Origin of the sequence: Rhodococcus sp. IEGM 1379 (assembly GCF_030056815.1) — a bacterium.
In the GTDB taxonomy this organism is placed as follows: domain Bacteria; phylum Actinomycetota; class Actinomycetes; order Mycobacteriales; family Mycobacteriaceae; genus Rhodococcus_F.
Genome location: NZ_JASHKR010000009.1, coordinates 1 through 57671, shown reverse-complemented (window position 1 = coordinate 57671; position 57671 = coordinate 1). Strand labels below are relative to the sequence as shown.

Genomic DNA, 57671 nt, shown 5'->3' with positions numbered 1-57671 from the left:
ACGAGTACGTGCGGCAAACCGAGAGTTCCGAGGAACGTCGCGAGCATCAGTGAGTACACCTGATACATCGGATGGGGGCCACCGAATCCCCATCCGGGCGAAATCCAATCCGAATTCTGGGCGGGAGCACCTGCTACGACCGGAACGGCAGCGCCGGCGTCGAGAACCATCGACATACCCTCGCCGAGCGTGTGCTCACCGGACTGGAGGACGACGGTCCCCGAAATCGGACTGCCGTCGACGTCTCCGCCGCGCACGGTCACCGGTTCCGAAACCTGCACCACGACATCGGTAGTGATGTCGACGGTGGTCTGTTCGCTGACCGTCGGCGGCGACGGCGCACCCACGTCATGCTCGTCGGCAAAGAAATAAAAGGTCAGGGCGACGGCGGGAATCGCCACCGCCGTCAGCTTGAGCCAATACTGAAATGCCTGGACAAACGTGATGGAGCGCATCCCACCGCCGACGACATTGGCGATGACGATCAGTCCGACGACAACTCCGCCGATCCAGCTGGGAACGCCCAGAAGGATATTGAGCGTGAGTCCGGCACCTTGAAACTGCGGGATCAGATACAGGATGCAGATCATCGCGACCACCAGCATCGCCAGTTTGCGCAAATGCGGTGAGCCCAAACGGAATTCTGCAAAGTCAGGAACCGTGTAGGCACCGGATCTGCGCAGCGGCGCGGCAACAAAAAGAAGCAAGGCCACGTACCCGGCAGTGAATCCGATCGGATACCACAGGCCGTCCGCCCCGTACTTTGCCACCAACCCGGCAACACCGAGAAACGAAGCTGCCGAGAGGTACTCACCCGAAATTGCCGTGGCGTTCCACCGCGGACCGACGCTGCGCGAGGCGACCAGAAAATCCGAGGTGGTGCGGGAGAGCCGCACCCCGTAAATACCGATCGCCACCGTCGCCACTGCCGCAGCGACGATGCCCAACACGGTTAACACCGGAATCGAATGCCCACCCACAGCGACGCGCTCAGTCGTCCACGAGATCGGTGAAATCATGCTCGTTGCGCTCGGCCCGACGCACGAACACCCAGCCTGTGATCAACAGCAACGGATAGACGGCGCCGCCCATCACCAACCACGGAAGCCTGATCCCCCACACCGAGTAGGCCGACAACGCGGGAAAAAGCGTGGTCAACAGCGGTATGGCACACAACAACCCGGCTGCAACCACTGCCAACCGAATCGCCAGACCCAACTGCGCACGCACCAGACCGCGAATCATGGCGTCACCGACCTCGGTCTGTTCCTGCACCTCCACCCGGGTACGGACTATGCGAGCGCCGTGACGATGCGCCAAAACCACTCGTTGACGCGCAGACGGATCCGACTGCGCGGTCACCGCGACAACCAACTCTGTTTGGGCGCGCGGACCAAACGATCCTTCAGTTCGCGGGTATGCCGACGGCTCACCGGCAACTCCACGGAGGGCTTCCCGGCGTGCGGACGGAGCGTCACCACCAAACCACTACCGACGGTACGAATTCCGGTGACCAGCGCCAGCGACACCAGATAGGAACGGTGCACACGCAGGAAACCCGCTTCGGCCCAGCGGGATTCGAGGGTCGAGATGGGTATCCGCACGAGATGCGACTTGCCGGCGGTATGCAACCGCGCATAGTCACCGTCGGCTTCCACCCACTCCACCGACGAGCGCTGTACCAGCGTGGTGACCCCGCCGAGTTCTACCGGAATCACCTCGTCTCCGGGCGCCGGATCAGGCTTGACCGCACCCTGACTACGCCCCGCCAAACCGACGATGCGAAGCACTGCCTGCGCCAGCCTCTCTTCGCGGAGCGGTTTGAGGAGGTAGTCGACCGCGCCCAGATCAAATGCCGCCACCGCGCGGTCATCGTGCGCGGTAACAAACACGACGGGCGGTGGAGTCGCAAAATTGGAGAGGATCCCGGCCAGTTCCAGACCGTCGAGGCCTGGCATGTTGATGTCGAGAAAGACCGCGTCGATGCCGCCGTCGCGAAGGATCCGCAGTGCCGTCGTCGCATCGGATGCCGTATGGACGTGCGCTACCGGCACTTGTGCGCGCAGCAGAAAAGCCAGCTCGTCGAGCGCTGGCTTTTCGTCGTCGACGGCCAGGACGGTCAATTGGGCACCCATGTCAGTCTCATTCACAGCAAACCTATGCTCCCACGAAGCTTCACCTCTGGCCGATAAAGGCCCTATTCACACACGAAGGCCCTGCTCACACATGTATGCCCTGCTTAAACTTGGGTACGCGCATGCTGACCTTCGTTCCGGCGCCCGGTGCGGTTTCCACCACCAGGCCGTAATCGTTGCCGAATGCCGCACGCAAACGGTCGTCCACATTGGCCAAGCCGACATGCGCGGCTTCCCGTGCACTGGGCCGACCGGGACCGGATTCGATGGCATCGAGGGACCCGAACCGCAACAGATCCGGGTCCATTCCGACGCCGTCGTCCTCGACGCTGATGACGCAATCGGGGCCTTCGTCCGCCGCCACGATGCTGATGGTGCCGCCGTCCGCCTTGCCGGAAATACCGTGGCGGACGGCGTTCTCGACCAGAGGTTGAAGAGCCAGAAACGGGAGGACCACATTGAGCACTTCCGGCGCCACCTGCAGTTTCACTCCGAGCGCATCACCGAACCTGGCGCGCTCGAGCGTCAGGTATCGGTCGATGTTGCGCAATTCGTCTGCCAGCAGCGTGAACTCACCCGCCGAGCGGAACGAGTAGCGAGTGAAATCGGCGAACTCGAGAATGAGCTCACGCGCGCGGTTCGGATCGGTGCGCACAAACGACGCGACAGTATTGAGTGCGTTGTAGATGAAGTGTGGACTGATCTGCGCCCGCAGTGCGCGAACCTCCGCGCGGTCGAGTCGTGCACGCGAAGCGTCCAGGTCTGCCAATTCGATTTGGCTACAAGCATATCGAGCTACATCGGTGATGGCGCCCAGCATTCCCGGCCACGGATCCTCGGTGGTGACAACTCCCAGTACCCCGACGACGCCGATGTCCTCGATGATCATCGGCTGCACGATCAATGCGCGAACTCCGTGATCCCCGTTGCCCCGCACGAGGTCTGCGTAGGTCACCAGGACTCGGCGCTCCCCCTCGATAGCGCGTATCGCGGCATCGCGAAACTGATCGGCCAACGATCCGTGCGGGCCGTTCCACGCGAGCACTGCTCCGGTAGCATCGGCGATTCCCAAACCTCGAGCGCCGGTCAACGCACGCAGGTGTGGTGCGGCTTCGGCCGCCGATTCAGTGTCGAGACCGCGCCGAAGTGGACGCGCTGCAAGTGAAGCCGTGTGCAAGGCCGCATGAACGGCACGTTCCGTCGGCGAGGTGACTTCGCGTCTGGTACGCATCCAGACCGCCGTCAATCCCACCACCAGAACGACGACTATCCCGATGAACAGCGCGGCTACCGTCGGGCTCATCTACGCGTCGCAGTTGTTCGGGGCAGCAACTCCGGCAAAGCGATCTTGAATCCAGGCGACGGCGCCGGGAACCGCCTTGCCATCTGCATGCCCCTCCCCTGGCCGGGACACGAATTCGATCACGTCGCCGTCGGCGCAGGCACGGCCCACAGCGGCTTCGGTCCACTCGGGCCGAATGAGATTGTCGTTTCCACCGACCACCACGTACAGCGGACCGCTCGCCCGCTGCCGCGGCAGTGCAATGTCGCTCAGCCAGCCGTGAATTCGATCGGCGTCGGCATCTGTACTCGGCCGGGTGTCCGCCGCAGTGACCTTGCCGGCCAGCCCGAACTTCTCGCTCGCGCGGGCGGTGAGGCATGACGACAGTAGTTCGTAATTCTCCGCGAACGCACCGTGGACGTAATCGCCCCGATCGAGTTCGGGGTGCGTCTGAGACAACCCTTCAAGAACGTAGGGAAGCAACAGTTGCTGGGGCAGAGATAGATTCACGTCTGCTCCGCTGGTGATGATCGGAGATATATCGGCTGCGGGTGAAAGGTTTGCCGCACCGACGAATTCGAGTCCGTCGCCGTAGACACCGGCCTTCTCTGCTGCCGCCCACGATGCCTGCCCACCTTGTGAAAGCCCCAAGGTCGCCCACCGAGTCGAGGTATCCGAGACTACGTTGCGGGCAGCACGAACGGCGTCGATAACGTTGTAGGCGGCGGCATCCGGTTGCAGGTACGGGTGCGGACCCTCGGTACCGAGACCTTCGAAATCCGTCGCGGCAACAACGTATCCGGACTTCAAGAGCGGCGCCACCAAACCGATTGCGCCGAAGAGCGTCGGTGAGGCAGACGGAGCGCAGTCATCGGAAATGCCAGTGGTGCCGTGCCCCACGGAGACGATGGGCCAGCCCCCTTCGGGAGGAGTTCCCGGCGGGGTGAATACCGTTCCCGAGACTCGGGTTTCGCGGCCGTCGATGCCGGAGGTCGAACCGTAGAGAATCTTCCGGGCGGTTGCACCGGTGCCAATCACTTCTGCTGTTGTCGTGAACGGTTCGTTCTCGAACACGACGCCGCGCTGAGCACTCGACTGCTCCGGAGTTGCTGCCGAGGTAGACGGAGTGGCCGGCGCCTCCGCACCCGTCGATCCGCACGCCGCACTCACCACCAAGGCGGCTGCTGCGAGCGCGCCCCAGACCGACCGCCGAACCCTCGAACTACCTACGCTCATGACGTACCTTCTCCTTTTGCCGCCACTCGCGCACGACGGCGTCGTACCCGCTCCTCGGCAGCAGCCTCCTCGAGATCAAGACCTTCCAACACGGTACGCAAGACGTCGTCGTCCAGATCGCCGCTGTCCCGCGCAGCAATCAATGCCACACGCTGCGAGCGCAACGACTGGTGCCGGAACTTGTCGAACAACGCTCCCGCATGCCATATCGCCGCCTCGCGGTCGTTGTCCTCGTCAGTCTCCTGAACTTGAAGACGGGCCTGCATCGACCTTCGCACCCGCTCGACGATCGCCTGCAATTCCTTGCTGTCGATTTCAGGCGGCGGATGAGCGGCTACATCCGCCAGCGCCTTCTCGCCGGCCCGGCGAGAGATGTTGCGCGCCAACTCCATCTGTTCCTGAGTGCGCAACGTCTCGTACGGATCGGCTACATCCAGTCGTCGAATCAGGAACGGCAGCGTTGACCCCTGCAACAGCAGAGTCCCGACGGCGACAATGAAGGCGATGGCCTGGATGACACCGCGACCGGGAAACGGCTCGCCGGTCGAAAGCGCAAAGGGAATACCGCCGGCCGCTGCGAGTGTGACCACTCCGCGCATTCCGGCCCAGGACACTACAAGATTCTGTTTCCACGACAGCTGTTTCTGTCGAAGCCCTCGGCGGAATGTCACACCGAAACGCACCCGTGAGTAACTCGAGAACAACCACACCGGCCGGATCACGATCACCACGGCCAACACCGCAAGCCCGTAGAAGAACACGTGGACCACCGGAAGCCCGTCCGCCACAACATCGTCGATCACGAAACTCAACTGCAGACCCATGTACGCGAACACGAACATCTCGAGCAGTGTCTCCAGGCTCGACCAGACTGATCGCTCCTGCAACCTCGTCATGATCGACGCATCCGTCGAATAGTGCCCGATTACCAAGCCAGCGACCACAACTGCCAGAACGCCCGACGCGTGAAGCTCTTCGGCAGCCAGATACGCGGCAAACGGAAGAACCAATCCCAGGCCCGTTTCGAGCGGTGAATCGTACATCCGCGCGCGCACGAACTTCACGATGAACGCGAGTACCAACCCGATCACGATGCCGCCCACAACTTCGTAGGCGAAGAACAACAGCGGTGAGTCCGTCGCGATCCGAGTGCCCGTCACCGCAGCTACGGCGACGGTGAACAGTGTCAACGCGGTGGCGTCGTTAACCAGGCCTTCACCCGTGAGAATTGCTATGACACGCTTCGGAAGTCCCAGTTTCTGGCCTACCGCTACGGCACTGACCGCGTCGGTGGGCGCGACTACCGCACCGAGAACCAACGCTGCACCGATCGTGAGTTCCGGTACCAGCCATTCGGCGAAAAAGGCGACTACGCCGGCCGTGACCAGAACCATGCCTACGCCCAGACGCAGGATCGGCGCAAGGTTGCGTTTGAATGTCGCCACTGAGAATTTGAGAGCGGCCGAATACAGTAGTGGCGGTAGCACCACACCGAGAATGACGTGTGGATCCAGTTCTGGCCGAGGCATTCCCGGAATGAACGACGCAGCCGAACCGACCGCAACCAGGACGAGGGGGGCCTGTAGGTTTCGGCGATTCGCCAGCCCTGTGACTGCGATGGCGGCGATGACGACCAGCAGAATCCAGGTGAAGTTCACCCCCCTATTGTGCCTGCCCACCCTGGGAGTTCACCTAGAGGACGCGCAGGAGCCCGCAACCTCGACGGGTTGCGGGCTCCTGAGCTTTCAGGTGACTACTCCTTTTCGGGAACAGCCTTCTTGGCAGCCTCAGCTGCCTTGTCGATCTGGTCGCCGTACTTTCCGCCGGTCTTGTCGTCGGCGATGTCAGCTACTTTGTCGATCGCGTCGTGAACCTTGTCGGAATTCTCCGATGCAAGTTCCTGCCCCTTTTCGACGAGACCCTTGACGTTGTCCAGGAAACCCATGTCCGTGTCCTCTCCCAGTGCTGACGCACATCTATCGCGGAATGCGAACCTCCGCGCAACCTTGATTCTCACAGGTACAGACGAAGTATGCCAAGAATGACTGCCACCTGATTGTCACTGCTTCCAATCCAAGGTACCGTTAACCGACTATTAACTGAATGGCAGACCGAAGTTCATCGCAAGTGATTTCGACAGGTGACCAGATTGAATGCAGATTCGCGAGGGCCGGGAATCATTCCGCGGCCCGGCCGTGGCCTGCTGTCGCGAACCTGGCTCGCCACCACCGATTACACCTGGCTACCCCGTTTTCTCGATACCCGCGGACTAACCAGACCCGGGCGCGTGATCATCGCCTCCTGGTGTTTTGTCTTCGCCTTGATGGCCGCGACCATGCAACTGAGCAATCTGGGAGCCGACAGCGGATTAGCCAGATCGGTACTGACAGTGTCAGCCCTCAGCGGCCTCTACGGCGGGGTGAGTTGGAGTCGCCACGCCACCTGGCCCAACTGGGCACAGTCCATGACTTTTGTCGTCTGGAGTGATGTGTGGCTGGCACTCGCCCTACTGATCGGCGTCCGGTCCGCATTCGTCGGAACCATCGGCTGCATTCTCTTCATCATGATCGGCTTCTACGTCGCCGTAGTTCACAGCCCACGCGTCGCTGTCGCTCACATCGGCGGGGCTCTCGTCATCTGCTCTCTGCTCGCGCGCAGTGCCCTCACCGACCCGTCGAACGACGACTGGATCGTATTCGACATGTATGTGATCATCTGCGGAGTCATCATCACCACCGCCTGGGCATTGCAAGTCGTCTGGCTGCGACTGACCGACGACGCCCGCCGCGCAGGTCGCGACTACCTCACCGCCACGCTCAATCGCCGCGGCCTGCAAGACGAGGCGCGGCAGCTACTTCGCGGAGACCCCTCGCATTCGAAAGCCCTGGTCGCCATGCTGATCGACGTCGACTCGTTCAAGCGGCTCAACGACACACACGGGCACGGAGCCGGCGACGACGCATTGACTGCCATCGCCGAACGGCTGGTCCGTGCGGCGGGCCCCGAAGGTGTGGTGGCACGCATCGGCGGCGACGAATTTGTTGTCCTCCGCAGCGTCGACGCTACCGACATCGAAACTGTTGCCGCACAGATTCACTCCGCGATCAGCTCCACGTCCGATCTTTTTCCGGTATCCGCCAGCACCGGCGTCAGCGTGTATCTCACGACGGCAGCAGACCTACCCGGTAGTGCGGTCAACATGCTGATCGAGCATGCCGACAATGCGATGTACCGCGCGAAGAAGCGGGGCGGCAACCGCATTGCCTGGGCCCACATGTCACAACACTGAACGTGCCGAACCAGCTACGACGTGTGTGCGTGATGATGCTCGCCCGGGAGATCTTCCGGTGTGGTGAACAACTTTCGCTTCTCACCGTGCAACCTGGCGCTGACCCACCATGACACCTCGACCAAGAAAACTCCGACCGCTCCGGCGGTGATCGCGAGCGTCGTGGCTGCAATATTGCTCGGATCCAGCTCGAAGAACGTACGAGTGAACGGCAAGGCGAACAAGATGAGGTAACCCGCCACCGAGCCGCCGATCAGGACGAGCTTCCACCACGTGTACGGTCGGGCAACGACCGCCAATACCCACAGAGCGATCATGATCAGCGTGATCAACGCAGTGGTGCTTTCCTGCTCGCGTGTCACATCGTAGCTAGTGTGAACGATTACGTACGTGACGAATGTGGTGACGCCGATGATGATTCCCGACGGCAAGGCCAACCGCATCACGCGGGCCACAAAACCGGAACGAGCCCGTTCGTTGTTGGGTGCCAGCGAAAGAACGAACGCCGGAATACCGATCGTGAACCAAGCGGCAATCGTGACGTGCCGAGGGAGGAACGGGTACGACAACGCTTCGAAGTGGAAAATCTGGGACAAGACGCCGGTAATTCCGATCAGGAACGCGAGCACCACCGAGTAGACGGTCTTGGTGAGGAATAGATTGGAGACGCGCTCGATGTTGCCGATGACGCGCCGGCCTTCTGCCACCACGTACGGCAGAGTCGCAAACTTGTTGTCCAACAGCACGATCTGAGCAACCGCACGCGTGGCCGGGCTTCCCGAGCCCATCGAGACTCCGATGTCGGCATCCTTGAGTGCCAGCACGTCGTTGACACCGTCGCCGGTCATCGCAACGGTGTGGCCGCGAGACTGCAAGGCAGCGACCATTTCCCGCTTCTGATCCGGGCGTACCCGACCGAAAGTGGTAGCACCCTCGAGAACATCGGCGAGTTTTTCCTGATCGCTGGGCAGTTCCCGCGCATCGATCGGGCGATCGCCGCCCTCGAGACCGAGAGAACCAGCAACGGCACCGACTGACACGGCATTGTCACCCGAGATGACCTTGACCGCGACCTTCTGACTTGCGAAGTACTCCAACGTTTCCTGCGCGTCGGGGCGAACCTTCTGCTCGAGAACGACCAGCGCTGCCGGTGTCACGATCCCGGGAGCATCGGCGTCGTCGACCGAAAGATTGCTACTGCCCAACATGAGTACGCGCAGTCCGTTGGACCCCACCGACTCTGCTTCCCGAGCCATGTCGGAGGCCGGGTCGAGGAGCATGTCCGGAGCGCCCAGCACCCAGTTGCCGTGGGCGCCGTAGGACTGCCCGCTCCACTTCTTCGCGGACGAGAACGGCGCCACCGCAGTAGCTTCGCCCCAACCGGCGTCCGCGGGCATCGACTCCCGGATGGCAAGAACACTCGCGTTCGGCCGCGGATCCGAGGCGGCCATGGCGCTCAGCGCGGCCTTGATCACCGACTCGTCGGCGGAGCCTTCGGCAAGCTTCAACTCCGACAGTCGCATACCGTTCTCGGTGAGCGTTCCCGTCTTGTCCGCGCACACGACGTCGACGCGGGCCAAGCCCTCGATCGCCGGCAATTCCTGAACGAGGCACTGCCGCTTGCCTAGTCGGATGACGCCGACGGCAAACGCGATGGACGTCATCAAAACCAGGCCCTCCGGGACCATAGGAACCAGAGCCGCGACCATGCCGTTGAGTGCCGGGCCAAGCGACTGCCCGCTCGAGAACAACTGGTTGTAGATGATCAGCGCGCCCGCCGGGATCATCAAGTACGTGATGAACTTGAGGATGCTGTCGATACCGCTGCGAAGTTCCGAATGCACCAAGGTGAACTTGCTGGCTTCTTCGGCCAACTTTGCTGCGTACGCGTCGCCGCCGACCTTCGTGGCCCGGTATGCGCCGCTGCCGGCCGCCACAAAACTTCCCGAAAGTACCGGCGCCCCAGCCATCTTGTGCACCGGGTCCGCTTCACCCGTGAGCAGCGACTCGTCGATCTCGAGTGCCGCAGAACTGACTACTTCACCGTCGACCACGATCTGGTCACCGGAACCCAATTCGATGATGTCGTCGAGAACAACATCTTTGGGTGCGAGCGCCACTGCGACACCATCGCGGCGGACCATCGGTTTGGCCTGAGAGACGATGGCCAACGCATCCAGAGTTCGCTTGGCGCGAATCTCCTGGATGATGCCGATACCGCTGTTCGCGACGATCAGGAATCCGAACATGCCGTCGATCACGGAACCCGTCGACAACACGATCACCAACAACACCGTCAGAATCGCGTTGATGCGGGTGAAAATATTGCCGCGAATGATGTCCTTGACCGACCGCGAAGCCCGATCCGGAACGTCGTTGGTCTGACCCGACGCTATGCGAGCCGCAACTTGCTCGGCCGTCAACCCACGTGAGACGTCGATGTCGTCGGGGGAATCCGCGGTCGCCACTGCTGTTTCTTTTGAACCCGTGTGCTCGTGAGCCATGGTCAAAGATTACGCACCCGACGCCGTATTTCCCGGTCCGACCCGAATCGGGCGGCTATCCCAGCGCGATCCACCACTTCGTCGGCGGCGCGCTGGACAGTGCGTCGATCCTGCCACCCGGCATCGGCACCGCCACGGTGGTGCCGACTCCCGCGGCAGTCTCGGTCAACCGCACGATCGGCTCGGACCACGAATGGAACGCAAGATTGAAGGTCGCCCAGTGAATCGGCACGAATACTCCGCGTTCCGCGTCCCCGAGGTTCAGATCGGCGTGCGTCTGAACTGCTTCTTCGGGGTTCATGTGGATATCGGGCCACCGCACGTCGTAAGCGCCGACCGGGAGAAGGGTCAAGTCGAAAGGTCCGTACTTCTTTCCGAGTTCGACAAACCGCGGCGTGTATCCGCTGTCGCCGCCGAAGAACACCCGATGGTTCGGACCGGCAAAGACCCACGACGCCCACTGCGTCGTATTGCGGACGAGGCCACGCCCCGAGAAATGGCGGGCCTCGGTGCACGTGAGAACCAAATCGTTGACAGTGTTGTCGCGATCCGTCCGCTGGATCGTCGTCGACTCGTCCCAGTCCAGCTCGATAATGCGATTCTCCGGCACCTTCCAGTGACGGAGGTGCGCACCGATACCCACCGGCACCACGAACGGCGCCTTCTGCGAATGCGTCAGAATTTTGACGGTCGCCATGTCGAGATGGTCGTAGTGATCGTGGGAGATGACTATCGCATCCACCGCGGGCAGATCTTCCAGAGATACGGGCACCGCATGCATACGTGCGGGACCGACTGCAGTAGAAGGCGATACGCGCTCACTCCACACGGGATCGGCGAGCACGCGGTATCCGTCGACCTCGACCAACACGCTCGAATGGCCGTACCAGGTAACTGCCGCAGCGCCTGCCTGCGCCGGCGCCAGCGGAGTGGCCAACGGGATGGGGGCGCGTGGCCGTCCCATCGACCCGCGGGTGAGCATCGACTTCGCCATCCCGGCATCGGTACCCGGAACCAGAGCGCTGCTGGGTTCCGAATTATGAAACTGGCGGTCTCGATATCGCGGTGATGCCGCCGCATAGGGTTGCACCGCACTACGCGATGCCCCGATCTGCGTCGGGATTCCCCAGGCGGCTCGCGCCACCCATCCTGTTGCCGCAGTTACCGCGGCAAGGCCGAGAAGCGTCGTCTTCTTCATTCAGACCAGCGTAGCTACTATTTCCCGCCGGAGCGGGACGCGACTATTTCCCCTTGAAGACGGGTGGGCGATTCTCGATGCGGGCAGCGCGGGCCTCTTGGACGTCCTCGCTGAGCCACGCCGCGTGAAGTGCGTCGAGTTGCTCGGGTGACTGCTCGTCCATCGTTCCGTCGTCGTTGAGAACCATCTTCATGTGACGCAGCGACAGCGGTGCGAGGTTGGCGATGCGGTGCGCCCATTCCTGCGCGTCTTCGAGTGTGCCGATCTTGTTGGCCAGGCCGCGGTTGAATGCTTCCTCTGCGCCAATCTGTTCGATGCCGAGCAGAATCGTGCGGGCCGGGCCGCCGCCGACGAGAGATGCCAGTCGATGCATCGTCCACTTGTCCACCGAAACACCGAGAGTCGCAGCCGGAATACCAAACCGGGCGGCAGGAGCTACGACGCGCAGATCGGAAGCGATGGCGAGTTGCGTACCGGCGCCGATGGCCGGACCGTTGACGGCTGCGATCACCGGGATGGGCGCGGTATCGATGGAGCGGAGCATTTCGAAGAGATGGTCGGTGAAGCCTTCCATGTACACGTCGCCGGAGAGGTCGGCGCCGGCGCAGAATGCCGATCCCTGTCCCGTGATCACGATGACGTGAGCGCGATCTGCGACGGCAGCGTTCACCGCGTCCTTGATTGCGATGCAGAGTTCCGCGCTGAGGGCGTTACGACGCTCATGACGCTGCAACTCGATGGTCACGACATTGCCGTCACGGGAAGTCCCGATCATGTCCGCTCGCTTTCATTTCTGGAAGGCTCGGCACACGGGATGTTCCGAATGCCGTTACCGCCGCTAATAGTTCTCTGCAGCAGAGTTCTGTGCATCAGGAGGTTAGATTACCGATGAGTACGAACGACCGTGCCGACGGACAAGCCCACGACGTCGATGTGGTGGTGATCGGAGCCGGCCAGGCCGGCCTCTCGGCCGCGTACTACCTCCGTAAGTTCGGCGTACCGCCGGAGTCCGGCTTCGTCGTACTCGATCACGCCGCCGGTCCCGGCGGAGCGTGGCAATTCCGTTGGCCGAGCCTGACTTTGAGTACCGTCAATGGCGTGCACGACCTGCCGGGCATGTCTTTCGCGGAAACGACCGGCACCGATGCCGAACACGTACCGGCATCAGTCGCAGTCCCCCACTATTTCGAGTTGTACGAGAAGAAGTTCGAGCTTCCCGTCCACCGACCGGTACACACTCGCGTCGTGTGCCCCCGTGAAGAGCGTCTGCGCATCGAGACCGACCACGGCGTATTCAACGCACGCGGGTTGATCAATGCGACGGGAACGTGGGAGCGCCCGTTCATTCCGCATTACCGCGGCGCCGAGGCTTTTCGCGGACGCCAGCTACACACCCGGGACTACCGCTCCGCCCTCGAGTTCGAAGGCAAGCACGTCGTGGTCGTCGGCGGGGGCATCTCCGCGGTCCAGTTACTCGACGAGATCTCCCAGGTCACGACCACGACCTGGGTGACCCGACGCGAACCGCAGTTCCGCGACGAGCCCTTCACCCCGGACATCGGGCGAGAAGCCGTCGCAATGGTCGAAGATCGAGTACGACGCGGACTCCCACCCGGGTCGGTAGTTTCGGTCACGGGCCTGCCGGTGACACCCGCGATCCGTGCGGCCCTCGAACGCGGTGTGCTGACAAGGCTGCCGATGTTCTCGGAGATCCTTCCGCATGGCGTCAGATGGGAAGACGGAACGTCGATCGATGCCGATGTCATCCTGTGGTGCACCGGTTTTCGGAGCTCCCTCGATCACCTTGCACCGCTTCATCTACGGGGTCCCGGTGGCGGAATTGAGATGACCGGACGCCTCGCCACCCAAGTTACGTCCGACCCGCGAGTACATCTGGTCGGCTACGGCCCGTCATCCTCGACGATCGGCGCGAACCGGGCCGGCCAGGCTGCGGTAGCGGAACTGTTGGGGCGCTAACGCCCCCTGTGCGCCTTTTTGGTAGTGCACGCTACCAAAAAGGCACACAGGCGCAGCCTCTAGCGACCATTTGGTTACGGTTGTCCGATTGGACCCCCACCAGTACAAACAGGAAATGCAGAGCTCTCGCCCCGAAACCGGGCACGCGTGTGGCCAGACAAAGGACCTTCTGTTACCGTTCAGCTAACTTCTTCCGATCACACACAATCGGAGGAACTCGGGCAATGACCCAATCGGGGGGGTTGACGTGAGGGGCAGTCATGAAGGGGCAGCGGTCCGCATGAAAAACGATGCACACACAAAAACCGCGTGGTGGTCGATCAGCGAATGGCGACTCGGATGGAAGGTTGTCGCAGTCCTCACCGTTCCGATGCTCATCGCCGTCATGCTCGGTGCATTTCGGATCCAGGCTGAACTCGCCGAGGCCGCAAAACTCAGCTCGTCTTCCGAACGCGCCCTCGCAGTCCCCGCGGCCCTTCATCTGGAAGACGCACTCTACGAACTCGCCGTCGCGTCGTCCTCCGGCACCGAAACCACGACTGCCACTGCGGCAGTAACGAATTCGATGCAAGAACTTGTCACCGCCGGTCGAACCTTCCAGACTGACGACGCACTCAACGGGCAGGTCACCCGTGCCCTGCAAAATAGTCGATCGATCGTCGAAGAGGTTGCCTCCGGCGCAGTCGCGCCGGCCCGACTCGTCGCCCGGGTCAACGAAGTCTCGACCGATATCTCGAGCGCATTCACCGACATCATCAAGGCCTCCCAGCGACCGATTCTGCGCGAGCACGGCGGGGAATTCGCAACGCTGTGGGCAGCGCGACGCGCGCTGGCCGACCAGCGAATCCTGTTCGGTTCCGGCCGCCTCGATCAACAAGCCCGGACCGCGTTGGCTACCACGGCCGGAGCAGAACTTGCTGCCCTGGGCGGCGTGCTTCCCACTAACGAAGCAGACAGCAATCCCACAGCCGTCAACGCCGTCAAGGCTCTGACAGCGTCAGCGCAGAATCGCGTCGACGAGATCGGTGCGACGGCCTCCACATCGCCGCTGAGCAGTCAGATCGACATCGGCCTTCAGACCAGCAGCGACCAGTACAACGCCCTGACCGACGCCGCCGTGGGCCAGTTCGGCAGCACGGTAACCACTGAGGCCAACATCGCTCGATCGGCAGCACTTCGAGACACCGCACTCGTCCTCGGCGCCGTCCTCGCTGCACTTGTCATCGCGCTGATCATCAGCCGATCGCTCGTCGATCCCATCCGACGCCTGCGCTTCGCCGCCCTCCAGGCTGCCCGCCGTGGACTACCCGAGGCCATCGAACGCATCCGGGCCGGCGAGAAGACAACCGATCTGGAATTCACCCGCGTACCCATACGCACCCACGAGGAAATCGGTCAGCTCGCACGTGCCGTCGACGACATGCACGCGCAGGCCATTATGCTCGCCGGCGAGCAGGCAACACTGCGGCGCCAGGTCAACGACATGTTCGAGACGCTGTCGCGCCGCAACAAGTCCCTCGTCGAGCAGCAACTCGGCCTGATCGAACAACTCGAGCAGGACGAAGGTGATCCGCGGCGACTCGAGAACCTCTTCCGCATCGACCACATCGCTGCCCGGATGCGACGCAACAGCGACAACCTCCTCATCCTCTCCGGCACCGAAGGTCGCCGCGGACGATCCGCACCGATGTCACTCGCGGACGCTCTACGCGCCTCCGTATCCGGCGTCGAGGACTACCTGCGCGTCGAACTCGGACAGATTCCGGCAGGCGTCCTCACCGGACAGTCCAGTGCCGACGTCGTGCATCTCATCGCCGAACTTCTCGACAATGCGCTGCGATACTCACCGCCGGAAACAACCGTGACCATCAACGCTGGCCCTACGTCCGAAGGTTCCATGCTGGTGGAGGTCGCTGACCTCGGCATCGGAATGTCCACGACAGATCTACTCGACGCCAACGGCCGTTTGGCTTCAGGCGGCGAGATGAGTCCCGACACCGCACGCCACATGGGCTTGTTCGTCATCAGCCGCATCAGCCGCCGATACAACATTTCGGTTCGCCTACGCCCCACCGGAGTTGCGCAGGACCGAAACGGAATCACTGCCTCGGTTCTCCTTCCGGCAGGGCTGCTCGAAGCGCCGGGGCAAGACTCAGCTCGGACGCCGTCTGCGCCGTTCATCGCCCCGGCTCGCACCGGTGCTCCGGCAGCAACCCCAGCCCGGGCTGTAGTCCCCGCTGTGACTGCGCAGGTCACGCCGGTTCAGGTTTCGGCGCCACTGAACAGCAATCCCCTGAAAACCGAAGCAACGCCACTGTCCGCGACCGGACTTCCGCAGCGACAACCGGGTAACACCATCCGGGTCACACTGCCGCCTCCAGTTGCCGGCGCACCCACGCTGGCAGTTGTTGCGCTCCCCGAAGAAGCTGCACTTCCGCGTCGCACCCCCGGGACAAGTGGAGCGCCGGGCATCGGTGACACTATCGCGGAGGTCCCGACGTCTGTGGCTCCCGCTACCGAAAGCGTTGCTCCTCAGACGAAGAGCAATGAAGTGAACAGCGGGGAACCGAAGAACGGGGAACCGGAACCCCGGCACCGGCTGAGCTCCCCGACCCCGACCAATACCGCGGCCTTCTTCTCCTCCCGAGCTAGTGACGGGTTCCCGCCCCGCGCGGCTGTTCGCACCACCGAACTTCCGGACCCAGCCCCAGGCACTACACCGATAGCATCGCCGATCTTTGCCAGGATGGTCTCCGAATGGCTGGTCGATCCGACGGAACAAACCTCCACTGCCACAAGCGGAACCGCCTGGACAACTGATGCCGATCAGGGGTGGGTCGCTGCCCGCGCATCGTTCGAACTACCGGTCGCCAAGGTCTCAGATTCCGGTCTCCCGATCCGCGACCGCGGTGCCCGGTTGGTTCCCGGCACCGCCGGAACCACCATCACCCCGCTGCGGTCCGGCGCTCACCGCCAGACCACCGATCCGGAAAACGTCCGACGGGGATGGAGCGACTATCAGTCCGGCGTCAGCCGCGGACGACGCCATGTCGGCGAGAACCCTGCCGATTTGTCCACCGTGCGCCATGGCGCCACCCACCCGCACTCGGCCACGACCGGGCAGAACGATGAAGGAGAACAGTGAATTCTGTCGGAGCCCAAGAGACTCCTCGCTCACTCGATTGGTTGGTGTCTGGCTTCGCACGTGACGTTCCGGGCGTGAGCCACGCGATCATCGTCTCGGCCGACGGACTGTTGACGGCTGCGAGCACCCACCTTCCGCTCGACCGTGCAGACCAATTGGCTGCCGTGACATCCGGACTCGCCAGCTTGTCGGCGGGTGCATCACGTTTGTTCGACGGCGGTGCCGTCATGCAATCGGTAGTCGAAATGGAGAACGGTTACCTACTGCTCATGGGTGTCGGCAGCGGCGCGTACCTAGCGGCGCTCGCCGTCGCGGGTTGCGATATCGGCCAGATAGGTTACGAGATGGCAACTCTCGTGGACCGGGTCGGAACCACCATGGACATCGCTCCCCGATCAGGTCGGGATTTCTGATCTCGATGCCTCATCATCGATCCGGGCACGTTGACATCGAACCGAATCTGGTTCGCCCCTACGCGCTCACCGAAGGTCGGACAATACCGTCCATCGATCTTCCGCTCGAAGCAATAGTTGCGACGGTCGAAGACGCCCTCACGAAACGCCTTGCACCTGAGGACATCCGTGCGTCGATTGTCACCCTGTGTGAACAGCGAATCTCCATCGCGGAAATCGCTGCGCACCTTGCTGTTCCGATCGGCGTGGCACGGGTTCTGGTGGCGGATCTCGTCGTCACCGGGGCATTGGAAGTACAAGCCACTCTGCGAAGCGATGCGACCAGCGTCGAGCGCCGCGAATTGATCGAAAGGACCCTCAGTGGACTTCGGGCACTCTGACGCACCGTCTCGCGTCAAATCGACAAAAATCGTGATCGCCGGAGGATTCGGCGTCGGAAAGACGACTCTGGTGGGAACGGTCTCCGAGATCGTCCCCCTGCGGACCGAAGCAATGGTCACCGATGCCAGTGACGGTATCGATCACCTCGGCGCTACTCCGAACAAGAACACCACAACGGTGGCAATGGATTTCGGCCGTATCACCCTGGCCGACGACCTGGTTCTCTACCTGTTCGGCACTCCTGGTCAGCGGCGCTTCTGGTTCATGTGGGACGACCTCATCACCGGCGCCATCGGGGCTGTCATCCTCGTCGACACGCGTCGACTCGAAGACAGTTTTGCTGCCGTCGACTTCTTCGAGGCCCGCGGCCTACCGTTCATCGTGGCAGTCAACCGCTTTGACGGTGCGCCCATCCACTCGGCCAGCGATCTCCGTCAGGCGCTGGCACTACCCAATCGAATTCCGATGATCGAGATCGATGCGCGAAACCGCGAGTCCGCCAAACAGGCACTGATCGCGGTTACCGAATACTCACTCGAATTTCTTGCGGCCGCAGCTCTCGCTTGACCCAGCTTGACCAATCAATACCATTGACACTGAAAGGAACTGGCATGTCAGATGAAATGCATCATTTCTCGATGGGACTCTGGCTGCTCGGACTCGCCTTCGTCGTTTCCGTCACCGGATCGGTTGTCGGCTTGGCGTGTACGCGTCATTCGGCAGCTGCAACCCACACCGCGGCGCGGATGCGCTGGTTGTTCATGGGGGCTCTGTCTATCGGCGGTGTAGCAATCTGGCTGATGCACTTCATTGCGATGCTCGGATTTGCGGTGCCCGGGAGCCCGATTCGCTACGGCCTGACATGGACGATCGTTTCTGCCGTAATTTCCGTGACCGCCGTATTTGTCGGTCTCTTGATCCTCGGAACCACGTTCCGCTTGAGCAGGCTTCTCACCGGCGGTCTCGTTGTGGGTGTCGCGGTCAACATCATGCACTATCTGGGCATGCGCGCCTTGCATTTTCAAGGCGAGATTCACTACAACATGTACTTTGTCGCACTGTCGGTCTTGATCGCAGTGGTTGCCGGCACGGCCGCGTTGTGGTTCACGATGGTTCTGGAATCCACGGTGCTGCGTTTCTTTGCCGGTGTCATCATGGGAATCGCCGTCGTCGGAATGCATTACACGGGAATGGCGGCCGTCGAAATTACTCACGATCCGTCAGCGCCGGCGCCCCAAGGCCTCGAAGTGTTCGCGTTCCTGTTTCCCGTCTTCGTGCTCGGACTCCTGGCATTGGCCGTGCCGATCGTCGGGGTTCTTACTGCTCCCGACCGGGCAACCGCCCAAATGGAATCTGCCGCCGATGATCTCGCCTTCGAAGCACAAGAGTTCGCCGACCGGTAATCAGGAGGAGATCGGGCCGTGTAGCTTTTCGTAGGCAGCTTTCTCGGCGTCCTGGCGTGAAATCTTCTTCGGGTTCTCGAGATCTGCCGGCAATCCGTGACGTTCGAGACGACGAGACCGGTTCTGCGCCATGTACGCGACCGAGTAGAACAGAGCCAGAAGCACACCGAGAAGAACCATCGACGCGCGCAGCGCCCAGGGACCGGGGAACATCATGAAGACCACAAAAACCGGCAGGAAGGGAACCATACTGCGGAGAAGGTGCCTCGGCACAGCCCAATCGCCGATCAAGTCCTTGCGTACCCACTCCTGCATGGAGTCGGGCAACTTGCGACCAAACGAATAGCCTATCCACTGAATAGGATTCGGGCTCAATCGTTGTTTCCTGGTAGTCACTGAACTCACCTGTTCGGTATGCATCGACGTTGAAATTGTCATTACATTTTTCTCATTCACCCAAAGCTCCTGCACGCAACGCAGCTTCGTTGACTCGCGTCAGCACATTGTGAAGTTCCTCGAGTTCCCCAAGGCTCACACCGAGTTTCGCGACAACCGCCGGTGGAATTTTCTCCGCCTCGCTGCGCAACGCCACACCCGCTTCTGTGAGATCGACGTCGAGTTGACGTTCGTCTGCCCGACTCCGGGTTCGCGTGATCAACCCGGACGCTTCGAGTCGCTTGAGAAGCGGAGACAGCGTCGGCGAATCAAGCTGCAGAGCCTGCCCGATTTCCTTGACCGCCATCGGAGCCTTGCCCCACAGTGCCAGCATCACCAGATACTGGGGATGTGTCAGACCCATCGGCTCGAGCAGAGGGCGATACACGGACAACACTGCCCGGTTCGCGATGGCAAGCGCAAAACACACCTGCCGGTCGAGAGCCAGCGGATCATCCAACTGCACCTGCGGAGCTTTCGTGGTCATGAATCCCACGATATCAGATTAATTAGTGCAGTAACTATTACCGCACTAATTAATCTCGCGACGATCGTCACCTTTCGGAGGTCCGGCTCTCAGGCTGTGAGGTGAATGAATGCGACGAGGGTCGAAGCCGCCGCGAGGACGGTGGATGTCCGCACTACAGTGTGAGTGACGGTCGGCCTGGTAGTTGTGTTCGCGGCCGCGAGGATTCCACCGACAATGAGGGTGAGTGCGGTGAGGACACCGCAGAGCGCGATTGTGGTGGCACTCATGGCGCGATCGACGCGTTCGGTTCGGTCGACGTCGGCTGTCCGGTGAGACCGACGTGCGCTTCTGCGCGCATCCGCTCAACCATGTGCGGGTAGTGCAGTTCGAATGCCGGACGCTCGCTGCGGATGCGCGGCAACTCGGTGAAGTTGTGGCGCGGCGGCGGGCAACTGGTTGCCCATTCGAGCGAGTTTCCGTAACCCCACGGATCGTCGACCGTGACAACTTCGCCGTATCGGTAGCTCTTGAAGACGTTCCAGAGGAACGGCAGCGTGGAGGCGCCGAGAACGAAGGCGAAGATTGTCGATACCGAGTTCAGCACGGTGAAACCGTCGCTGGGCAGGTAGTCGGCGTAACGACGCGGCATACCTTCGGCACCCAACCAGTGCTGCACGAGGAACGTGCCGTGGAAACCGACGAACGTGGTCCAGAAGTGCCACTTGCCGAGGCGCTCGTCCATCATGCGGCCGGTCATCTTCGGAAACCAGAAGTAGATACCGGCGTAGGTGGCGAACACGACGGTGCCGAACACCACGTAGTGGAAGTGGGCGACAACAAAATACGTGTCCGTGACGTGGAAGTCGAGCGGCGGGCTTGCGAGGATGACGCCCGACAGTCCACCGAAGAGGAAGGTGATCAGGAAGCCGATCGAGAAGAGCATCGGCGACTCGAAGGTCAACTGCCCCTTCCACATAGTTCCGATCCAGTTGAATATCTTCACGCCTGTCGGCACCGCGATCAAGAACGTCATGAACGAGAAGTACGGCAGCAGAACAGCACCGGTTGCGTACATGTGGTGAGCCCACACTGCGATCGACAGGGCTGCGATGGCCAGCGTTGCGTACACCAGGCCGCTGTAGCCGAAGATCGGCTTACGGCTGAAGACCGGGAAGATCTCCGAGACGATGCCGAAGAACGGCAGCGCGATGATGTACACCTCGGGGTGACCGAAGAACCAGAACAGGTGCTGCCACAACAGAACTCCGCCCGTTGCCGGGTCGAAGATATGACCACCGAGATGCCGATCGACGAACAGACCCATGAACGCGGCGGTCAGCAACGGAAAAGCGATCAGGATCAGGATGCTGGTGATGAAGATGTTCCAGGTGAAGATGGACATGCGGAACATGGTCATACCGGGGGCACGCAGGCAGATCACTGTAGTGATCATGTTGACCGCGCCGAGGATAGTCCCGAGACCACCGACTGTCAGACCGAAGACCCAAAGGTCAGCGCCAACGCCCGGACTATGTACCGCCCCAGAGAGCGGGGTGTACGCGGTCCAGCCGAAGTCGGCGGCACCGCCGGGCGTGATGAACCCGCCGAGAACGATCAAACCGCCAAAAGTGAAGAGCCAGAACCCGAATGCATTCAGACGCGGGAACGCCACATCAGGGGCACCGATATGCAACGGCAAGATGTAGTTGGCGAAACCGAAAACCACAGGCGTCGCATACAGCAGCAGCATGACAGTGCCATGCATGGTGAACAGCTGATTGAACTGCTCGTTCGAGAGAAACTGCATACCTGGCACTGCCAGTTCCGCGCGCATGAACAGCGCCATCAAACCGCCGATCAGAAAGAACCCGAATGCGGTGATCAGGTACATGATCCCGATCTTCTTGTGATCGGTGGTCGTGAACATCTCGAGCATCCACGACCCCTTGGGATCACGTCGCTTCGGGTAGGGCCGCTCCGGAATCGGTTCCAGCTCGCCAGCCCGATCATTCGGCACCGTGGTTGTCATGCTCGTCGTCCTCTTTCGTGCTCGATACCGCTCTCAAGAACTTTTTGCACGACCATATCGCATGTTAATAGTTAATGCACAAACTAAAATGTACCGACAATCCGAACGGTCGAAAATTCCTGCAAGACAGCTGGTTGCACCCGCTCACCGGCTCACCGACGCAGGTGGCGGGGCCGCGGAATAGGCAGCGCATTGTTCGCGTTGAAGAGCTCCGTGACTCTTTCCCACGCTTCGACCACATCCTCAGCCCTGCGCGGCCTCTTCGAGCCGTTCGAGGTGAAATCGCTCTCGTTGCGTAACCGCTTCGCCATGGCCCCGATGACCCGCGCATTCTCGCCGGACGGAATCCCCGGCGCCGACGTTGCCGAGTACTACCGGCGTCGCGCAGCCGGTGGCGTCGGCCTGATCATCACCGAAGGTACGTATATCCCGGACCCGGCCGCCGGACCCCACACTCGAGTACCGCGCATCTACGGCGACGAGAGCCTCGACGGCTGGAAGTCAGTTGTCGACGCCGTCCACGCCGAGGGCGGATCGATCATTCCGCAGCTCTGGCACCTGGGTGTCGAACGTGGCGACAAGCCTCAGCTCAATCCGGACGTCCAGACCGTCAGTCCTTCTGGCCTGGCATTGGACGGCACTCCGTTGGGACGGGAGTTCACCTCCGCGGATCTCGAAAACTTGAAGCAGGCCTGGGTCGACGCTGCACTCAACGCGAAGAACACCGGCTTCGACGGACTGGAACTGCACGGAGCGCACGGCTACCTGCTCGACGAGTTCCTTTGGGCCGGAAGCAATGTCCGCACCGATTCCTACGGCGGATCACTCGAAGCGCGTACCCGCTTCCCCGCTGAAGTTGTTGCCGCCATTCGCGAGGCCGTCGGAAACGAGTTTGCGATCGTCTACCGATTCTCACAGTGGAAGTCGGGCCAGTACGACGCTCGAATCGCCCAGAGCCCCAATGAACTCGGCCGCATCCTCGCTCCGCTCGTCGACGCGGGAGTCGATGTGTTGCATCCGTCGACGCGGCGTCACTGGGAACCGGCGTTTGCGGAACTCGACGGCGAAGACGGCAAACTCGGACTGGCCGGCTGGACGAAGAAGCTGACGGGCCTGCCAACCATCACCGTCGGATCGGTCGGACTCGATTCGGTGTTCACCACAGCTTTCACCGCCGACGCGGCATCATCGGTCACCGGACTGGAACGTCTCGAATCTCAGTACGAGGACGGCGAATTCGACATGGTTGCCGTCGGTCGTGCACTCCTCGCCGATCCCGAGTGGGTGGAGAAGCTCCGTACCGGACGCACTGATGAGCACATCGCCTTCACGGCAGCGCATCGCTCGCAACTGAACTAGTTCGTAGCTGAAACCGACGGCGCTCCCACACTGATGTGGGAGCGCCGTCGGTGTTGGAATACGTAGTTCTCAGCCTCCGAACACCGCCGGATCCGGACCGATGCGACCGGACGGGTCATTGAGCGCGCCGATGGCGTTGATCTCGTCCGGTGTCAATGCAAATCCGAAGACGTCGAAGTTCGCCTCGATCCGCGCAGGCGTCACTGACTTGGGGATGACGACGTTCCCGATCTGCAGATGCCAGCGAATGATCACCTGGGCTGTGGTGACGCCGTGGGCGTCGGCAATCTTCTTCAGAACGGGATCCGTCAGCACCGTGCCCTGTCCGAGTGGACTCCACGCCTCCGTAGCGATTCCCTTGCCCGTATGGAAGGCGCGCAGTTCCGACTGATTGAACTTGGGGTGAAGCTCGATCTGGTTGAGGACCGGCACCTCACCGCTCTCACCGATGACGCGTTCGAGATTCTCGATGGTGAAGTTGGAGACGCCGATGGAGCGAACCCGGCCGTCGGCCTTGAGCTTTTGAAATGCCTTGAACGTCTCGACGTACAGGTCCTGTGACGGGACGGGCCAGTGGATCAGGTACAGATCGAGGTAGTCGAGGCCCAATTTGTCGAGGCTGGCGTCGAAGGCCGCGAGCGTCGAGTCGTAGCCCTGATCGCTATTCCACAACTTCGTGGTGATGTAGAGGTCGCCGCGGTTGATGCCGGATTCGGCTATCGCACGGCCGACTCCTACCTCGTTGCCGTAGATCTTGGCGGTATCGATGCTGCGGTATCCGGCCTTCAGTGCGGTCGAGACGGCTTCCTGAGTTTCGTCGTCCGGAACCTGGAAAACACCGAATCCCAACGCAGGAATCGTCTTGCCGTCGGCCAGCACAATGCTCGGAACAGAGGTCACGTCTTGTGATTCGGTCATACCTAGGCAACGCGGCACTCCGCTGGAGTGTTCCCGCACCTGCCCCCTTGTCCTGCCCGAAATGGCCGTCTACCTTGGAAGACAAGCCTTAGAATCGCCTCGAGAAAAGAGACGGCGATGAATGTTCCGTACCATCTCGCCTACAAAGTCGGAGTCACTCCGTGGGAGCACACGGGCCACGGTTTCGACGCACAACTATCAGCACTCCTCGACAAAGTTCCCGTCCCCGAAAACGGACGTGCGCTCGATATCGGCTGCGGAACCGGCAGACATTCCATCGAAATGGCCGAGCGCGCTTGGCACGTCACCGGCGTCGACTCCGAGCAGGAACCGCTGGACAAAGCACGTATCCATGCCCGCGAAGCCGGCACCACCATCCGATTTCTCCATGAAGATGCCGCCGATCTGCACATCGCCGTCGACCCGGGCAACAGGTTGGTCCTGGACATCGGTTGTTTTCACGGGCTCAACGAACACGAGCGTCACGCCTACGTGCAGTCGGTGAATGCCGTCACGGCGCCCGGTGCGTCGATGATCATGTTCGCCTTCAGCCACGGGCATCGCTGGCCGATGCCACATGGCGTTTCGCGTGACGACGTCGTGCGCCACTTCGACGGTTGGACCATGGAGTCCAGTGATCCGGCCGACGTGAGTGACGCCGGGCTTCCGGTTCGCGCGGCGCATCCCTGCTGGTACCACCTGATTCGACACTGACCATCTGCTGAGATACTTGACGGGTGACTGCAACACTGCGCATCAGCGGACTCTCAGCTTCCCGGGGAGAACGCACCCTGTTCTCCGATCTTGATCTCACCGTCGCTCCCGGCGACGTCATCGGCCTCGTCGGCGCCAACGGCGCGGGCAAGTCGACGCTCTTGACCGCGCTCGCCGGAACCGGGACTGCGGATGTCGAGGGTTCGATCACCCTGAGCCCACCCGACGCTGCAGTCGGCTACCTCGCCCAGGAACCGGACCGCATCGAAGGCGAAACCGTCCTCGAGTTCCTGGGCCGACGCACCGGAGTCGCGCACGCCGAAGAGGTCATGAATGCGGCTGCCGAAACCCTGGCCGAGTCCGAAGAAGATCTGTACTCTCCCGCACTCGAGCGATGGCTGACGCTCGGCGGCGCCGATCTGCTCGAGCGCGCCGAAAAGGTTGTCGACGAACTGGGCCTGGGCGTTCCCCTCGACGCCCAGATGACCGCGCTCTCCGGCGGACAGGCTGCGCGCGCCGGACTCGCCTCTCTGTTGCTCTCGCGCTACGACATCCTGCTGCTCGACGAGCCCACCAACGATCTCGATCTGCGGGGCCTCGAACAACTCGAGCGCTTTGTCGACGAAACCCGTGCCGCACTCGTGGTGGTCAGTCACGACCGTGAATTCCTCTCGCGCACCGTCACCGGAATCGTGGAACTCGATCTGGCGCAACAGAACATCGCGGTGTACGACGGCGGCTACGAGTCATACCTCGCCGAGCGTGAGATTGCTCGCCAGCACGCCCGTGAAGCGTTCGAGGAGTACGCGGGCACCCGGTCCGATCTCGAAGATCGCGCACAGATGCAGCGCAACTGGATGGAACACGGCGTCCGCAATGCGCGTCGTAAAGCGAAGGACAACGACAAGATCGGCCGCGGATTGCGTACCGAATCGACGGAAAAGCAAGCGGCCAAGGCCCGTCAGACGCAGCGTCGTATCGAGCGGCTCGAAGTCGTGGAAGAGCCCCGCAAGGAATGGGATCTGCGGATGGAGATCGCGGCGGCCCCACGTTCCGGATCTGTGGTGGCAACTACCAACGGCGCCAAGGTAACCCGCGGATCCTTCACCTTCGGGCCAGTCACCACGCAGATCGATTGGGGCGATCGCATCCTGATTACCGGCGCAAACGGCGCCGGCAAGACGACACTGCTGAATGTACTTCTGGGCAAGCTCGTTCCGGACGAGGGCATCGCATCCCTCGGATCCGGTGTGGCGATCGGCGAAATCGACCAGGCCCGTGGTCTTTTCGAGGGCGATCAGCCGGTGGTCGAGGCTTTCGGCGCTCAGGTTCCGGAGTGGCCCGATGCTGATGTCCGGACACTACTCGCGAAATTCGGCCTGCGGGGGCACCACGTACTGCGGTCGGCGCAGTCTTTGTCTCCCGGCGAAAGAACCAGAGCAGCACTGGCTTTGCTTCAGGCGCGCGGCGTGAACCTTCTGGTTCTCGACGAGCCCACCAACCACCTGGATCTGCCGGCAATCGAACAACTCGAGCAGGCGATGGAATCGTTCGAGGGCACCCTTCTGCTTGTCACCCACGATCGCCGCATGCTCAGTTCCACGCGCAGCACCCGTCGTTGGCGAATGGATGGCGGGCAACTGTTCGAGGAGTGACCAACCGGGTCGAATAATTCGCGCGCTTGCGCAGACATCATGCGTGTGCAACTATTTATGAGGCGCACGCAATAGTTGCATGCGCACTATAGATAGCCGGATGCACACAAAGCCGTCGGCTCGCCTCTCCGAGAAAGGCACCCCAGAAATGTTGTCGATCCCCGAAACCACGCTCACGCACGGAACAACCGGCGAGCCGATCACCATCCCCCAACTCGGGTACGGCGTATTCCAGGTTCCGGACTCACAGACCGAGGACGTAACCGGCGAAGCCCTCGACATCGGCTACCGCCACATCGACACCGCCGCAATCTACGGAAACGAATCCGGCGTCGGCCGCGCCATCGCGGCTTCGAGCATTCCCCGGCAGGAACTGTTTGTCACCACCAAATTGTGGAACGACGACCAGGGCCATGACAGCGCACTCGCAGCCTTCGACACCAGCCTGGGCAAGCTCGGCCTGGACTACGTGGACCTCTACCTGATCCATTGGCCCGCCCCGGAAAAGGGCCTCTTTGTCGAGACCTGGGCGGCATTCGAAAAGATCCTCGCCTCCGGCCGTGCCCGTGCGATCGGTGTCTCCAATTTCCTGCCGGAACACCTCGATCTGCTGGCCCAGCACAGTTCGATCACACCCGCCGTCAATCAGATCGAACTCCACCCGAGGCTCCAGCAGCACACGTCACGGGAATACGCCCAGTCTCGCGGCATCGAGATCGAAGCCTGGAGTCCGCTGGGCCAGGGAACCATCCTCGACGATCCGACGATCACCAAGATCGCTGAGGCACAGGGCAAGTCCGTGGCTCAGATCATCCTCCGCTGGCACATCGAGCAGGGCCACACCGTACTGTCGAAGTCAGTGACCCCGGCGCGCATGCGCGACAACGCCGACATCTTCGACTTCGCGCTCACCGCAGACGATTCGGCCGCGATCGCCGGTCTCAACACGGACACTCGCGTCGGCCCGAACCCGCTCGAACTCAACTGAACGGGCGAGCCAGCGCAAGGAGTACCGAGTCGACTGATTGCTCGGCGAGCAGTTCGTCCAACGGCAGATGGCGGAACAGGGCCCGGTAGTAGATGGGCGCAGCCAACGCGTCGAGAACAAAATCCAGGTCGAAGTCGTCACGGATCTCACCGCGAGCGCAAGCCGATTCCAGCACTGCTGCAGTCGAATTGCGTCGCGGCTGAAAAAAGTTCGCCTGGAAATCGCGTGCCAATTCCGGATCTGCCGCCAGGTCTGCAACTAACGCAGGCAGAACGGCACCCACGACGGTATCGCGCAGGCCGACAACCAACGTCGAGATACCGGCGACCAGATCCGCTCTGAGATCGCCGGTATCGGGCGTCGGATGGGTCCCGATCTGCGCCTGGACCACATCCACGACCAGATGCCGCTTCGACGGCCAACGTCGGTAGATCGCCGGGCGATGCACCCCGGCCCTCGTTGCTACCGATCCGATGGAAAGCTCGCCATACCCCTTCTCCCCCAACAACTCCAGCGTCGCAGAAAGAACGGCGTCGTCGATTCGCTCGTCGCGACTACGAACCATTTACAGCACCGGCCTCGGCATGAGCACCAGTCGCCATCCGTCGGGATCTTCGAAAGTCATTCCCGCATTCTCCGCCCAGTACGGATTCTCGGATTCGACGGGTTCGTGTCCAGCCTCGCCAAGCCGCTGCACAACCTCGTACATCGCAGCTTCGCCGGCGAAGTACAGAACCAGGAGATTGTCGGCGCTGGGCGCTGGGCACGGACTTCCGTCGACGTGAGTAGTGAACTCGAGATGGTAGTTCGCGTCGGGTAGCCCGAGCATGATGCCGTCGAAGCCGGCGTGCCCGGAAAATCGATACAGCTCGCGAAGTCCGAGGCAATCGCGATAGAACGCAATCACTTCTCCCAGCTTGTCGGTGGGGCGGGCGACTCGTACTTGTACGACCGCCAGATTGCCAGGCCACGTTGTCATACCAAAACGGTACAGTACGAACCGTAACAAATCCAGGTCGGACTTGGCCGCCCAAAAAAATCGGACGACCACGCCAAATGCCGTCTACAAACGATCATTCTCCGGAAACGGCGCCTTGGGCATAAATCGCGGACACGCAAACAGTACCGACAGATTGGCCGGCTGAGATTCCACCGGCCAGTCCGATCGATACAGCAACGCCTGTTGCGGCAGGCTCACCCATTCACTGACAAAGATGTCTCCGATCCGCCGGACCGGAACATGCGAACCATCTTCGAGTCGAACCGTCACATCGGCTCCGACGTCGGACTGTCCGCAGACAACCCACCAGGATTCGCCCTCGACGTCACCGGGAGTGTGTTCACCGATGCCGATGACGGCGCCCTTTTCCAGCCGGTCGTGCCAGATTCTCTCGCGCGAGGCACGCGCCACACTGTAACTACCGTCGCCGCGAACGGATACGGCAACACGGGACTTCTCGAGCACCAACTCCTCGACAACCACCTTTTCGGCAACCACCGACTCGCCCCTTTCGGTTTCGCCAAGCCTGACGCGGTCGACCCATCCAGGATGGGAACCGGACACGCTGCATATTGGCGAACATTGACAAACTGTTGTGTTTTTACAACACTCTGATGGATGAGCCCAGTCCGCCGGGGAGACTCACTCCCCATCTTCAATCGAATCGCGATGCTTCGCGCCGAGCGGAAGATGAGTCGGATTCAGCTCGCACAGCTTGTCGACGTCAATCCACAGACAGTCGGTGTACTCGAACGCGGCGATCACTACCCCAGCCTGGACCTCGCGTTTCGGATCTGCGCAGTATTCGATCTGCCGGTGGAAGCTGTGTTCTCCCGCACGGATTTCAGTCCTCTGTCCACGGAGGTCTACCGATCCGACCGATATCCCGAGGGGAGCGAAAAGCCAAGTGTCTGAAACAAATCTGATCGATCGATACCAAGCCCACCGCACTCGACGCTTCCTGCAGAACGAGGAAGTGTTCAAACACTGGTTGCCCACGTGGCGAACGCGTCGGCGCCGACGCGTTCTGGTGCGGGCGCTCAGCCTCGTGTTCATCGTGATGATCGCAGTGGCCGTCGCATGCCTGTTCAACACCATGGTCGCGGTGGCATGGCCCGTGGTCACTGTCATGTTCCTGCCGCTGTGGACGGCACTGCAGATCGTGTCGGGGCGCCAGGGCGATGCACCGAGTCACGCTCTCGACGAATGGGAAATCCAGCAACGCAACAATGCTCGCTCCATTGCATTGACCGTGACCCAATCGTTGGTGTTCATTGTCGCGATATTCCTGATTTTTACCTCGTCGGTGGGTTGGAATGTAGAGAAACTCCCGTACACAGGAGGACTACTTGCAATCACCGCGATGCTGATCGGCGCATGTACACCGGCAATGATTCTCGCGTGGAACCAGCCGGATCCGGAACCTGGCGACACCGACTAGCCGAACCCACGCCTGCACCACGTAAGAGCAACACCCGAACGATGAGAAGGAATCATGGCCTCAACCCTGACAATCGACGGAATCTCGAAGCGCTACGGCGATGTTGTAGCGCTCGACAACCTCAGCTTCGAAGTGCGCCCCGGCGAGATATTCGGGTTTGTCGGCAGTAACGGCGCCGGCAAGACTACGACGATGCGCATCGCCCTCGGTGTGCTCGCAGCAGATTCGGGGGAAGTACGTCTCGGCGGCAATCCCGTGGACCTCGACGTACGACGCACTATCGGATACATGCCGGAGGAGCGTGGCCTCTATCCGAAGATGAAGGTAGGCGCACAACTCGCGTATCTTGCCGAGCTGCACGGACTTTCGAAGGCAGATGCCCGAACGGCAACCACTTTCTGGACCGAGCGCCTCGGAATCGCCGACAGGGCCAAGGACACCGTCGACTCACTCTCGCTGGGCAACCAGCAGCGAGTTCAGCTCGCCGCTGCTCTGGTCCACGATCCAGCGGTACTTGTTCTCGACGAACCGTTCTCGGGTCTGGACCCGGTAGCCGTCGATGTCATGAGCGACGTGCTCGTGGAGAAGGCCCGCACCGGTGTACCGGTCATCTTCTCGAGTCACCAACTCGAACTCGTGGAGCGCCTCAGCGACCGCGTAGGCATTATCAGCCGTGGCAGTATGCGCGAGGTCGGAACCGTCGACGAACTCCGAGGCAAAGGCAACACGCAACTCGAGATCCTTGCACCTGACGCCCCACCCGGTTGGGCTGATCATCTCATCGGTGTCAGCACCGTCAGCCACCACGACGGACGCACCCTTCTCAGTGTCGACAATGCCGCCGACGACCAGCAGATTCTGCACGCCGCCCTGAAGACCGGTCCGGTGCATGAATTCACCCGTCATCGTCCCTCCCTGACCGACTTGTTCCGAGAGGTGGTTTCAGCGTGAGCACTCCGTTGAGCGGTACCCGCGCCATAGGTTTGGTCGCCAAGCGCGAATTCACCACACAGATTGCCAAGAAGAGCTTCCTGATCAGCAACATCATCATTCTGATCGCCATTGTCGGCGGCATCATCGCCTTCTCCTTGTTCTCGGGGGGCGAAGAAGATAAATCGAAGATCGGTCTGGTTGGCAGCCAGTCACTTTCTGCTGCCCTCATTGCTTCCGGAGAAGCCGTCGGCACCGGCGTCGAGGTCACGGAAGTCAGCGACGAAGCGACCGCCCGCACCCGTGTGCAGGACGGCGACCTCGATGTTGCGGTCATCCCGGCCGCAAACGGCGGCGCCACCGTCATCACCAACAAGGAGATCACCACAAACCTCCGCGCAATCATCGAGGGTTCCGTGGCCGGGCAAGCGCAGTCGGAGGCACTGACCGAAGCCGGCGTCGACCCCGCGCAGCTCGCCGCGTCCACTGCAGGCGCGAAGGTCACCCTGGAAACCCTGGATCCGCCGGATCCCGAACAGGGACAGCGCATTGCGCTCTCGATCGCTGCTGTCGCCCTGCTGTACATGCAGATCATGTTGTTCGGAACGTACGTTGCGATGGGTGTCGTCGAGGAGAAGTCCAGCCGCGTCGTCGAACTCTTGCTTTCGACGCTTCGACCACTGCAGCTGTTGTGGGGCAAGGTCATCGGAATCGGCGCAGTCGGATTGCTGCAGCTCGCCGCCTATGCCATCGCCGGAGTGGGCACGGGCCTGGCCACCGGGATGTTGACCGTGACCGGTACCGCGATCGGTGTTCTGATCGGCACAGTCGGCTGGTTCATCCTGGGATTCGCATTCTTCGCTGTCCTTTATGCCGCAGCAGGTTCCATGGTTTCGCGGCAGGAGGACGTCAACGCGACAGCCGCGCCGCTGGTCATCCTCATCGTGGCAATGTTCGGTATCGCATTTTCCACCGTCGGGAACCCTGAGGGCACACTGAGCAATGTGCTGAGTTGGATTCCCCCGTTCTCGGCCATCCTCATGCCGTTGCGTATCGCCGCCGGAGTTGCGACGCCGTTCCAGATCGTCGGAACGATTGTCCTCATGCTCACGGTCACCGTTTTGTTCTCGATCATCGCCGCAAAGATCTACCAGCGCTCCATCCTTCGTATCGGCAAGGTGGTCTCCTGGAGGGAGGCCTTCGGGCGCTGATCCCACCTCCAGCCTGGGACGGTAGGTTCGTCCGGGATGGAGTAATCGCCGAAAATGGAGGGTGCTGTGCGTATCTCTGCCCAGGAACTACTGACTCACGTGCTTGATCCCGGGAGCTTCGACTCCTGGGATGTCGAGCCGCTCGACGTCCATCCGGGGCCCGAATATGCAGTAGACCTCGCCAACGCCCGAGCGAAGAGCGGTGCCGACGAGTCGGTCATGACCGGCGTCGGCACCGTTCGTGGGCGTCGGGTGGCGGTAATCGCCTGCGATTTCAGCTTTCTCGCCGGTTCCATCGGTGTCGCGGCGGCAGAACGAATCGTCTCGGCAGTCGAACGTGCCACGGCGCAGCAACTTCCGCTCCTCGCTTCCCCTACTTCCGGTGGAACCCGAATGCAGGAAGGCACAGTCGCCTTCGTGCAGATGGTCAAGATCGCGGCGGCAGTCGCCGTCCACAAGGGCGCTCATCTCCCCTATCTCGTGTACTTGCGCAACCCCACGACCGGCGGAGTCTTTGCGTCCTGGGGTTCATTGGGCCACATCACCATTGCGGAACCCGGCGCGCTGGTGGGCTTTCTCGGGCCACGCGTCTACGCGGCTCTTTACGGCGAGAAGTTTCCCGACGGCATCCAGACATCCGAGAACTTGTATCGCAACGGTGTCATCGACGGTGTCGTTCCCGTCGACCGCTTACGCCTGCTGGTCAATCGAGCACTGTGCGTACTCGCCGATCCCCCATCGCCGCACCTCCCCGATCCTGCAGTAGTCCCCGAGATCCCGGACGTACCGGCCTGGCAATCGGTGATGCTCTCGCGGCGTTCGGATCGTCCCGGAATCCGGCAACTGCTGCGTCACGCTGCCACCGAACAGGTACCGCTCAGTGGCACCGGACAAGGCGAGACCGACAAGACGATCCTGCTCTCGCTCGCACGTTTTCGCGGTTACCCCTGCATCCTGCTCGGGCAGGATCGAAGCGGTCAATCCGCGCTCAACACCATGGGCCCGGCAGCTCTGCGCGAAGCCAGGCGCGGGATGAAACTGGCGGAAGAACTTCAACTTCCGCTTGTTCTTGTCATCGACACCCTCGGGGCTTCGCTGTCCAAGGAAGCCGAAGAGCGCGGGTTGGCCCCTGAAATCGCACGCTGCATCGCGGATCTCGTGATGTTGAAAACCTCGACCGTGTCGGTAATTCTCGGCCAAGGCACCGGCGGCGGCGCTCTGGCTCTGCTGCCGGCCGATCGCGTTCTCGCCGCGCAGAACGGTTGGCTCGCACCGCTCCCTCCCGAAGGTGCCAGCGCCATCGTGCACCGCGACATCACACACGCACCCCAGATGGCCGCAGCGCAAGGAATTCGATCGTCAGATCTTCTCCGCGACGGCATCGTCGACGGGATTATTCCCGAAATGCCCGATGCAGCCGATGAGCCTGTCGAGTTCTCCAAACGCGTCGGAGCAGCTATCGCGCACGAACTCGCCCGCCTGACCGAAGAGACCACCGTCGACAGGACCACTACGCGGATCGCCCGCTATCGAAATTTGGGAGTACCCCGATGACGCCGAGGCCGACGACACCGCAGACAACGGACCAGAAGACGACCACCGTGAAGACGCTGACGCACAACTACGACCGCGCAGCACTCGCACGATTCGAACTGTTTCTTTTTGCTTCGGTAGCAACGGTACTCGTCACCCGCGGATATCTCGCTGCGATGGGATACCCCCAAATCGGCGGCGGTGGACTACATGTCGCGCATGTTCTCTGGGGTGGACTGCTGATGGCTGTCGCGATTGTCATGACTGCCATCACGGAAGGCAGTCGCATCCGTGATCGTGCATCACTGATCGGCGGCATCGGATTCGGCTTGTTCATCGACGAGGTCGGAAAGTTTGTCACCTCCGACGTCAACTACTTCTACCAACCCGCAATCGCAATCATGTACGTCGTCTTTGTTCTGTTCTACCTGGCGACGCGTGAAGTCGTGATTCGCCGCGGAATGAAAGACCGCCATCGACTAGCCATCGGCGCCCGCGCACTCTCGGATCTCGCCCTCGGACAATTGGACGCGATCCGTTACCGCCATGCACTACGCGTTCTCGACGGCGTGCAAGATCCGGAACTAGCGGACCTTGCCGGTTCCATCAAGACCGGACTGCACTCGCACACCCCGACAGGTGACGGCATCGAATCGCGGCTCACTAACTGGCGCAATTCCGTTTCCACTAGCCTCGACGCCTTCCTCGGGCATCGCATCGTCCGTCGAATCGTGTTGGCGCTGTTCATCGTAGAAGCATTGGGTGCGGTAGCCACCGCGGCAGTCTCGGTGTTCACGAAAGTGGAGATCGTAGCCGAGGACGTCTCAGATCTTGTTGTTATTCTGTCGAGCGCAACTTCGACGATCCTGGTAATTCTGGGTGTGTGGTTCCTCCTCCGTGACCGCTACCTGCGAGCACTCCGACTGCTCCGTGCATCAATCGTCATCAGCCTCCTCGTGACTCAGGTGTATCTGTTCACGGAAAATCAGTTCGGAGCACTCATCGGGTTCGGAATCTCGCTCTTCATGCTGGGGGTTCTGCGCGTTACCATCCGAACCGAGGAATCAGCAGCGGAAGCTGCCCCTGATCGCAGTGTCGAGTCTCACCGCTGACCGACAGAACACGTCCGCCCAGCGCACAAGAGTGTGCTGTCGGCTTCTGGCGTCCTACATTCGCGGTCCTCGAGTAAAGTGCAACAAGTCAGCGGTACAAGAAGGTCATGAGAGGACCCACGTCGATGAGCGAGCGCGAGCAGACGGCCCACACCACCTATGCCGACGCGTATCGCGAGAGCATGGAGCAGCCGGAGCAGTTCTGGCTCGATGCGGCTCGCGCTGTGGATTGGGATGTTGACCCCACCAGAGCTCTCGACGCCTCCGCAGCACCCGTCTACCGCTGGTTCCCAGATGCTTCGCTGAACACCAGCTTCAATGCCCTTGATCGCCACGTACGCGACGGCCGCGGCGACCAAACGGCGCTCATTTTCGATTCGGCGATGGTTCCGACCAAAACTTCGTACACGTACTCCGAACTGCTCGAGCAAGTTTCGCTGTTCGCTGGTGTCCTGCGCGATCAGGGCGTCGTCGCCGGAGACCGCGTCATCATCTACATGCCGATGATCCCCGAGGCTGCGATTGCCATGCTGGCCTGTGCGCGCATCGGCGCGGTGCACTCCGTGGTGTTCGGCGGTTTTGCGGCCAAAGAACTCGCAACACGGATCGACGACGCCGGCCCGGTGGTGCTGGTGACGGCGTCGGGCGGCCTCGAACCGGGGCGCGCCATCGAATACCTGCCGATGGTCGAGAAGGCTCTGCAGCTTTCCGCCACTCCGGCGCACACGGTGATCGTCAAGAATCGTGACCAGATTCCCGGCTCCGCTGCCGACTACAAGTCCAGTGGCGCGGCCTGGTTCGACTGGGACGAGTTGATCGCCGACGCCACTCCTGCTGCTCCAGTCTCCGTTGCCGCGACGGATCCGCTGTACATCCTCTATACCTCGGGCACTACCGGTAAGCCCAAGGGCGTTGTTCGTGACAACGGCGGACATGCCGTGGCGCTCACGTGGACAATGAAGAATCTGTACAACATCGAACCGGGTCAAGTCTGGTGGACCGCGTCGGATGTCGGCTGGGTGGTCGGCCACTCCTACATCGTCTACGGCCCCTTGTTCGCAGGCGCAACAACAGTCATGTACGAGGGCAAGCCCGTCGGAACCCCGGATGCCGGCGCCTTCTGGCGCATCATTTCCGAATACAAAGTATCGGCTTTGTTCACTGCCCCGACGGCAATTCGCGCTGTCCGCAAGATGGATCCCAATGCGGAAGAACTTGCGAAGTACGACATCTCGTCGCTGGACACGTTGTTCGCCGCCGGAGAGCGCCTCGATCCCGACACCTACGAGTGGGCAACGCGTGTCCTGGATCGTCCCGTCGTCGACCACTGGTGGCAGACCGAAACCGGTTGGGCGATCTGCGCCAACCTCCGCGGTCTCGAACCCATGGAGATCAAGGCCGGCTCCCCCACAGTCGCCTGCCCCGGCTATCGCGTCGAAATCGTCGACGGCAGAGGACAACTCGTCGGACCGGACACCGAAGGCAACATAGTGATCGGCCTGCCGCTACCTCCCGGAACCCTCGCCGGACTGTGGCGCGACGACGATCGATACGTCAAGTCTTACCTCTCCACCTTCGACGGCTACTACCTCACCGGCGACTCCGGCTACATCGACGAAGACAACTACGTGTTTGTCCTCGGCCGCAGCGACGACGTGATCAACGTTGCCGGACACCGCCTTTCAACCGGAAGCATGGAAGCAGTCGTTGCCGGCCACCCGGCCGTCGCGGAGTGCGCCGTCATCGGCATCCACGACGAACTCAAGGGACAGCGGCCCAGCGGCTATGTGGTCCTCAAGTCCGGCATCGACATCGATCCCGAAACGCTCCGGAAGGAGCTGGTTGCCCGGGTTCGCGATCAGATCGGCGCCGTTGCCACCTTCCGCGATGTGACCGTCGTGCAGGCGCTTCCGAAAACTCGATCCGGCAAGATCCTGCGCAAGACGATGCGCCAGATCGCGGACAACGAGGAGTACACCGTGCCGTCGACCATCGAAGACATGTCTGTTCTGGATGATCTGACGAAACTTCTTCGCGGATAGCAATTTTCACGATTCCCCCTGCCCGATCCAGTACGAGCACGCAGTATGAACATGTTCTGCGATTTCAGTACTTCAATCGGGTAGGGGAAGTTTCATGGGCATTTTGGACGGACAGGTAGCGTTCATCACCGGAGCAGCACGCGGTCAAGGCCGCGCGCATGCAGTCAAGCTTGCTTCGGAAGGCGCCGACATCATCGCGGTGGATCTCTGTGCGCCTGTTGCCACAGCCGGATACGACATGGCTACCGAATCGGATCTGGCCCAGACTGTGAAGCTGGTGGAGGCACAGGGCCGACGCATTTCTGCCTCCGTCGCCGATACCCGCGATCTTGACGCTCTGCAGGCGGCAGTCGACGCCGGGGTCGAGAAGTTCGGGCGTCTCGACATCGTCATCGCCAATGCCGGCATCGCCGCGTCGGCGAAACTGTCCTGGGATCTCAGTCCCGAAGAGTTTCGTGAACTGATGGACATCAACGTCACCGGGGTCTGGTTGACCACCAAGGTATCCATCCCCCACATCATGAACGGCAACCGCGGCGGATCGATCGTACTGATCAGCTCGATGGCAGGGTTACGCGGCGTTCCGGGCATCGTTCATTACTCGGCTTCCAAACATGCCGTCCGCGGATTGGCAAAGTCACTGGCCAACGAACTTGGCTGGGCCGACATCCGCGTCAACTCCGTTCACCCCGGCAACGTACGCACCACGATGATCGACAACGAACCGATGGTCCGAGGATTCCGACCGGACCTGGAAAATCCGGTTCTGGAGGACACTGCGCCCATCATGTCGAAGCTGAATTTGCTGCCGCACCCGTGGGTGGAACCCGACGTGATCGCCGATGCGGTGTTCTATCTAGTGGGGCCGGCGGGGCGGGGAATCACCGGCATCGCACTGCCAGTCGATCTGGGGACCTCCGAGAAGTTCGCCGGCGGATAAACGCGGGAGGGTTCGGGACAGAAAAAAATTGCCGCTGCCGGATGGGTCTCGAGCACCATCCGGCAGAAGCAATTCTCGGCTTGATCAAGCCTTCGTAGCAACAGAACAAGTAGTCGGCAACCTCATAGGCGCTCCTCGTCTGAAGTAGGAAACTCATGTGTGGGATGCGCAACAAACCCAAGACCAACAATAGAACCATTTTCGCCAAACCGCGCGTCAAACGGCAGTATATTTTCAGATTCAGACAATCGCGGCAAGCCTCTCATCACCTACGATCAACAGAAATCGCTCAATGCAGGGGGAACGCGTTATGTCCGTCAGTTACACCGTGTCCGATCCGACCCATGGTCCGGTTCGACCCCGAAATGGGCGTCGTAGACGTCCGTAACGGAGGTTCCCGCACGACCCTGACACGAAGAGTCGACGCGCCTCGCCGTGAAGGCACTCCGATCGGCACCCGTGCGCCGGCAGACTTGCTTCTTACGCTCAACGGCAACGAAATCGACTTGAATCTTGCCAAAGGGTTTCTGTCCCGCCGTTCGTACACCGCGTCGGCTGTGATCGATAGATCAACACTGACCTTCGTGCCGGTCGACTTGATCTTCCACACCCCGTGAGCGCGGCAGGCCTTGTCCAGATCCATCAAGGTCTGCTGCAGGCAATGCCCGGGAGCGTCTGCGAGCCACACCAATTCAGGGTCGCGTTTCGCCTCGGTCAGTTCTTTGGCTTGTTGGTGGTAGTTGATCCACGCCTGACGCTGCCGGTAATGGCGACGCTGATCCAACCCGGTGTTCCACACCGTGCGGCAGATCCCCGCCACCTCGTCGGCATACAGGTGTTGGGCAGGGGTGAACCTGACCTGATACCTGCGACCGGTGAGCATGAAACCTATTCATTCACACACCACCGACACTGCGGACACAGTCACACGAACAAGCGCTCACCCCCGCCCTCCCGGACGGGGTACCCCGCGCCACCGCTTGATCGAGTCATTCGTCCACGGCGGAAGCTAGAGACGAGCGCTCACAACAGGTGAATCACCAGGAGGATCACCGCGATTACCGGGAACAACATCTGCACGACGGCAGCGCGAGCCTTGTCCGGCGACGACAGGATCAGGACGAGGCCGGCCGCAACCATCGAACCTGCGCCGGCCAGTACAAGTGCGATTCCGACTGATGCAGAACCCGTGGCCGCGATCACGATTCCGATCACCGTGACGATAGCCAGGAAGAGGTTGTAAAAGCCCTGGTTGAAGGCCAGCGGCTTTGTGGTGAGCGCTTCTTCCTCCGACTTCACGCCGAACGTCGCCCGAGTCTTCGGCGCCGTCCAGAGGATCGATTCGAGGACAAAAATGTACACATGTACAACGGCGGCAAGCGCCGCGAAGATGTAGCCGGCAACGTTCATCGGTGGACTCCTCAGTTGCGGATGAATTTTGTATCGGTCAGTTCAATATATACTGGATCGGGCGATACAGAAAGGATTGAGTTCGATGGGCCGATCACAGGAATTCGATACCCAGACCGTCGTTGCCGCAGTTCTCGACGTGTTCTGGTCCCACGGATACGAGGGCGTGTCACTTACCGACCTCGAAACAGCAACCGGCCTGAGTCGGTCCAGCCTCTACAACTCTTTCGGCAACAAACGGGGTCTCTTCGATGCCGCCGTCGCGATGTACCTCGATTACGTCATTCGTCCGCGCCTGCGAGGACTCACCGAAAACCCGACCGCGGACGCCGTGGACAAATACCTCTACTCACTGAGCGTTGCCATCGCCGCCATGACGCCGGAATCACCACGTCGCGGATGCCTGCTCCTGAACACCGCCACCGGCATGGGCGCACATGACGACGCACTCGCCGAAGTGGTCCGTAATTATCGCCGAGAACTCTCCGACGCACTCCGGTCCGGATTGATCGCGATATTCCCCGATGCACCGGATCCCGCACTCGATGATCGAACTCGAATTCTGTTGTCCTGCACAGTAAGCGCACTGGTCCTCGCCCGAGTGGACACACTGCAGGCAATCGCAATTCTCGATACTGCGCGCCGAACAACCACCGAGTGGCAGAGCTAAACCGAAACCTTCGGCGCAAGAACCTGATCCACCAGTTCCGCGACGCGTTCTGCCGACAGCGGCTCGAGGTCGAACAATATGCGGTAGACGACCGGTGCGATAACATCGTCTACCACCGAATCAGCACTGTCTGACCGCGCCGTGCTTGACTGCCGTCTGGGCCCTGGGCGGTTTCTACCTCTCACTCGGACCAGCCTTGGCACGCAACGCACTTGATGTGCACAGTTCGTTGATCGGAGCGATCATGGTCGCAACACTGACCGGATTCGGCGCCGCCTCAGTCCTCACGTTCCGCAATCTCTCTGGCCACACCGTCATGCTGATCGGCACCACTACCTTGATTCTCGGCGTCGGAATCACACTATTGGGCGCCGAAATCTCTTCCACCGTAGCGATCTTTACCGGAACAGCCATTGCCGGTATCGGATTCGGGGCCGGTTTCCAATGCACGATTCTCACCGTCATACCACTCGCAGACAATCACCAGCGGGCATCCACCGTCTACGTTATCGCCTATCTCGCCAACAGTCTCCCTGCGCTGCTCGCGGGTTACCTCGTCGGCAAGATCGGATTAGTCGACACCACAAGAAGCTACGGCGCGCTTGTCATGGCATTGGCAGCGGTGGCACGGATCGGACTCTTGATCACCGGCAGACGGAAAGACTCGGCGCCCTCCGTCGCAGAGCCAACGTTCTGAACGGTCAGCCCTTGATCTCACCGTATCGCCGCAGAGCTTCCTCACGCTCGTGAGCGTGGTCGACAATCGGATCCGGATAGTTGGCTGGACGCATCGCTTTCGGTGAGTGCACAGACTTTCCCGGAATCCCCCGCAGTTCGGGAACCCACCGCCGAACGTAGTTGCCTTCGGGATCGAACTTCTCGCCCTGCGTGGTCGGATTGAACACCCGAAAGAACGGTGACGCGTCGGTTCCCGAACCGGCGGTCCACTGCCAGCCATGCTGATTGGATGCCAGATCACCGTCCACCAGGTGGTCCATGAAGTAGCGAGCACCGCGCCACCAGGGAATATGCAAGTCCTTCACCAGAAATGACGCAACGATCATCCGGACGCGATTGTGCATCCAATGCTCGGCCGCCAGTTGACGCATCCCCGCGTCGACGATCGGAAAGCCGGTCTTACCCTCGCACCACGCCTGAAATGCCACGTCCGAATCGGTGCCGCGGTCGTGGCGCAAACGGTCGAACTTCGCGTCGTAGTTTCCTCGTGCACTATCTGGACGCTGAAACAGGATGTCCGCGTAGAAGTCTCGCCAGGCGAGCTGACGACGGTAGGCCTGTGGGCCGTCGCCGGTTCGCCTCGATAAATCTGCCAACATGGTTCGCGGATGGATGGTGCCGTACTTCAATGGAATCGACATCCGACTCGTCGTATCGAGGTCGGGCCGGTTGCGTTCGTCGTCGTACCGGTCAAGACTGTTCTCGCAGTAGTCTTTCCACTGTTCCAGGGCGCCGATCTCGCCGGCCGGGTAGAGAATTTTTCCGTTCGCCGCCGGAATTCCCGCACGCTGAGGGCCACCGTCACGATCACCGGGATCGAGCCATCGCACCGTCTGCGCATCTGTTGCTGCCGGTCCGCGCCAGCCGTGTTCCATCCACCGCCGAAAATACGGCGTGAAAACCTTGTACGGATCGCCATCCGATTTGGTCACGCGCCCCGGCGCAATCGCATACGGGGAACCAGTGGCGATCAGTTCTACCTGGGCCGCAACTGCTGCATCTCGCCGACGCCCATAGGGTCCGTAGTCGGCACTGATGTGAACTTCCGTGGTACCAACGGATTCCGCGATCCGCGGGACCACGTCCACCGGATCACCGCGAACCACCGTCAGCCGTCCGCCGAGTTGCTGGTCGAGCGCCGTCAGATTGGCGAACAGCTGATCCTGGCGGGGCGACCCCGACGGCCCGAGCAACTTCTCGTCGAGAACGAATAACCCCAATACTTCTCCCCCTGCATCTGCTGCAGCGGTGAGCGAAGGAAGATCGCGCACCCGGAGGTCACGCCGAAACCAGACGACAGAGTTGTCCACTCCACCGAGCCTACCGACTGCACCCGGGAATCTAGGCCATGACGGGCTCAGGCTCCAGCACCGGCGACAGGGATTTCTTCATTCCCGCAACCAAACACAGTGCAATTCCGACAGCAATCCAGCACGTCAGCACCAGAATTGACTTCTCCGCACCATGCCCGTCGAAGAACGCCAACGAACGGACCGCAGCACCAGCCGCACCTGGTGGCAGCAACTGCCCGAAGGCGCCCCAGCCTGCCGGCAGCCACACGCCCGTAGTTGCCATCCCGGAAAGCGGGTTGGCCACGAACATCATCAGAACGGCCCCGAGCCCGAAGCCCTTCATCCCCAGCAAAGATTCGAGACCCAGAATGGTCAGGGAAATCGCGGAAATTCCCATTGCGAGGGCCAGCGAGGTGAGGGCGTAGTTGCCATCCAGGCTGTGCGTACCGAACTGCAGGATGGCAGTCAAGGCAAAGCCCGCGACCACCGCGATACCGGCTGCGCCGGACACACGCTTGGCGATACTGCGCGGAAACAGTTGCACCAGAACGATAGCGGGCATCATGCCACCGAAAACCAACGGCAAGGCGAGGGCAGTGAGCCCAGCACCGGCGGGGTCGTCCTTCGGCAGAGGAACTACGTCTTCGACAACCACCTTTGTTCCGGAAGCTTCGGACAATGCACTTGCCACACCTGTCAGTGTTTGAGCGATCGGCGTACCTCCCGCTGTAGCGATCAGCATTCGCGGACCCGCCGCATCCACGACAATTCCGCCGACCACGTCTCGGTTCCGGATTGCGTCGCGAATAGCGTCAGCGTCAGCAAATTCATCGAAGGCGAATGCACCCGGCTTGTTCTCGTCGAGCGATGCCGCGATCTGCGTCGTCGCCTGAGCGGGACCGGCGATTCCCAACTTCAATTCGTGCGCACCACTGTTGACGGAGGGAAGAACGAAGGCGAGCAACATGAGTCCGATCACCGCCGACAGTCCCAGCACCACGGCGACAAGCTTCATGTTGTCCTTCTTTTCGGACACGGCGTCCATGTTCCAACCTCCCTAAGTGGAGGATATTCCTCCGACTATTCTGGAAGATATTCCTCCGGTTAAGATGAAGTGTCAATATCGGAGGTGGAAAATGAGAGCCGATGCGCTCGAACGCAGGAATGCGATAGTCGGAGCCGCGCGAGCGGTGTTCACACAACGCGGGCACGACGCACCTCTCGACGCTGTTGCCGAACTCGCGAATGTGGGCATTGCCACGCTCTACCGCAACTTTCCGACACGTGAGGACCTGGTGACGGCCGTTGCCATCGCGACGCTCACCGACGCCCGAGAGGCCGCCGAAACCGCACTTGCGGGAATGCCGACCGATCCCGCTCTAGCGTGGCACAGGCTGGTGGACCGCCTTGTGGAACTGAGGCTGGGTGCGCTGATCCCCGCGCTGGTAGTCCACAGTTTCACCGAACTTCCCCTGGAGGTTCTGGCAGCTCGAGAACTGACCAAGACACAGATGTCCGCGGCGATCGGTGCCGCGCAAGCCGCTGGACTCGTCCGCGCCGATCTACTCCCCCTCGAGTTCGTCATAGCACTGGCCAAACTGACCCGACCACAAATCGAATTGTCCGACGACGCCATGCCGAACCTCGTTCCACGCCTGGTCGCGGTGTTCGTGGCAGGCCTACGGCCCGATGGCACCGACTTGCCGGTCTGATCTACGAAACTGCCATACCTCGCAGTGCACAATGGGACGGTGACCGAGACACCGCTCATCCTCGTGGTCGACGACGACGCCGACGTACGCACCTCACTCGAACGTGGGCTGCGACTTTCGGGGTTCTCGGTCCTGACCGCTGTCGACGGCGCGGATGCCCTCCGAGTGATCGCGAACAAGCACCCGGACGCGGTGGTTCTCGACATCAATATGCCCGTCCTCGATGGCACCGGCGTGGTGACGGCGTTGCGCGCGGCCGGCAACGAGATACCCATCTGTGTGCTCAGCGCCAGAAACTCCGTCGACGACAGGATCGCCGGACTGGAATCCGGTGCCGACGATTACATGGTCAAACCGTTTGTCCTCGCCGAGTTGGTAGCGCGCGTCCGCGCGATGCTGAGGCGAAGCAATGCCCCCGCCGGCGACCACTCCGGAGGCACTAACACTCTGCGCATCGGAAACCTCGACATCGACCTTTCCGGTCGACGGGTTCGCGTCGACGGCAACGAAGCGCCACTGACCAAACGCGAATTCGAATTGCTCGAAGTCCTGGCCCACAACTCGGGAATTGTCCTCACCCGCGAACGACTCCTCGAACTCGTGTGGGGGTACGACTTCGTGGCGGACACCAACGTCGTCGACGTGTTCATCGGGTACCTTCGCCGAAAATTCGAATCCGGCGGATCGCCTCGCCTCCTCCACACCGTCCGAGGCGTCGGATTTGTTCTTCGGGAAAACCCGTGAAGCCTCGACGCTTCTCACTGCGCATCCGCGTCGCTGCTGCTGCGGCGCTGGGAGCAACGTTCATCGTCCTTGCACTCGGTGTTGTCGTCGCGCTCGCGATCGCGCGAAACAACCTCGCACAGTTGGATCGTCGACTCGAGACCGCGTCGACGGTTGTCGTGGCCAACGCCGCCACCGCAGGTCCGTTCCTCGGCGCTTTCGGTGACGGCGGCGCGTTCTCGGTGACCATCCGTACCGACACCGATGGCAAGGTCATGTCCAGCACCCCCACCAGGCTCCCAGCTCTGCCAGCAGGCTCGGAAACCGTCGAGGTGGACGGAACGATGTATCGCGCCTACACAGCTGAAGCCAACGGAATCAATGCGCTTGTCTCACTGGCAGTTCCCTATGCGGAGGCCCGAGACATCACTGTCGATCAACAGCGACAGGTGGCGTTCTTCGGACTGGGCGCGGTCGGTGCTGCGGCCGCACTGGGCTGGCTGTTCGGCGGACCCGCAGTGCGTCCGTTGGTGGAATTGACACGCCGGATCGCTCGACGCGACCCTGACCTCGCCACCCAGGTCTCCGGAATTCGAGAAGCGGATGAGCTTGCGGCAGCGGCAGAATCGATGCTCAAGGACGTTGCCAGCGCACAGGCAGCCACGACGTCGGCCTTGGCCACGGCTCGAGATTTCGCCTCGGCCGCAGCACACGAACTCCGAACGCCGTTGACGGCCATGCGCACTGACATCGAAGTGCTGTCCATCCATGATCTGGATCAGTCACAAAGACACGAAATTCTGGTCGATCTCGCGCGCGCCCAAGGACGAGTGGAATCGACATTGCGCGACCTCGAGCGGTTAGCCAAGGGCGAGTTGTCCACTGCCGAGGATTTCAAGGACATGGATCTGATCGAAGTATGCGATATCGCCGCCGATGAAGCACAACGCCTCCATCCGCATCTGCGGGTGAGCGTCGAAACCACCGATTCACCTCTGCCCTACCGCATTCACGCACTACCTGGTGGCATTCGATTGATCCTCGACAATGCCATCACCAATGCCGTGCGGCACGGCGGCGCCACCGAAGTGCAGATCACCCTGGGATGCCGGCCCGGCCCGCCCGCGACGTTCACCATCACCATCGACGACAACGGGTCCGGCATACCCGAGAGCGAGCGCGAGGCAGTCTTCGAACGGTTCACCCGCGGCTCTACTGCGGGTAAATCCGGCTCAGGGTTGGGCCTGGCACTGGTCGCTCAGCAAGCCTTCCTCCACGGCGGCAGCACCTCGCTTCACGACAGCCCGCTGGGCGGAGCGCGTCTGTCTGTCGAACTCCGAGATACGCCCACGCAGAACTGAACCCAAGGCAGGAATCATGTCCGAACCCTATGTCGCGCAGCATGATCGATACGAGACCATGCCCTACCGTCACACCGGTCGAAGCGGGTTGAAACTACCCGCCATTTCTTTGGGTCTGTGGCATAACTTCGGGGACGACGTCGCCCTCGACCGCCAGCGATCGGTGCTCCGACGCGCATTCGATCTCGGCATCACGCACTTCGACTTGGCCAACAACTACGGCCCGCCGTACGGCAGTGCCGAAACCAACTTCGGACGCGTACTGCGGGAGGACTTCGCGTCGTATCGTGACGAGTTGATCATTTCGTCCAAGGCCGGCTGGGACATGTGGCCGGGCCCTTACGGTTTCGGCGGCTCCCGCAAGTATCTGCTCTCGTCACTCGACCAGTCACTGGGCCGCCTGGGCGTCGATTACGTCGACATCTTCTACAGCCACCGCCCGGATGCCGAGACGCCGATCGAAGAAACGGCCGGTGCCCTCATCAGCGCCGTCCAGCAGGGCAAAGCGCTGTACGCCGGGATCAGCTCGTATTCTCCACAGCGCACCCGTGCCATCGCTGCCTTGCTCGACGCGGCCGGCGTTCCGCTGCTCATTCACCAGCCGAGTTACTCGATGCTGAACCGGTGGATCGAGCAGGATCTGCTGAGTACAGTCGACGAACTCGGAGTCGGCGTGATTGCGTTCTCCCCCTTGGCGCAGGGGATGCTCACCGACAGATATCTGAACGGGATACCCGAGAATTCTCGTGCAGCACAGGGAAAATCACTGGACCCGTCGTGGCTCAGCGACGACGCTCTCGCACATATCCGTGCCCTGGACGGCATCGCGAAAAGCCGAGGTCAATCGTTGGCACAGCTCGCGTTGAGTTGGGCGCTGCGCAATCCGCGTGTCACATCAGTATTGATCGGAGCGTCCAGCGTCGCGCAACTCGAGTCGAATGTCGGGGCATTGGACAATCTCGAGTTCAGTGCCGCCGAACTGGCCTCCATCGATCAGCATGCTCGCGACAGCGGCATCAATCTGTGGGCGGAGGCCAGTTCGATCTGAAGCATCACAATCTGTGAGACTGCTAAATACTCGGCAACATCACGTTGACGTGCTCACCCTCTTCGAAGATTGCGGAGGCCGGTCCGACGATCAAAGGATCCGGGGTTCCCACAAGCTTGTGATCTTTGTTGGGGTATTCGAAACTGGCGAGCACATGACGCATCGCTTCGAGTCGCGCCCGCTTCTTGTCATTGCTCTTGATCACCGTCCACGGAGCGTCGCCCGTATCCGTGTAGAAGAACATCGCCTCCTTGGCCTGGGTGTAGTCGTCCCACTTGTCCAGGGAGGCAAGGTCTGTGGGTGAAAGCTTCCACTGACGCACTGGATCGGTTCGGCGGGCGGCAAATCGCGCCAACTGCTCTTCTCGGCTGACCGAGAACCACAATTTATGCAGGTGAATCCCGGAGTTGACGAGCATGCGCTCGAATTCCGGTGCCTCACGCATGAATTCGAGATACTGGGTCGGGGTGCAATATCCCATCACACGTTCGACGCCGGCGCGGTTATACCAAGACCTGTCCATCAGGACGATCTCGCCGCCACTGGGCAGGTGCGCGACATACCGCTGGAAATACCACTGCGTGCGCTCGATATCCGTCGGCTTCTCGAGAGCGACGACGCGAGCCCCGCGAGGATTGAGATGCTCGGTGAAGCGTTTGATCGAGCCACCCTTACCAGCCGCATCGCGGCCTTCGAAGATGATCAGAACTTTCTGACCGGTGTCCTTGACCCACAGTTGCAGCTTGAGTAGTTCGATCTGAAGTCGACGCTTCTTTCGCTCGTACTCACGGCGCGACATCTTCTTCTCGTAGGGATAGCCCTGTCTCCAGGCATCCGCAAATTCAGCAGGTTCAAGCCCACCAAGTTTGGCCGTCAGACTCGCGATCTCGTCGATCTCCGGCGCGTAGTCCTCGGTCACGGAAATCCTGGTTGCGGTAAGTGGCAGGTCAGGAACCCGTCCGTCCACACCATTCGACTCTGGACTCATAAAATGTGCGCTCCTTACCGTCGAGCATCCGGAAACTGAATTTTACGCGCTCCTGTCCGGACACGTACGATCTCTGCGGCAATTACCATCGCGCTCGCAGCGACACGTCCTTGCATCGCGGCGCACCGATGCATGCACGGTACTTTGATTCGAGGTAGCCACGACGGCTGCCGCTCGAGCACGAGAGAGTTCTGAAAACATATGCGCGTTGACGGACGGGACATCCCGGTAACGGGAAGCCTTCTGCCGCCGCTGCAACGCAGAACCAGCGACATCATGCGTGTGGCCGTCGCTGCTGTACTCATGGGCGGTGTGATCGCCGGTTCGTTGATCACACGCAGCCAGTGGGACGCTCTCGAAACGTCCGTGTCGAACATCGTCGGCGTTCTCTCGCCCAGTCTGTCGGACACCGTCTATCTTCTGTACGGCATCGCGATCCTGGCTCTGCCGTTCGCGATTCTCATCGGACTGATCGTGGGTCGACGATGGAAACTGCTCGCGGGATACGCCGCCGCCGGACTGATCGCGCTGGTAGCGCTGTCCATCACCGGAACCGGAATTTCGGCACCCAAATGGCACCTCGACGTGCCGGATCGCCTCGACGCCACCTTCCTCTCGCAGTTCCTCGACGACCCCCGCTGGATCGCGATGCTGGCCGCTGTTCTTACCGTGTCCGGTCCGTGGCTGCCCAAGAAGTGGCGTCGCGCCTGGTGGACCCTGCTCCTGCTGTTCGCCCCGATCCACCTTGTGGTCAGCGCGATCGTGCCGGCAAGGTCGATGCTCGGCCTGTCCGTCGGTTACCTCATCGGTGCCGTGATCGTGCTCGTCGTCGGCACTCCGGGTCTCGAGGTTCCCTTGGATTCCGCGGTCCGGGTGCTGTCGAAACGCGGCTTCCGTGTCACGGCTTTCCTCGTGGTCAGCCCGTCGGGCATCGGCCCTCTCGTCCTGTCCGCGGCGATCGATCAATCCCCGGACGGCGAACTGTGCGACGCCTTGACCGTCGAACTGTACGGACAGAATCAGAGAAGCAGCGGTGCGATCCGCCAGACCTTCCGCTGGATCTCGTTCCGCAATCGTGAAACTCCCCCGCCCCACGGATCACTCCGCCGCGCCGTCGAGCATCGCGCGTTGATGGGAATCGCCTTCGCTGATATCGGGCTCGCCAGCTCCAAAGCCGTCGCGATCTCGGTACTCGACCGCGGCTGGCAGATGTACGCGCGTCCTTCGCCACGCGGAATCCCCCTCTCCGTCGCCGCCCAGGAACAGAAGTCCGAGGACCTCGACGCCGAAGGTGAGTCCTCGAAACTTATCGACGCGCTGTGGCAGACACTGCACACCGCCCACATCCATCAGATGGCCCACGGAGACCTTCGCGCATCCGAGATCCACGTCGACGGCGGAACGGTCCTTTTCGGCGGTTACGCGTATTCCGAGTTCGGCGCCACCGAAGTGCAGATGCAGTCGGACAACGCACAACTTCTCCTGACGACTGCATCACTGTTCGGTGTCGATCAGGCAGTGGAGACAGCCATCCGAATTCAAGGCGCAGAAACCATTCTCGGGGCCAGCGGCCGGTTGACCACCGCGGCGATGCCGAACCGGATCCGGCGGGGAATCCCGGACTCCACCCCGCTGATGACCGAGATCCGCGACGAGGTCGGCGCCAAGAACGGCATCGAGAAAATCGCCCCCGCGCAGGTCACACGATTCAGCCGCAATCAGATCATCCAGTTGGTGCTGCTCATCGGATTGGTCTACGTCGCGTACCCATTCCTCAGCCAGGTACCGGCCTTCATCACCGAACTCAACACCGCAAACTGGTGGTGGGCACTCCTGGGACTTGCCGTCTCGGCACTGACCTACGTCGGCGCCGCAGCGGCCCTCTGGGCCTGCGCATCATCCATGGTCAGCTACCGACACCTCCTGATCATGCAGGTAGCCAACACATTTGCAGCGACGACGACACCCGCCGGCGTCGGCGGCTTGGCACTCAGCGTCCGCTTCCTGCAAAAGGGCGGACTGGGCACCGTCCGAGCGACCGCAGCCGTTGCCCTGCAACAAACCGTTCAGGTAGTCACCCACGTCGGTCTGCTCATCTTCTTCTCGATCGTCGCCGGCCGAGACACCAATCTGTCACACTTCATTCCGGGTTCGACGGTGCTCTACCTCATCGGCGGCATCGCCCTGGGAATCCTGGGCGCCTTCATGTTCATTCCCAAACTCCGCCAATGGCTCAACAACGATCTCCGGCCCCAGGTCACCGAAGTCCTCGGAGAACTGAGCCTGTTGGCGCGCAACCCCACTCGATTCCTCATCATCGTCGGCGGAAGTGCCGCAACGACTCTCGGCGCAGCCCTCGCATTGTGGGCAAGTGTCGAAGCGTTCGGCGGCGGAACAACTTTCATTACCGTCACTATCGTGACCATGATCGGTGGAACTCTCGCGTCTGCCGCTCCGACACCAGGCGGAGTAGGTGCCGTCGAGGCCGCCCTCATCGGCGGCCTGACGGCATTCGGACTCCCGGCAAGCATTGCAGTTCCGTCGGTCCTCCTCTATCGCGTGCTCACCTGCTGGCTGCCTGTCTTCTGCGGTTGGCCGACCTTGCGCTGGCTACAGAAGAACGACATGGTCTGACAACCACTACGCACGAACAATGTGGGCCTGCAGCGCTTCTCCCTCCTGGTCGACCCAGCCTTTGCTCTTCGCGTAATCGACCATGTCGGCCATCCCTTCCACATCCGTCACACTCTCGCGTATCCGTGAAACCAGAATGAAGGCTCTTCCGTCCCGGACGTAGCCGTAGTCTCCGGCACGCAATCGGTCGTCGAGTTCCTGATCCGTGAGACCGGGCTCCACTTCCACGTGAAACGCCTTCAGATCCTCCACGTCGTGGACACCAACCGCACCCTTTTCCACCAGTACGTACACGTCAACCCTTGTCTGCCAACTCTTGTGCGTACTTCTTCGTCATATGATCGACAGCGTCCAGTTGAGCCTTCGCGTGACCTTCGCGGACTGCCCGCGCATGAGCTGCCGCGTCAAGTGTGGCCTGCGCCTGACCCTGGAAGTACGGAAAGACCTCCTGCGCGAACAACTCTGCCGAACGACGTGTGTCCTGCGGATTCGCCCAGTCGTGCCCCATCTGCAGCATGCAACCGAATCCTCCGGATTGATCCCAGAGTCGTTGCACCTGACGCCTCGCCTGCTCCGGAGTGCCGATGACACCGATTCCCGCTTCGTTGATGAAATCGATCATCTCGTTCAAACGCGCTCCCGAGACTGCCATCTGAGGGAATGCCGCCACATGCTGGAAGTAGTCGAACCACTCCTCGATCCCGTATTCCACCTGCTTGCGCGCTTCCGCTTCGGTCTCGGCGATGTGGAAGGGGCCGGCCAGAGACCATCGACGCCGATCCACGGTTGTGCCGTTCACTTCGGCACGCTCTTCCATGACATTCCAGTGGTGCGCCAGCGCATCAAATCCGTCAGCGGACAGCGTCGCGCCGATCGACAACAGACCCAATCCGTAGGTGCCGGCCAATCGCGGTCCCGTCGGGGAAGCTACTGCGGCAACAGTGATTTCGATACCGTTCTCCGAATACGGGGCGAGTTGCAGCTTCGCGTCGTACAGCTCGTGAGTGCGGGTCTTCGCGGATACCGTCTCGCCACGAAGAAGACGAACGACGATATCGAGGTTCTCCTGCAACAATTCTCGTGTATCCGTCGGGTTCAATCCGATCATCGCCGAGTCGGTGGGCAGCGATCCCGGCCCGACTCCGAAGATAGTTCGTCCCTGAGTCAGGTGGTCCAACTGCATGATTCGGTCCGCCGCCCACAGAGGGTTGTGGTACGAGAGGGACGTCACTCCGGTTCCGAAACGAATTCGCGGTGCACGTTGAGAGGCCGCGGCGATCATGATTTCCGGCGACGCGATGATTTCGCTTCCGGCGGAGTGATGTTCACCGAACCATGCCTCGTCGTAACCCAGCCGATCGAGGTGTTCTACCAGTTCGAGATCACGCTGCAACGCTGCCGTCGGATTGCGTCCGGGAACGTGAAAAGGTGCCATGAAATATCCGAAGCGAAGTCTGCTCATGATTTCCCTCCTAGTGCTGTGGGCCAATTCCTGGCCATGCACCGAAACGCTATCCACACCATGATCGTTGTCACAGTGCACGAAAGTAGACAAACTCACGCGCGCTGGTCGGCCAGCTTGTGCTCGTAGACCAACTTCACGAATTCCGCTCGGTTTCGCACGTGCACCAGCGCAAGAATCCGGCTCACGTACTTCTTCACCGTGTCCGGACTCAGTGACAAGATCACGGCAATCTCGTCATTGGTGTGACCGTCCGCCAAAAGCTCAGCCAGATCAATCTGCCGCGGGGTCAATTTCTCACGCCAACTCGGACTGCGCTGACCAGGCAACGTCTGACAGAACAACGACAACTGCCGACCCAATATCCCCAGCCCGGCAATGTCACTCGCGGATAGATCCTTACCTTCCGAATCGAAGATTCCTACCAGTCCGTGAACACCATGCGCCAATTCGAGGTGCATGACCGACGCGCTGTACAACCGCTTTCGGTAGAGAAAGTCGCGCAGATACGTTGCCGACTGGGACGGAACATTGGCCAACTGCGTGTGAGCGATGGCCGGAGACGACAATAGAGTCGCACGCGATTGCGCCGTCGCAAATACGTCGTCGAGGTACCAGCGAGCCTGGTACTCGTCGAGTATCGGCGTGATTCGGCCCGTCGTCACCGGATTCGGATCGGCGAATGCTGTCGTGAAGGTGGGGCCGACCAGAAACGTCGTGTTGGGGCACCGATAGTTCTCGTACAACGCCACCATAAGCAGGCGCTTGAGTTCGTCGAGCGTCTTCGCAGTGCTGCAGTAGTCGAGAATCGAAAAGACTCGGTCGTAGTCCTGCGCCGACAGGGCCATGCCGTCACCACCTCGCACCACGACCACCTCAACTGAATATGACTCAGATCACTTTCGAAGAGTGTAAGCATCGCGTCAACGAAACGGACAAGTTCGGGCGCTACCAGCAGCGTCGTCTCCGATGACGGATACTTGCCAGAATGCGGGAGCGGGAAGAACCACCGGGACAAAGCCAGGAATCAGTACTCGAACGGCACGCGTCGTGGATCGAGTTGTTCTTCGATCTGGTAGTTGTCGCCGGGATCGGACAGCTCGCCCACCTACTGCACGGCTCGCCAACCTGGTCGGACTTCGGCCTCTACGCGCTGCTGTACCTCGCGTTCTGGACGGCGTGGGCATGTTTCACGATGTACGGCAACGTTGCCGGAGATCGGGTCCGCATACCGAGCATGCTGATCGCGATGTTCGGACTGGCTGTGATGATGGCCGCGGTCGCCGGAATCCACGAGAACCACGCACTGGCCTTTGCCATCGCCTACGTCGCGGTGCGGTTGCTTGCCAGTCGCGTCTGGCACAACGGTCAGATCGTCGTGGACTGGCCGATCGCGCAGATGTCCCTCGGTGTTGTCCCCTGGGTCATCTCGTTCTGGGTGGAGGGCGACGCCCGACTCTGGCTGTGGGCCGCCGGCGTCACGATCGATTTGCTCATCATGTTCGTTGTATCCGGCTCTGCCGTCATGGAGGACGCGCAGGAGAAGTTGGATCGAGTCATCAGAATTCGTGGGAATCGAGACAGACCGATTCCCGAACTGGAGGCACTGCATTCCGATCGTGCGCACCTCGCCGAACGACTCGGTCTCTACGTCATCATCGTGCTCGGCGAAGGCGTCATCCTCGTGATTTCCGCCGCATCGGAACTGATCTGGGATTCGACGATCGTGAGTCTGGCAATCGGCTCGTTCGTCCTATTGGCAGGCATGTGGTCATTGTCCTTGCTCTACGGCCATGCGGGAGTCCCACACCTTCGCTCCGGCGCGTTCCCCGCTCGCATCGACATGGCCCTGCACTGCTTCACTACCGGCGCTATCGCCGTGCTGGTGGCCGGATTGGGTGCGGCCACCGAACACGGCGCAGAGCACACACCGACAAGCCTTCGCTGGTTGCTGTGCGGAAGCGTCGCAGTCTATTTCGGCATCAGTGCGACGGCCGGACTTTTTGCGCGATCAGACCGGCGGTGGCTGCTCGGCTGGGCACTCCCCTGCACCGCGATCCCCATCGTCATGGGCCTGGTCGGCGCGCACATGAGCGCAACATGGATCATCTGGGTTCTGGTCGCAACCGTCGCCTGGCAGAACAGCTACGAGTACTCGCAGGTGCGTCGCACTCGCAGCGCTGCTGGGCACCTCCGTTAAACCCCTCGACCGGCATGATGTGCGGCGCGAAGTAGTCCACACCCGATCACCCGTTCGGGACTATCCGACACTGATTCCGGCGCGAACGTCGGGCGCACCCAGACGCGCCGCATCGGCAGTCAGGTCATCAGGCTGCTCCTGCGATTCACGCTCGGCCGCGACACGCAACCGGTAGTGCTCGATCTCTTCGACGATGTGCTCCGGAGTCCACCTCAGCACCGGCGCAACAAGTTCTGCTACTTCCGCAGCCGCCTCATCGCCGCGGTCGGTGACCTCGATGGAGATGCGGGTACGACGGGTCAGAATGTCATCGAGATGCTGCGCACCCTCGTGGCTCACAGCGTAGTGAATCTCCGCCTTGAGGTATTCGGGGGCGGAGTCCAACGGTTGCCCCAGTTCCGGTCGCGCCTCGATAAGTTCGAACAACTCGTCGGCCAGAGTGCCGTACCGACCCAGTAGATGCTCGATGGTCGAAACGTGCAACCCGGTGCGCTCAGCGGTGAGGTGCCGATTGTTGTGGGCGGCAAAGTAACCGTCGGCACCCACCAGCGGGATACGCTCGGTGCACGACTTCGGCACCTTCTGTTCCAATCCGTGCACCGCGGAATCGACTGCGTCCTTGGCCATCACGCGGTAGGTGGTGTACTTGCCACCGGCGACCACCGTCAAGCCTCGAACCGGACTCGACACCGCGTGCTCACGCGAGAGAGTGCTGGTCGAGTCCGATTCGCCGAACAGCAACGGACGCAGTCCCGCATACACACCGACGACGTCCTCGTACGTCAACTCGTCCTGGAGGAGATTGTTGACGTGACCGAGGATGTAGTCGATATCGCTTCGGCTCGCTGCCGGATGCGCGAGGTCGAGGTTCCAGTCGGTGTCGGTCGTACCGATGATCCAGTGGCTTCCCCACGGGATCACGAACAGCAGGCTCTTCTCGGTCCGCGTGATGATCCCGGTCGACGAGTTGATCCGGTTGCGCGGAACCACCAGGTGCACGCCTTTGGAGGCACGGACCTGGAATTGCCCTCGCCCACCGACCATTTCCTGAATTTCGTCAGTCCACACGCCGGCCGCGTTGATGACCTGGCGAGCACGGATCTCGAAGGCGCGGCCCGTTTCCAGATCCACTGCCTCCACACCGACAACGCGGTCCTCCTCGCGAAGAAAACCGACGACGCGGGTGCTGTTGACGCACAGCGCGCCGTATTCGGCTGCCGTGCGCGCCAGCATCATCGTGTGGCGGGCATCGTCTACCTGACCCTCGTAGAACTTGACCGAACCGCGTATAGCAGAACGCTTTCCGGAGGGAAACGATTCGAGAGTCTTCTTCCGGCCCACATGTTTGTGGTGTGAGGGAACCCCACGGCCTGCGCCCATCACGTCGTAGACGCCGATGCCCAGACCGACATACGGCCGGTCGATCAGCTTCTCGAGCGGGTAGATAAACGGAACCGGCTTCGCAAGATGCGGGCACAGCGAGTTCAGTACCAGGGACCGCTCACGCAGCGCCTCGAACACGAGCGCAAAATTGAACTGCTCGAGGTAACGCAGACCACCGTGGAACAACTTGCTGGACCTGCTCGAGGTTCCGGACGCGAAGTCGCGAGCCTCCACCAATCCCACTTTCAGGCCGCGAGTTGCGGCGTCGAGCGCGCTACCCGCGCCGACCACACCACCGCCGATGACCAGTACGTCGAGTTCGATTTCTTCCAACTTCTTCAGCGATTCCGCCCGCGAGGACGGACTCAATGCTTGTGCTGTGCTCATGAAAACTGTTCCTTCACTTGAAAATAGGTAGAAATGCGAACGCAGCGATCAGTCTGCGTCGACCCAGTCGAGTGTCCGAGTGACAGCCTTCTGCCAGCCGGCGTACAACCGCTCGCGCTCGGCCGAATCCATCGACGGCGTCCAACTCTTGTCCTTCGCCCAGTTGCTGCGAATGTCGTCTTCGCTCTCCCAGTACCCGACCGCGAGACCAGCGGCATAGGCGGCGCCCAATGCGGTTGTCTCAGCCACGACAGGGCGGACTACCTCGACGTCGAGCAGATCGGCCTGGAACTGCATGAGGAGTTCGTTCGCCACCATTCCGCCATCAACCTTGAGAACCTTCAGGTCGACACCCGAGTCGAGGTTCATCGCTTCGATGACCTCACGACTTTGATACGCGGTGGCCTCGAGGACTGCGCGGGCGAGATGGCCCTTGTTCACGAACCTGGTCAGACCGACGATCGCACCCCGCGCATCGGCACGCCAGTGAGGGGCGAACAGGCCTGAGAACGCGGGAACGAAGTACGCGCCACCGTTGTCCTCCACGGTGCGTGCGTTCACTTCGATATCGGCCGCGGTCTCGATCATGCCGAGGTTGTCCCGAAGCCACTGCACCAGTGACCCGGTCACGGCGATCGATCCTTCCAGTGCGTAGACCGTGGCCTGCTCGCCGAGCTTGTAACAGACCGTCGTCAACAATCCGTTCTTGCTCATCACCTTTTCGGTGCCGGTGTTGAGGAGCACGAAGTTGCCGGTTCCGTAGGTGTTCTTCGCTTCTCCGGGCGAAAGGCAGGCCTGACCGAAGGTCGCCGCCTGCTGATCGCCGAGGATTCCGGCGATCGGCACGCCGGACAACGTGCCACGCTCACGAACGAATCCGAAGACCTCGGACGAGCTGCGAATCTCGGGGAGCATGGACACCGGGATGCCGATATCTGCACAGATCGCCGAATCCCAAGCGAGGGTATCGAGATCCATCAACAGCGTGCGCGAGGCGTTGGTCGGGTCGGTGGCGTGCACTCCGCCTTGGACACCGCCGGTCATGTTCCACAACACCCAGGTGTCCATCGTGCCGAAGCACAACTCGCCCGCTTCAGCCTTGTCGCGAGCACCCTCGACGTTGTCGAGAATCCACTTGACCTTGGGACCCGAGAAGTGGGTGGCCAGCGGCAACCCGGTGATCTTGGTGTACTTCTGGGGGCCGTCCGCGCCGGCGAGCGCCGTGCAGATCCGGTCGGTACGCGTGTCCTGCCACACGATCGCGTTGTAAATCGGCTTCCCCGTGGCTCGCTCCCAGACCACTGCCGTCTCACGCTGATTGGTGATTCCGACGGCCGCGATGTCATCTGCGGTCAGGTCTGCATTGGCCAGAGCGCCCGCTGTGACGTTGCGGACGTTGTCCCAGATCTCGATCGGATCGTGCTCGACCCAACCCGCCTGCGGAAAGATCTGCGCGTGCTCATGCTGTTCGACGGCAACCACATGCCCACTGTGATCAAAGATCATGCAACGAGTGGAGGTGGTTCCCTGGTCTACCGCGGCTACGAATTTCGCCATCATGCTACCCCTTTTGGTATCGAAGAAAGTGGAGAGATTTACTGTCAGAGATGATGATTCGTGATCACGCCGGTATCGTCGCCGATTTCCCGGACGCTTCCGACGTCTCGGATGCCTCGTCCGTCGCCACGTCGTCGGGTAGGAACCTGCCGACCGGCTTGTCGTAGAGGAACACCCCGATCGGAGCGCCGATCAGCGGGCCAACGATGGGCACCCAGAAGTACAAACTCCCGTACTGATCCCGCCAGGCATTGCTGTAGCCGGTGAGATACGACGCCAGTCGGGGACCGAAGTCACGTGCCGGGTTAATGGCAATACCGTTCAGTTAGTGACACATGAGGTATCGTGAGGTGTGCCTCGTAGCGGA

General features: G+C 61.3%; 55 protein-coding genes and 1 pseudogene (1 of these 56 running past the window's edge). 27 read left to right on the top strand and 29 right to left on the bottom strand.

Annotated features, from left to right (window positions below):
- The 7 genes from QM600_RS08035 to QM600_RS08005 form a co-directional block, all read right to left on the bottom strand.
- Positions 1-1019 carry the 5' portion of a sodium/solute symporter gene (locus QM600_RS08035; protein WP_283260936.1) on the bottom strand. The gene continues 772 nt to the left of window position 1, outside the view, so 1019 of the gene's 1791 nt are visible here — the first part of the coding sequence; the start codon lies at positions 1017-1019; the stop codon falls past the left edge of the window.
- A complete protein-coding gene (locus QM600_RS08030; RefSeq protein WP_283260935.1) occupies positions 991-1362 on the bottom strand; it encodes a hypothetical protein in 372 nt (123 codons plus the stop codon). Before QM600_RS08030 ends, QM600_RS08035 begins: the two co-directional genes overlap by 29 nt.
- Entirely contained in the window at positions 1359-2135 is a 777-nt protein-coding gene (locus QM600_RS08025; protein ID WP_283260934.1) for a LytR/AlgR family response regulator transcription factor, read from the bottom strand. The genes QM600_RS08030 and QM600_RS08025 overlap by 4 nt, the downstream gene beginning before the upstream one ends.
- A gap of 85 nt (positions 2136-2220) precedes the next feature.
- Entirely contained in the window at positions 2221-3438 is a 1218-nt protein-coding gene (locus QM600_RS08020; protein WP_283260933.1) for a sensor histidine kinase, read from the bottom strand.
- The gene (locus QM600_RS08015) at positions 3439-4653 is read right to left on the bottom strand and encodes an alpha/beta fold hydrolase (protein ID WP_283260932.1); all 1215 of its coding nucleotides are present in this window, start codon (positions 4651-4653) and stop codon (positions 3439-3441) included.
- Positions 4650-6311, bottom strand: coding sequence for a Na+/H+ antiporter (locus QM600_RS08010; RefSeq protein ID WP_283260931.1), 1662 nt, complete (start codon positions 6309-6311; stop codon positions 4650-4652). The genes QM600_RS08015 and QM600_RS08010 overlap by 4 nt, the downstream gene beginning before the upstream one ends.
- 95 nt (positions 6312-6406) lie before the next feature.
- A complete protein-coding gene (locus tag QM600_RS08005) occupies positions 6407-6598 on the bottom strand; it encodes an antitoxin (RefSeq protein WP_283260930.1) in 192 nt (63 codons plus the stop codon).
- A 195-nt stretch (positions 6599-6793) separates the two neighbouring features.
- Here QM600_RS08005 and QM600_RS08000 point away from each other — a divergent pair, with 195 nt between their 5' ends.
- The gene (locus QM600_RS08000; protein ID WP_283260929.1) at positions 6794-7942 is read left to right on the top strand and encodes a GGDEF domain-containing protein; all 1149 of its coding nucleotides are present in this window, start codon (positions 6794-6796) and stop codon (positions 7940-7942) included.
- A 14-nt stretch (positions 7943-7956) separates the two neighbouring features.
- Here the strand turns inward: QM600_RS08000 and QM600_RS07995 are convergent, their stop codons facing one another.
- Genes QM600_RS07995 through QM600_RS07985 form a run of 3 tightly spaced genes read right to left on the bottom strand, consistent with a single transcriptional unit; the run spans position 7957 to position 12419 of the window.
- Complete coding sequence (locus QM600_RS07995; RefSeq protein WP_283260928.1) at positions 7957-10446, bottom strand: HAD-IC family P-type ATPase; 2490 nt, start codon at positions 10444-10446, stop codon at positions 7957-7959.
- A 55-nt stretch (positions 10447-10501) separates the two neighbouring features.
- Positions 10502-11644 (bottom strand): MBL fold metallo-hydrolase, encoded by a 1143-nt coding sequence (locus QM600_RS07990; RefSeq protein WP_283260927.1) that lies wholly within the window; start codon positions 11642-11644, stop codon positions 10502-10504.
- A 43-nt stretch (positions 11645-11687) separates the two neighbouring features.
- Positions 11688-12419 carry an enoyl-CoA hydratase gene (locus tag QM600_RS07985; protein ID WP_283260926.1) on the bottom strand — a complete coding sequence of 244 codons (732 nt, stop codon included), beginning with the start codon at positions 12417-12419 and terminating at the stop codon, positions 11688-11690.
- A 113-nt stretch (positions 12420-12532) separates the two neighbouring features.
- On the opposite strand from QM600_RS07985, the gene QM600_RS07980 reads away from it, so the two are divergent.
- The 6 genes from QM600_RS07980 (at position 12533) to QM600_RS07955 (ending at position 18963) form a co-directional block, all read left to right on the top strand.
- Positions 12533-13621: an NAD(P)-binding domain-containing protein gene (locus QM600_RS07980; RefSeq protein WP_283260925.1), complete on the top strand. Its 1089-nt coding sequence runs from the start codon at positions 12533-12535 to the stop codon at positions 13619-13621.
- 280 nt (positions 13622-13901) lie between these two features.
- Positions 13902-16766, top strand: coding sequence for an ATP-binding protein (locus QM600_RS07975; protein WP_283260924.1), 2865 nt, complete (start codon positions 13902-13904; stop codon positions 16764-16766).
- Complete coding sequence (locus QM600_RS07970; RefSeq protein WP_283260923.1) at positions 16763-17179, top strand: roadblock/LC7 domain-containing protein; 417 nt, start codon at positions 16763-16765, stop codon at positions 17177-17179. Before QM600_RS07975 ends, QM600_RS07970 begins: the two co-directional genes overlap by 4 nt.
- A gap of 5 nt (positions 17180-17184) precedes the next feature.
- A complete protein-coding gene (locus QM600_RS07965; RefSeq protein ID WP_283260922.1) occupies positions 17185-17559 on the top strand; it encodes a DUF742 domain-containing protein in 375 nt (124 codons plus the stop codon).
- On the top strand, positions 17540-18127 hold the full coding sequence (locus QM600_RS07960; RefSeq protein ID WP_283260921.1) for a GTP-binding protein: 588 nt from the start codon (positions 17540-17542) through the stop codon (positions 18125-18127). The genes QM600_RS07965 and QM600_RS07960 overlap by 20 nt, the downstream gene beginning before the upstream one ends.
- 44 nt (positions 18128-18171) lie before the next feature.
- Positions 18172-18963, top strand: a complete 792-nt coding sequence (locus QM600_RS07955; protein ID WP_283260920.1) for an MHYT domain-containing protein — start codon at positions 18172-18174, stop codon at positions 18961-18963.
- Here QM600_RS07955 and QM600_RS07950 read toward each other — a convergent pair whose 3' ends face one another.
- The 4 genes from QM600_RS07950 to ctaD all read right to left on the bottom strand — a co-directional run bounded on the left by QM600_RS07950 (position 18964) and on the right by ctaD (position 21896).
- The gene (locus QM600_RS07950; RefSeq protein ID WP_283260999.1) at positions 18964-19383 is read right to left on the bottom strand and encodes a DUF5313 family protein; all 420 of its coding nucleotides are present in this window, start codon (positions 19381-19383) and stop codon (positions 18964-18966) included. It abuts the gene before it with no gap.
- Between the two features lie 28 nt (positions 19384-19411).
- Positions 19412-19885 (bottom strand): MarR family winged helix-turn-helix transcriptional regulator, encoded by a 474-nt coding sequence (locus tag QM600_RS07945; protein ID WP_283260919.1) that lies wholly within the window; start codon positions 19883-19885, stop codon positions 19412-19414.
- Positions 19886-19974: 89 nt separating this feature from the next.
- The gene (locus QM600_RS07940; protein ID WP_283260918.1) at positions 19975-20154 is read right to left on the bottom strand and encodes a hypothetical protein; all 180 of its coding nucleotides are present in this window, start codon (positions 20152-20154) and stop codon (positions 19975-19977) included.
- Positions 20151-21896, bottom strand: a complete 1746-nt coding sequence (ctaD, locus tag QM600_RS07935) for an aa3-type cytochrome oxidase subunit I (protein ID WP_283260917.1) — start codon at positions 21894-21896, stop codon at positions 20151-20153. The genes QM600_RS07940 and ctaD overlap by 4 nt, the downstream gene beginning before the upstream one ends.
- Positions 21897-22109: 213 nt before the next feature.
- Between ctaD and QM600_RS07930 the strand changes: the two genes are divergently transcribed.
- Positions 22110-23255: an NADH:flavin oxidoreductase gene (locus QM600_RS07930; RefSeq protein ID WP_283260916.1), complete on the top strand. Its 1146-nt coding sequence runs from the start codon at positions 22110-22112 to the stop codon at positions 23253-23255.
- Between the two features lie 69 nt (positions 23256-23324).
- Here the strand turns inward: QM600_RS07930 and QM600_RS07925 are convergent, their stop codons facing one another.
- Positions 23325-24173, bottom strand: coding sequence for an aldo/keto reductase (locus QM600_RS07925; protein WP_283260915.1), 849 nt, complete (start codon positions 24171-24173; stop codon positions 23325-23327).
- A 117-nt stretch (positions 24174-24290) separates the two neighbouring features.
- Between QM600_RS07925 and QM600_RS07920 the strand changes: the two genes are divergently transcribed.
- The 3 genes from QM600_RS07920 to QM600_RS07910 all read left to right on the top strand — a co-directional run bounded on the left by QM600_RS07920 (position 24291) and on the right by QM600_RS07910 (position 27530).
- Positions 24291-24887: a class I SAM-dependent methyltransferase gene (locus QM600_RS07920; protein WP_283260914.1), complete on the top strand. Its 597-nt coding sequence runs from the start codon at positions 24291-24293 to the stop codon at positions 24885-24887.
- A gap of 23 nt (positions 24888-24910) precedes the next feature.
- Positions 24911-26542 carry an ABC-F family ATP-binding cassette domain-containing protein gene (locus tag QM600_RS07915; protein ID WP_283260913.1) on the top strand — a complete coding sequence of 544 codons (1632 nt, stop codon included), beginning with the start codon at positions 24911-24913 and terminating at the stop codon, positions 26540-26542.
- Positions 26543-26690: 148 nt separating this feature from the next.
- Entirely contained in the window at positions 26691-27530 is an 840-nt protein-coding gene (locus QM600_RS07910; protein WP_283260998.1) for an aldo/keto reductase, read from the top strand.
- Here QM600_RS07910 and QM600_RS07905 read toward each other — a convergent pair.
- The 3 genes from QM600_RS07905 to QM600_RS07895 all read right to left on the bottom strand — a co-directional run bounded on the left by QM600_RS07905 (position 27523) and on the right by QM600_RS07895 (position 29028).
- Positions 27523-28095, bottom strand: a complete 573-nt coding sequence (locus QM600_RS07905; RefSeq protein WP_283260912.1) for a TetR/AcrR family transcriptional regulator — start codon at positions 28093-28095, stop codon at positions 27523-27525. The two genes, QM600_RS07910 and QM600_RS07905, sit on opposite strands and share 8 nt — an antisense overlap.
- Positions 28096-28509 (bottom strand): VOC family protein, encoded by a 414-nt coding sequence (locus QM600_RS07900; protein WP_283260911.1) that lies wholly within the window; start codon positions 28507-28509, stop codon positions 28096-28098. It lies immediately after the preceding gene.
- Positions 28510-28593: 84 nt separating this feature from the next.
- Positions 28594-29028 carry a hypothetical protein gene (locus tag QM600_RS07895; RefSeq protein ID WP_283260910.1) on the bottom strand — a complete coding sequence of 145 codons (435 nt, stop codon included), beginning with the start codon at positions 29026-29028 and terminating at the stop codon, positions 28594-28596.
- A 120-nt stretch (positions 29029-29148) separates the two neighbouring features.
- On the opposite strand from QM600_RS07895, the gene QM600_RS07890 reads away from it, so the two are divergent.
- From QM600_RS07890 to QM600_RS07855, 8 genes are all read left to right on the top strand, one after another.
- Complete coding sequence (locus QM600_RS07890; protein ID WP_283260909.1) at positions 29149-29445, top strand: helix-turn-helix transcriptional regulator; 297 nt, start codon at positions 29149-29151, stop codon at positions 29443-29445.
- Entirely contained in the window at positions 29438-29971 is a 534-nt protein-coding gene (locus QM600_RS07885) for a hypothetical protein (protein WP_283260908.1), read from the top strand. Before QM600_RS07890 ends, QM600_RS07885 begins: the two co-directional genes overlap by 8 nt.
- A 54-nt stretch (positions 29972-30025) precedes the next feature.
- The gene (locus QM600_RS07880; RefSeq protein ID WP_283260907.1) at positions 30026-30922 is read left to right on the top strand and encodes an ABC transporter ATP-binding protein; all 897 of its coding nucleotides are present in this window, start codon (positions 30026-30028) and stop codon (positions 30920-30922) included.
- Positions 30919-32112 (top strand): ABC transporter permease, encoded by a 1194-nt coding sequence (locus QM600_RS07875; RefSeq protein ID WP_283260906.1) that lies wholly within the window; start codon positions 30919-30921, stop codon positions 32110-32112. The genes QM600_RS07880 and QM600_RS07875 overlap by 4 nt, the downstream gene beginning before the upstream one ends.
- 54 nt (positions 32113-32166) lie before the next feature.
- Positions 32167-33666: an acetyl-coenzyme A carboxylase carboxyl transferase subunits beta/alpha gene (locus QM600_RS07870; protein WP_283260905.1), complete on the top strand. Its 1500-nt coding sequence runs from the start codon at positions 32167-32169 to the stop codon at positions 33664-33666.
- Positions 33663-34757 carry a hypothetical protein gene (locus QM600_RS07865; protein WP_283260904.1) on the top strand — a complete coding sequence of 365 codons (1095 nt, stop codon included), beginning with the start codon at positions 33663-33665 and terminating at the stop codon, positions 34755-34757. Before QM600_RS07870 ends, QM600_RS07865 begins: the two co-directional genes overlap by 4 nt.
- 125 nt (positions 34758-34882) lie before the next feature.
- Positions 34883-36799 carry a propionyl-CoA synthetase gene (locus tag QM600_RS07860; protein WP_283260997.1) on the top strand — a complete coding sequence of 639 codons (1917 nt, stop codon included), beginning with the start codon at positions 34883-34885 and terminating at the stop codon, positions 36797-36799.
- 94 nt (positions 36800-36893) lie between these two features.
- Positions 36894-37739 (top strand): mycofactocin-coupled SDR family oxidoreductase, encoded by an 846-nt coding sequence (locus QM600_RS07855; protein WP_283260903.1) that lies wholly within the window; start codon positions 36894-36896, stop codon positions 37737-37739.
- A gap of 289 nt (positions 37740-38028) precedes the next feature.
- Here the strand turns inward: QM600_RS07855 and QM600_RS07850 are convergent, their stop codons facing one another.
- Positions 38029-38622 (bottom strand): helix-turn-helix domain-containing protein, encoded by a 594-nt coding sequence (locus QM600_RS07850; RefSeq protein ID WP_283260902.1) that lies wholly within the window; start codon positions 38620-38622, stop codon positions 38029-38031.
- A gap of 140 nt (positions 38623-38762) precedes the next feature.
- Positions 38763-39149, bottom strand: a complete 387-nt coding sequence (locus QM600_RS07845; protein ID WP_283260901.1) for a DUF1304 domain-containing protein — start codon at positions 39147-39149, stop codon at positions 38763-38765.
- 85 nt (positions 39150-39234) lie between these two features.
- Here QM600_RS07845 and QM600_RS07840 point away from each other — a divergent pair, with 85 nt between their 5' ends.
- Together QM600_RS07840 and QM600_RS07835 are read left to right on the top strand one after the other, a co-directional pair.
- Positions 39235-39819, top strand: coding sequence for a TetR/AcrR family transcriptional regulator (locus tag QM600_RS07840; RefSeq protein ID WP_283260900.1), 585 nt, complete (start codon positions 39235-39237; stop codon positions 39817-39819).
- A gap of 145 nt (positions 39820-39964) precedes the next feature.
- Entirely contained in the window at positions 39965-40516 is a 552-nt protein-coding gene (locus QM600_RS07835) for a hypothetical protein (protein ID WP_283260899.1), read from the top strand.
- Between the two features lie 4 nt (positions 40517-40520).
- Here QM600_RS07835 and QM600_RS07830 read toward each other — a convergent pair whose 3' ends face one another.
- Both QM600_RS07830 and QM600_RS07825 read right to left on the bottom strand, forming a co-directional pair.
- Positions 40521-41867, bottom strand: coding sequence for a cryptochrome/photolyase family protein (locus QM600_RS07830; protein WP_283260898.1), 1347 nt, complete (start codon positions 41865-41867; stop codon positions 40521-40523).
- 31 nt (positions 41868-41898) lie between these two features.
- Positions 41899-42894, bottom strand: a complete 996-nt coding sequence (locus tag QM600_RS07825; protein ID WP_283260897.1) for an ABC transporter permease — start codon at positions 42892-42894, stop codon at positions 41899-41901.
- A gap of 91 nt (positions 42895-42985) precedes the next feature.
- On the opposite strand from QM600_RS07825, the gene QM600_RS07820 reads away from it, so the two are divergent.
- Genes QM600_RS07820 through mgrA form a run of 4 tightly spaced genes read left to right on the top strand, consistent with a single transcriptional unit; the run spans position 42986 to position 46693 of the window.
- Entirely contained in the window at positions 42986-43561 is a 576-nt protein-coding gene (locus tag QM600_RS07820) for a TetR/AcrR family transcriptional regulator (protein ID WP_283260896.1), read from the top strand.
- A 39-nt stretch (positions 43562-43600) separates the two neighbouring features.
- The gene (locus QM600_RS07815) at positions 43601-44305 is read left to right on the top strand and encodes a response regulator transcription factor (RefSeq protein ID WP_283260895.1); all 705 of its coding nucleotides are present in this window, start codon (positions 43601-43603) and stop codon (positions 44303-44305) included.
- Positions 44302-45645, top strand: a complete 1344-nt coding sequence (locus QM600_RS07810) for a sensor histidine kinase (protein ID WP_283260894.1) — start codon at positions 44302-44304, stop codon at positions 45643-45645. Before QM600_RS07815 ends, QM600_RS07810 begins: the two co-directional genes overlap by 4 nt.
- A gap of 16 nt (positions 45646-45661) precedes the next feature.
- Positions 45662-46693, top strand: coding sequence for an L-glyceraldehyde 3-phosphate reductase (mgrA, locus tag QM600_RS07805; protein ID WP_283260893.1), 1032 nt, complete (start codon positions 45662-45664; stop codon positions 46691-46693).
- A gap of 22 nt (positions 46694-46715) precedes the next feature.
- On the opposite strand, the gene ppk2 is transcribed toward mgrA, so the two are convergent.
- Positions 46716-47681 carry a polyphosphate kinase 2 gene (ppk2, locus tag QM600_RS07800; protein ID WP_283260892.1) on the bottom strand — a complete coding sequence of 322 codons (966 nt, stop codon included), beginning with the start codon at positions 47679-47681 and terminating at the stop codon, positions 46716-46718.
- A 201-nt stretch (positions 47682-47882) separates the two neighbouring features.
- On the opposite strand from ppk2, the gene QM600_RS07795 reads away from it, so the two are divergent.
- Complete coding sequence (locus tag QM600_RS07795; RefSeq protein WP_283260891.1) at positions 47883-50315, top strand: lysylphosphatidylglycerol synthase transmembrane domain-containing protein; 2433 nt, start codon at positions 47883-47885, stop codon at positions 50313-50315.
- Between the two features lie 6 nt (positions 50316-50321).
- Here the strand turns inward: QM600_RS07795 and QM600_RS07790 are convergent, their stop codons facing one another.
- The 3 genes from QM600_RS07790 to QM600_RS07780 form a co-directional block, all read right to left on the bottom strand.
- The gene (locus QM600_RS07790; RefSeq protein ID WP_283260890.1) at positions 50322-50609 is read right to left on the bottom strand and encodes a hypothetical protein; all 288 of its coding nucleotides are present in this window, start codon (positions 50607-50609) and stop codon (positions 50322-50324) included.
- A gap of 1 nt (position 50610) precedes the next feature.
- Positions 50611-51777, bottom strand: coding sequence for an LLM class flavin-dependent oxidoreductase (locus QM600_RS07785; RefSeq protein WP_283260889.1), 1167 nt, complete (start codon positions 51775-51777; stop codon positions 50611-50613).
- Positions 51778-51872: 95 nt separating this feature from the next.
- The gene (locus QM600_RS07780; protein ID WP_283260888.1) at positions 51873-52625 is read right to left on the bottom strand and encodes a helix-turn-helix transcriptional regulator; all 753 of its coding nucleotides are present in this window, start codon (positions 52623-52625) and stop codon (positions 51873-51875) included.
- 140 nt (positions 52626-52765) lie between these two features.
- On the opposite strand from QM600_RS07780, the gene QM600_RS07775 reads away from it, so the two are divergent.
- Complete coding sequence (locus QM600_RS07775) at positions 52766-53977, top strand: low temperature requirement protein A (RefSeq protein WP_283260887.1); 1212 nt, start codon at positions 52766-52768, stop codon at positions 53975-53977.
- A gap of 60 nt (positions 53978-54037) precedes the next feature.
- Here QM600_RS07775 and QM600_RS07770 read toward each other — a convergent pair whose 3' ends face one another.
- From QM600_RS07770 to QM600_RS07760, 3 genes and pseudogenes are all read right to left on the bottom strand, one after another.
- Positions 54038-55747 (bottom strand): glycerol-3-phosphate dehydrogenase/oxidase, encoded by a 1710-nt coding sequence (locus QM600_RS07770; protein ID WP_283260886.1) that lies wholly within the window; start codon positions 55745-55747, stop codon positions 54038-54040.
- A gap of 48 nt (positions 55748-55795) precedes the next feature.
- Positions 55796-57304 (bottom strand): glycerol kinase GlpK, encoded by a 1509-nt coding sequence (glpK, locus tag QM600_RS07765; protein WP_283260885.1) that lies wholly within the window; start codon positions 57302-57304, stop codon positions 55796-55798.
- A 64-nt stretch (positions 57305-57368) separates the two neighbouring features.
- Positions 57369-57623 (bottom strand): annotated as a pseudogene (locus tag QM600_RS07760) (aquaporin); the annotation flags it as partial.
- Positions 57624-57671 lie beyond the last annotated feature (48 nt).

What these genes read in the sequence shown, in the direction of transcription:
- QM600_RS07925 (WP_283260915.1), bottom strand. Translation starts at nt 24,173, where the DNA reads ATGACCGAATCACAAGACGTGACCTCTGTTCCGAGCATTGTGCTGGCC.
- glpK (WP_283260885.1), bottom strand. Translation starts at nt 57,304, where the DNA reads ATGGCGAAATTCGTAGCCGCGGTAGACCAGGGAACCACCTCCACTCGT.
- QM600_RS08005 (WP_283260930.1), bottom strand. Translation starts at nt 6,598, where the DNA reads ATGGGTTTCCTGGACAACGTCAAGGGTCTCGTCGAAAAGGGGCAGGAA.
- QM600_RS07850 (WP_283260902.1), bottom strand. Translation starts at nt 38,622, where the DNA reads ATGCTCACCGGTCGCAGGTATCAGGTCAGGTTCACCCCTGCCCAACAC.
- QM600_RS07855 (WP_283260903.1), top strand. Translation starts at nt 36,894, where the DNA reads ATGGGCATTTTGGACGGACAGGTAGCGTTCATCACCGGAGCAGCACGC.
- QM600_RS07770 (WP_283260886.1), bottom strand. Translation starts at nt 55,747, where the DNA reads ATGAGCACAGCACAAGCATTGAGTCCGTCCTCGCGGGCGGAATCGCTG.
- QM600_RS07860 (WP_283260997.1), top strand. Translation starts at nt 34,883, where the DNA reads ATGAGCGAGCGCGAGCAGACGGCCCACACCACCTATGCCGACGCGTAT.
- QM600_RS07920 (WP_283260914.1), top strand. Translation starts at nt 24,291, where the DNA reads ATGAATGTTCCGTACCATCTCGCCTACAAAGTCGGAGTCACTCCGTGG.
- QM600_RS07880 (WP_283260907.1), top strand. Translation starts at nt 30,026, where the DNA reads ATGGCCTCAACCCTGACAATCGACGGAATCTCGAAGCGCTACGGCGAT.
- QM600_RS07945 (WP_283260919.1), bottom strand. Translation starts at nt 19,885, where the DNA reads ATGACCACGAAAGCTCCGCAGGTGCAGTTGGATGATCCGCTGGCTCTC.
- QM600_RS08015 (WP_283260932.1), bottom strand. Translation starts at nt 4,653, where the DNA reads ATGAGCGTAGGTAGTTCGAGGGTTCGGCGGTCGGTCTGGGGCGCGCTC.
- QM600_RS07905 (WP_283260912.1), bottom strand. Translation starts at nt 28,095, where the DNA reads ATGGTTCGTAGTCGCGACGAGCGAATCGACGACGCCGTTCTTTCTGCG.
- ppk2 (WP_283260892.1), bottom strand. Translation starts at nt 47,681, where the DNA reads ATGAGTCCAGAGTCGAATGGTGTGGACGGACGGGTTCCTGACCTGCCA.
- QM600_RS07795 (WP_283260891.1), top strand. Translation starts at nt 47,883, where the DNA reads ATGCGCGTTGACGGACGGGACATCCCGGTAACGGGAAGCCTTCTGCCG.
- QM600_RS07890 (WP_283260909.1), top strand. Translation starts at nt 29,149, where the DNA reads ATGAGCCCAGTCCGCCGGGGAGACTCACTCCCCATCTTCAATCGAATC.
- QM600_RS07900 (WP_283260911.1), bottom strand. Translation starts at nt 28,509, where the DNA reads ATGACAACGTGGCCTGGCAATCTGGCGGTCGTACAAGTACGAGTCGCC.
- QM600_RS07870 (WP_283260905.1), top strand. Translation starts at nt 32,167, where the DNA reads ATGGAGGGTGCTGTGCGTATCTCTGCCCAGGAACTACTGACTCACGTG.
- QM600_RS08020 (WP_283260933.1), bottom strand. Translation starts at nt 3,438, where the DNA reads ATGAGCCCGACGGTAGCCGCGCTGTTCATCGGGATAGTCGTCGTTCTG.
- QM600_RS07950 (WP_283260999.1), bottom strand. Translation starts at nt 19,383, where the DNA reads ATGCATACCGAACAGGTGAGTTCAGTGACTACCAGGAAACAACGATTG.
- QM600_RS07955 (WP_283260920.1), top strand. Translation starts at nt 18,172, where the DNA reads ATGTCAGATGAAATGCATCATTTCTCGATGGGACTCTGGCTGCTCGGA.
- QM600_RS07780 (WP_283260888.1), bottom strand. Translation starts at nt 52,625, where the DNA reads ATGGCCCTGTCGGCGCAGGACTACGACCGAGTCTTTTCGATTCTCGAC.
- QM600_RS07990 (WP_283260927.1), bottom strand. Translation starts at nt 11,644, where the DNA reads ATGAAGAAGACGACGCTTCTCGGCCTTGCCGCGGTAACTGCGGCAACA.
- QM600_RS07995 (WP_283260928.1), bottom strand. Translation starts at nt 10,446, where the DNA reads ATGGCTCACGAGCACACGGGTTCAAAAGAAACAGCAGTGGCGACCGCG.
- QM600_RS07840 (WP_283260900.1), top strand. Translation starts at nt 39,235, where the DNA reads ATGGGCCGATCACAGGAATTCGATACCCAGACCGTCGTTGCCGCAGTT.
- QM600_RS07775 (WP_283260887.1), top strand. Translation starts at nt 52,766, where the DNA reads ATGCGGGAGCGGGAAGAACCACCGGGACAAAGCCAGGAATCAGTACTC.
- mgrA (WP_283260893.1), top strand. Translation starts at nt 45,662, where the DNA reads ATGTCCGAACCCTATGTCGCGCAGCATGATCGATACGAGACCATGCCC.
- QM600_RS07820 (WP_283260896.1), top strand. Translation starts at nt 42,986, where the DNA reads ATGAGAGCCGATGCGCTCGAACGCAGGAATGCGATAGTCGGAGCCGCG.
- QM600_RS07910 (WP_283260998.1), top strand. Translation starts at nt 26,691, where the DNA reads ATGTTGTCGATCCCCGAAACCACGCTCACGCACGGAACAACCGGCGAG.
- QM600_RS07940 (WP_283260918.1), bottom strand. Translation starts at nt 20,154, where the DNA reads ATGAGTGCCACCACAATCGCGCTCTGCGGTGTCCTCACCGCACTCACC.
- QM600_RS07985 (WP_283260926.1), bottom strand. Translation starts at nt 12,419, where the DNA reads ATGATCGGGACTTCCCGTGACGGCAATGTCGTGACCATCGAGTTGCAG.
- QM600_RS07975 (WP_283260924.1), top strand. Translation starts at nt 13,902, where the DNA reads ATGAAAAACGATGCACACACAAAAACCGCGTGGTGGTCGATCAGCGAA.
- QM600_RS07965 (WP_283260922.1), top strand. Translation starts at nt 17,185, where the DNA reads ATGCCTCATCATCGATCCGGGCACGTTGACATCGAACCGAATCTGGTT.
- QM600_RS07845 (WP_283260901.1), bottom strand. Translation starts at nt 39,149, where the DNA reads ATGAACGTTGCCGGCTACATCTTCGCGGCGCTTGCCGCCGTTGTACAT.
- ctaD (WP_283260917.1), bottom strand. Translation starts at nt 21,896, where the DNA reads ATGACAACCACGGTGCCGAATGATCGGGCTGGCGAGCTGGAACCGATT.
- QM600_RS07785 (WP_283260889.1), bottom strand. Translation starts at nt 51,777, where the DNA reads ATGAGCAGACTTCGCTTCGGATATTTCATGGCACCTTTTCACGTTCCC.
- QM600_RS07825 (WP_283260897.1), bottom strand. Translation starts at nt 42,894, where the DNA reads ATGGACGCCGTGTCCGAAAAGAAGGACAACATGAAGCTTGTCGCCGTG.
- QM600_RS07865 (WP_283260904.1), top strand. Translation starts at nt 33,663, where the DNA reads ATGACGCCGAGGCCGACGACACCGCAGACAACGGACCAGAAGACGACC.
- QM600_RS08025 (WP_283260934.1), bottom strand. Translation starts at nt 2,135, where the DNA reads ATGGGTGCCCAATTGACCGTCCTGGCCGTCGACGACGAAAAGCCAGCG.
- QM600_RS07980 (WP_283260925.1), top strand. Translation starts at nt 12,533, where the DNA reads ATGAGTACGAACGACCGTGCCGACGGACAAGCCCACGACGTCGATGTG.